We start from the raw sequence: 57671 nt of genomic DNA, 5'->3' as shown, positions 1-57671 counted from the left end.
CGCGGCTGTAAGCGTCTTCCAGGCCATCCATCATCATGTGGTCATAGATCATGCCATGGCCGATGCGGTAGCCGCCGCGCGCCTTCGGCACCAGATAGGGGGCGTTGGTCATCGATTCCATGCCGCCCGCCACGACCACGTCGGCGCTGCCAGCGATCAAGGTGTCGTGCGCGAACATGGTCGTCTGCATGGCCGAGCCGCACATTTTCGACAGGGTCACGGCGCCCGTGGAATCGGGCAAGCCCGCCTTGCGCAAGGCTTGGCGCGCGGGTGCCTGGCCCTGGCCAGCCATCAGGCAATTGCCGAAATACACGTGTTCAACGGCGTCCGGCGCCACGCCGGCCCGTTCGACGGCGGCGCGGATGGCCACGGCGCCCAGGTCGCTGGCGGTGACGTTGGCAAAGTCGCCCTGGAAGGCGCCCATGGGGGTGCGCGCGGCACCGACGATTACGACTGGATCATTCATGTTGGATCTCCGGTTAAGGGTGGGGAGGGTGACTGCATACAAAAACGCAGGTGCTGCGGATAGGGGAAGACGTCCTCGATATGGCCGTCTTCGATGCGCTGCTTGCGCGCTTGCCAGTATTGCGCCGTCAGCAGGTCGGCATGGTGTTGCATGAAATAGCGGCGGATGCGGGGATTGCCCAGCAGGAAGGTGCCGAATTGTTCGGGAAACACATCGTGCTTGCCGATGGGATACCACGGTTCGGCCGACATTTCCTCCTCCTCCGTACGCGCCTGGGGAATGACGCGGAACTGGCAATCGGTGATGTACTCGATTTCATCGTAATCGTAAAAAACGACACGCTGATGACGGGTCACGCCAAAGTTTTTATACAGCATGTCGCCTGGAAAAATATTCGCCGCCACCAGCTCCTTGATGGCGTTGCCGTACTCGACGATGGCGTGTTCGACCAGATCATCGCGGCCTTCCTTTTCGGCATTGCTCAGCCACATGTTCAGCGGCACCATGCGCCGCTCGATGTACAGGTGGCGGATGATGATCTGTTCCCGGTCTTCTTCGATCAGCGACGGAGCGAATTGCTTCAGCTCGGCCAGCAGTTCCTCGGCAAAACGGGCGCGCGGAAAGGCCACGTTGGAATACTCGAGCGTGTCGGCCATGCGGCCCACCCGGTCGTGGTGTTTCACCAGCAAATACTTTTGCTGGACTTGCGCGCGCGTGGTTTCCTTGGGCGGCGGGAAAAAATCCTTGATCACCTTGAAAACATAGGGAAACGAGGGCAAGGCAAACACCAGCATGACCAGGCCGCGGATGCCGGGCGCGCTTTCGAAGTGGTCCGACGAGTGTTTCAGGTGCTGCAGGTAGTCGCGGTAAAACAAGGTCTTGCCCTGTTTTTGCAGGCCCAATATCGTATAGATTTCGCTGCGCGGTTTGCGCGGCAGCAAACTTCGGAGAAATTGCACGTAAGCCGACGGTACTTCCATATCGACCAGGAAATACGCACGCGTAAACGAAAACAGCACGGCGATCTGCTGGTGCTCGAACAGCACCGTATCGAGCACGAGCTTGCCGTGGCGGTTGTGCAGGACCGGCACGACGAACGGATATTCGCGGTTGCCGTTGATCCCCTTGCCAACCAGGTAGGCGCCCTTGTTGCGGTAAAACAAACTGGTCAAGACCTGGATCTGGTGGTTCGGCTCGAGCTTGTCGCCGCCGAACAGCTGCTGCAGCCGCGCTTCCACCTGGGCCACGTCACGTTCGAGGTTGGCAAAATCGCAGTCGAGCTGGAAGTCCGTCACCATGCATTGCAGGGTGTGGCGCAAGCCATCTTTGCCCGGGTAATACACGCGGTAGGTGGGCACCGGGTCTTGCGTTTCGATGTATTCCGTGGACACGACAGGGCGCACGAAAATATAGTCGTTATTGAAATAGGTGCGGTGCAAGATGTTGCAGCAGACGGAGTTGAAGAAGGTTTCCGCCAGTTCCGGCTGCTTGTGTTCCGTCAGCATGCCGATGTAGTGCAGCTTGAGTTCGCGCCACACTTCGTCGCCCAACTCCGACTCTTCGTACTCATCTTCGAGCATCTGCACGCATTCCTGCACGCGCCTGTCATAAAAGTCGATGCGCTCGCGGGCCGCCGTTTGCGCCGCGGTCCAGGCGCCTTGCTCGAAATACTGCTTGGCTTGCTGGCTCGTTTCGCGGAACAAACGGTAATGCTTGTCGAAGCCGTCGCGGATGGTGCGCGCGATATCGAATGCAATCTGGGAAGAGAGCAATTTGGGGAAGGCAATGTGCGTCATATCTGTGCTCGCATGAATGGCTCATCACCCAGTCGATCGTCGCGCGCCCGTGCTTACTTGGTTTCCGCAAACAGTTCGCGGCCTATCAGCATGCGGCGGATTTCGCTGGTCCCGGCGCCGATTTCATACAGCTTGGCATCGCGCCACAGGCGGCCGGCCGGATACTCGTTGATGTAGCCGTTGCCGCCCAGGGCTTGGATCGCTTCGCCCGCCATCCAGGTGGCCTTTTCCGCACTATACAGAATGGCGCCGGCCGCATCCTTGCGCAACTGGCGCACGGCTTCGGGCGTGGTGGCGCGGTCGCAGGCTTGGCCCACGGCGTAGACATAGGCCTTGCACGCCATCATGGTCGAATACATATCGGCCAGCTTACCTTGCATCAACTGGAATTCACCGATGGCCTGGCCGAATTGCTTGCGGTCATGCACGTAGGGTACGACCAGGTCCATGCAGGCCTGCATGATGCCCAGCGGGCCGCCGGACAGCACGGTGCGCTCGAAATCGAGGCCCGACATCAGCACATTGACGCCCTTGCCCAGGCCGCCCAGCACGTTTTCGGCCGGCACTTCGCAATCCTGGAACACCAGTTCGCCCGTGTGCGAGCCGCGCATGCCCAGCTTGTCGAGCTTTTGCGCGATGGAAAAGCCCTTGAAATTCTTTTCGATCAGGAAAGCCGTCATACCGCGCGGACCCGCTTCCAGGTCGTTTTTCGCGTACACCACCAGCACGTCCGCGTCGGGACCGTTGGTGATCCACATCTTGGTGCCGTTCAAGACCCAGCGGTCGCCCTTGAAGTCGGCGCGCAGCTTCATGCTGACGACGTCCGAGCCCGCGTTCGGTTCCGACATGGCCAGGGCGCCGATGTGCTCGCCCGTGATCAGTTTCGGCAGGTACTTGGCTTTTTGCTCGGCCGTGCCGTTGCGCTTGATCTGGTTCACGCACAGGTTCGAGTGGGCGCCGTAGGACAGGCCGACGGAGGCCGAGGCGCGCGAGATTTCTTCCATGGCAATGATGTGCGCCAGGTAACCCATGCCGGCGCCGCCGTATTCTTCGCTGACGGTGATGCCGAGCAAGCCCATGTCGCCCATCTTGCGCCACAGGTCCATGGGGAACTGGTCCGTGCGGTCGATTTCGGCCGCGCGCGGCGCGATTTCGGCGGCGGCAAATTGTTGGATCGCTTCGCGCAGGGAGGCGATGTCGTCGCCGTGGTCAAAGGTCAAGCCTGGGAGATGGAGCATGTCGTCCTCGTCGTCGTTATAAGTGTGGCGGTCATGGGTGCCGGGTCAGTGTAGCTATGATACTCAGTTGTGACGTTTACGTAAACGTAAAGTAATGCGCACGGCAGTTGTCCGCTGCCTATGCCTTTAGCTGGTTTGCGCCTTATCAAGGTTCAAGTCCGCCAGCATGCGCGCGCACGCTTCTTCATGCGCGCTGATTTCCGCCAGCGCCATTTCAATGTCGATGCGCTGCTGCTCCAGGGTCTGCCGGTGCTGCGCCAGGACGCCCAGGAAGCGGTCCATCTGCGCGCGCGTGTCCTTTGGCGACTCGTACATGTCGACCAGGCTCTTGATCTCCGACAACGCCAGGCCCAGGCGCTTGCCGCGCAGGGTCAGTTTCAAGCGGGTGCGGTCGCGCGGCGTGTAGACGCGGTTGCGTCCGCCGGCGCCTTCGCGCTTCGGACTGAGCAAGCCCTGGTCTTCATAGAAACGGATGGCGCGCGCCGTGATGTCGAATTCCCGCGCCAGTTCGGTAATCGTATAGGTCGTCATGGGTGCGGGCGGTGTCGGTTGCATGGGTGGTCGGTCACTGGATGGGGGCTGCGAGGCAATGGTGGCAAAGTGCCGTTTACGTCAACGTCAATACTATTGTAGCGTGCCCTGCCCGTGCTGCAACAAAGAAAAAGGTGGTCGTGAACGGGAGAATTTGGTGAATCAGACAATAATTACTGAAAATAAATTGATTCTTCTTGCACAAACGCGTTTAAGATCGAGAGTTGGTGGCCAAGATGACACCAAAAAGAGCTTTCCTGGCATAACGGCGACATTCTTTTCGCTGCGATGGCAGTAAAATTTTTGGGCGCAGATTCTTTCCAATAGGCACGATCAAAAAACAACGTTTCCACTATGAGCGCGTTGTTCATGTCGTTTCCATATTGAAAACAAAATGGCCCTTCTGAAAACTTTGTCTACGAGAAATTGTATGACATGGGCATTGCGTGTATCGGTAGAGGAGGGCATTATCCGATACCGTACGTTGTAATGCCAAACCGAGGCTTTGAATCGTGCTGCAGTGCGAAAATCAAGGCTAGCCGCGAATTTGACCCGAAGCCACGCAGAATCGCAAGAGAAAATTCGGCCCACTTTTTGACCTGAAAAGCCCGGCTGGAGTGTTAATTGTTAATTGATGCTCTTTTCAAATGTAACAATCTGTATGGTCATTCAAGAAACTGACTTTCATGTTACAACATGAAATAGTACACCTATGAATTCTTCTAACGAACGCGAAAGCTTCAGCCAGCGACTTCAGTTGGCTCTCAAAAACGCCCATTATTCTCCAGACAGCCCGACCAGACTGGCCCGGGAATTCAATATCCGTTTCGACGGGCGCCCGATTACCGTGCATGCAGCTAGGAAATGGTTAGTAGGTGAAGCAATTCCGACGCAAGAGAAATTGCGCATGATTGCCCAATGGTTGGGCGTTCCGGCGGAATGGTTGCGTTTTGGCGGCCCGGAAAGCGCCACGCCGAACGGTGAGGCGGGCAGCGCTTTGTCGCGTTTTGAGTCCGCCGATGTGAAATTAATTGCCGATTTGCAAAGATTAGATGAACATCATCGTCAAATCGCGCGAGAATTTATTCGCATGCTGGTACGAGTCAACTACCAAAAGTAAGCATCCAGGCCCTCCCCGGCCGGCGCCGTCCGCCTTTCGCTGGCGGTGCTCCCCCTGTCCTTTTATTTGCGCAAGGTCATACTGGAGACATGATTTTGCCGCACAATAAGACCTCGCATGTTGCGCTGCAGCGGAATTATTTGACAATAATTCCGCGTGCGGCGGCGCAGCGGCCAATACCAGCGCATAATCACATCAGAAGCAGCCAGTTCATCCACTACGGAGCCGAGCATTTGAGCCGTCTTATGAAAAGTAACTACAGCAATACCGCGCAGCTGAAGGACTTGATGACCGTGCCCCCCATGACTGCCGCGCAACATGCGGAAGTGATGCGCAAACGGATCGCCCACCGCAGAATGGTTGAAGAAGCCAGGGATTTGAAGCAGGCAAGTGCCACGCAGTTCGAAAAACGCTGAGTGGTGGATGCCTGACCAACGCTGCTGCGCGTCGGCATAGGCGGCCTGCGATGCTCACCGTGCTCTAGCACGGTTGCGCTTCTCGACCACCTCTTCCTTCCGCTCGCGACGCTTTTGTCAGGCATCGTGACGTGCGTACTCTGCCACGAAGTTTGTCAGCTTGTTGGGGACTGGTCCGGCGCTTTCAATCCATGCCACCGCGGTGCCAGGCTGTGCTCGATGCCGAGCAGGTCGATGACGCGCGCCACCGTATGGTCGACCATTTCCGCGATGCTCTGCGGGTGGTGATAAAAACTCGGCAAGGGCGGGAAGATGATGCCGCCCATTTCGGTCACGGCCGTCATATTGCGCAGGTGCGCCAGGTTGAACGGCGTTTCGCGCACCATCAGGATCAGGCGCCGGCGCTCCTTGAGCACCACATCGGCGGCCCGCGTGATCAGATTATCCGACAAGCCGTGCGCGACGGCCGCCAGGGTCTTCATCGAGCACGGCGCGACGACCATGCCATCCGATTGAAACGAGCCGCTGGCGATCGAGGCGCCGATGTCGCGCAGCTTGTGCACCACGTGCGCCTGCGCTTCGATGTCCTTGCGCCCCACGCCCGTTTCCTGGTGCAGGGTCAGTACGGCCGCATCCGACAAGACCAGATGCGTCTCGACGCCGGGGATGGCACCGAGCAATTGCAGCAGCCGCAAGCCATACACGGCGCCCGTGGCGCCCGTGATGGCCACGACGACACGGCGCGGCCGCTGCGTTTGGCTATCAGGCATCCAGCAGGGACTTCAGTTCGCCCGATTCAAACATTTCATTCATGATATCGGAACCACCGATGAACTCGCCTTTCACGTACAGCTGTGGAATGGTCGGCCAGTTCGAGTAATCCTTGATGCCCTGGCGCACTTCCGGGTCATCGAGCACGTTGACGGTAGCGATGTTTTCCACGCCGCACGCTTTCAGGATCTGGATGGCGCGGCCGGAAAAGCCGCACTGCGGGAACTGGGCCGTGCCCTTCATGAACAGCACGACTGGCGTGTTCGTCACGGTTTCTTTGATCCAGGTTTGTACGTCGCTCATAGCTGCCTCTGATGGGTAAATAAATAGATGCCGTCATTTTATAAGAAAACGCCGGCACGGGTATGCGCTCAAGTCATAAATCGGGCAAGTCAGCCACGTTCAGGCGTATAAGGTCTTGCCCAGGCAGGTCGATTGTGCCGCGCCCACGTATTTGCCCCAGGCAGTCACGGGCGCGTAGCCGTGTTTGGCATAGAACGCCACCGCGCGGGCATTCGCCAAACGGGTGGACAGGTGCAGCGCCTGATAGCCATGCCGGCGCGCCTGCGCCTCCACATGGGTCAGCAGGGCCGCGCCCACCCCAGTCGAACCCGGGCGCGCATACATGCGCTTGAGTTCGCCTACGGCGCTGTCCGCTTCGCCCAGCGGGCGCAGGGCGGCGCAGCCCAGCAATTCTCCGGCCGCATCGCGGGCCAGGTAAAAGCCGCCGCGCGGCGTTGCCGCTTCGATATCGAAGGAAGAACGGCCGCTGTCGCCATTGATGCGCAGCAGCGTGTCCGACAATGCATCGAGCAGCAGCTGCGCCTCCGCGCCGGCGGGGTCCACCGCCAGGATGACGAAATCATGCCTGGCGGCCATGGACTTAGCCGCGCAGCTTGGCGAACGCGGCGGCCATGCTGCCGGCCGGCTCGGGCGCGTTGCGCGATTGCGACTGGTGCTGCGCCATGCTGCGGCGGTCGTTGCGGTCGCCACGTTGCTCGGGCTTGCTGCCCGCTTGCGGCGCGCTGTCCGTCAGACGCATGGTCAGCGCGATGCGCTTGCGCTTTTCATCGACTTCCAGCACCTTGACGCGCACGACCTGGCCAGCCTTCACCACCGTGTGCGGATCCTTGACGAACGTGTTCGACAGGGCGGAAATGTGCACGAGGCCATCCTGGTGCACGCCGATGTCGACGAAAGCGCCAAAGGCGGCCACGTTGGTGACCACGCCTTCGAGAATCATGTCCGGGCGCAAGTCGCGGATTTCTTCCACGCCTTCCTTGAAGGTGGCGGTGGTGAATTCCGGACGCGGGTCGCGGCCCGGCTTTTCCAGTTCCTTCAGAATATCGGAAATGGTCGGCACGCCAAAGGTTTCATCCGCATATTTTGCCGGGCTCAAGGTTTTCAGCAGGGCGGTTTCGCCGATGACGGCCTTGATGTCTTTCTTGATATCGGCCAGGATCTTTTCCACCAGCGGGTACGATTCCGGGTGGACGGCCGAGGCGTCGAGCGGGTTCTCTCCGCCCATCACGCGCAGGAAGCCCGCCGCCTGTTCGTAGGTCTTGTCGCCCAGGCGCGGTACGGCCTTCAACGCGGCGCGCGAAGTGAACGCGCCTTTCATGTCGCGGTAGGTGACGATGCTTTGCGCCACGCTGGCCGACAGGCCGGACACGCGCGCCAGCAGCGGCGCCGACGCCGTATTGACGTCCACGCCGACGGCGTTCACGCAATCTTCCACCACTGCATCGAGCGAGCGCGCCAGCTGGCTTTGGCTCACGTCATGCTGGTACTGGCCCACGCCGATCGATTTCGGGTCGATTTTCACCAGTTCGGCCAGCGGGTCTTGCAGGCGGCGCGCGATCGAAACGGCGCCGCGCAGGGACACATCCATGTCCGGCAATTCTTTCGAGGCGAATTCGGACGCCGAGTACACCGACGCGCCCGCTTCCGAGACGACGATCTTCGTCATCTTCGCTTCCGGATGCTGCTTGATCAAGTCCTGCGCCAACTTGTCCGTCTCGCGCGAGGCCGTGCCGTTGCCGATGGAAATGAGCGACACATTGTGCTTGGCGGCCAGGCGGCCCAAGGTATGCAGCGAGCCGTCCCAGTCATTCTTCGGCTGGTGCGGGTAGATCACGGCCGTGTCGACGACTTTACCGGTGGCATCGACGACGGCGACCTTGACCCCCGTGCGCAGGCCAGGATCGAGGCCCATGGTGGCGCGCTGGCCGGCTGGCGCTGCCAGCAGCAGCGCTTTCAGATTGGTGGCAAACACATTGATCGCATCGAGTTCCGAGCGTTCGCGCAGCGCGCCCATCAGTTCCGTTTCCAGGTGCATGAAGCTTTTCACGCGCCAGGTCCAGCGCGCCGTGTCCGCCAGCCATTTGTCGGCCGGGCGGCCTTGTTGCTTGATGCCGAAACGGGCGGCGATGCGGCCTTCGCACGGGTTGTGCGGCGCATCCCATTTCGGTTTTTCCGCTTCCGTATCCAGGCGCAGGGTGACGTCGAGGATGCCTTCGCGGCGGCCGCGCAGCAGCGCCAGCGCGCGGTGCGAAGGGACGGTCGAGATGGTTTCCGAGTAATCGAAGTAATCGGCGAATTTTTCGCCTTCGTCCTGCTTGCCTTCCACCACTTTCGATTCGACGATGCCATGTTCCTGCACGTACTCGCGCAGGGTTTGCAGCAAGGTGGCGTCTTCGGCGAAACGCTCCATCAAAATCTGGCGCGCGCCGTCGAGGGCCGCCTTGGTGTCCGCCACGCCCGGATTATTCCCGTCGGCACTAGTAAACGCGTCGCGCAGGAATTTGCCCGCTTCCGTTTCCGGCGTCAGCTCCGGGTTTTCCAGCAAGCCGTCGGCCAGCGGCATCAAGCCCGCTTCGATGGCGATCTGCGCCTTCGTGCGGCGCTTTTGCTTGTATGGCAGATACAAGTCTTCCAGGCGCGTCTTGTCTTCCGCGTGCATGACGGCGTCGAGCAGCTCGGGCGTCATCTTGTTCTGTTCCGTGATCGAGGCCACAATGGCGGCGCGCCGCTCTTCCAGCTCGCGCAGGTAGCGCAAGCGCTCTTCCAGCAGGCGCAGCTGGATATCGTCGAGGCCGCCGGTCGCTTCCTTGCGGTAACGGGCGATGAAGGGCACGGTGGCGCCTTCGTCGAGCAGTTCGATGGCGGCGGCAACCTGCACCGGTTTGGCGGCAAGTTCAAGGGCAAGGCGTTGTTCGATAGTGGGCAGCATGGTTGTTTCCAGAGCGATCAAGCCTGGAATGATACGCAATCGGCGCGATTGCGCAATCTTGACAGCGCAAATGGACTGTGCGTTGACAACAACGTCAACGCGGCGGCAGCAGCGGGCTGGCGGGCGGTGGAGCAGGCGGACGCTGCGGCATGACGGACTTGCCGAAGGCATTGCCCATGCGGTGTTCGAGGGCGGCGCGGTTGTACAGGCCCAGCTGGTTCGACGGGCGCTGCATGACGGCTTCCGCGCCGGACAGGGCGGGCGGCTGACGGTTCACGGTGTTGTCATTCGGCAATAATTTTTCAGTCAAACAAGACATCGATTGCGCGCGCTGGCCATGGACTTCCACCTCGACGCAGCCCTTCTGCGGGGCGGGGGCTTGCACGACGACGGTGTGCTCGTCCGCCTGCGCGGGCAGGGCGGCGCAGATCAACAGCAACAGTGATAACAGGCGTGCCATGGCGGCTCCCGGAGCGGTGGAATCAGCGTCCAGCATAGCAAGGTCATGTGTCGCGGCGATGACACGGGCCGGAATGCGGGCTGGCGCCATGTCATGCAGTTGTCATTTTATGAAGCTACCATCTTGCCATTCTGCAGACAACATTGCAGTCAAGACACTTCATAAGCAGGCTTTCTCGTTGATTTTCCCTGGAAAATGATACTAACCCACCGCCGCGCCGCAACGGGCAATGCCCTGTCCGCCTGCTTGCTGATGACATTCATGACATTGATGACATTCGTGCGGCCGGCTGCCAGTGCGGACGGGGCTGACGCCAGCACACACGCGACCTTGCGTTTCGATTTGCCCGCCCAGCCGCTTGACGCGGCCCTGGTGGCGTTTGGCGAAGTGACCGGGTATTCCGTGCTCGTCAGCAGTCAGCTGGCGGCCGGCAGAGTGGCCTCGCCCGTGCGCGGCGACTACACGCCGACCGAAGCGCTGCAGCGTTTGCTGGTCGGAACCCAGCTGGGTGCGCGTTTCAGTGGCAGCAATGCCTTCACCTTGCTGGCGCTGGCCGACGCACCTGTGGCGCCGCCGCCCGTGCCGGCCGAAGCTGCGCCCGCCGCCGCACCATTGCAAGGCTATGCGGCCGTCCTGCAGCGTTCGCTCACGCGCGCCCTGTGCCGCTTGCATCCGGACGCTTTCGGCCGCTACCGCCTGGCTTTCCAGCTGTGGCTCGACGAGCGGGGCAAGGTGCGCGACGTGCACGTGCTCGAACCGAGCGGCATGGAACAGCGCGACCGCGCCGTGCTGCAGCGCCTGCGCAGCCTGCTGATCGATGGCGCGCCGCCGGCCGGCTTGCCGCAGCCGCTGACGATTTTACTGACGCCGCGGCCCGATCCCGATGCCGATTGCGCGCCCTACCTCTTGCCTGGTGCGCCCTGACCATGTCGGATTTGCTCAAAGCCACCTTGCGCAAGCTGTTCCTGGAACGCTACGGACAGTTTCGCCGCCACCTGCAGCGCCGCCTCGGTTCGGAAGACCTGGCCAATGACGCGCTGCATGAAACGTATTTGCGGGTGGAACGGATGACCGCGCCCGAAGCGATCAGCTATCCGTCCGCGTATCTGATGCGCATCGCCATCAACATTGCGGAAGATCAACGCCGCGACAATGCGCGCCTGCTCAGCCTGCCCGATATCGACGATCTGTACGAGATGGCCGACGAGTTGGCCGACCCGGCCCGTACCTTCAGCGCGCGCGCCGAGCTCGAGGAACTGGAACGGGCCTTGCAGGAGTTGCCGAAACGCCGGCGCGCCATCGTCATCGCCGCCCGCGTCGACCAGTTGCCGCACCGCGACATCGCCGAGCGCTTCGGCATTTCCGCCCGCACGGTCGAGAAGGAATTACGCGCGGGACTCGAACATTGTTGTGAGCGCATGGGACGCGATTTCATCCAGCGCTTCGGTCCCGGCGCGGGAAAAACGTCTAAACATCATGATTGAACAAACGGAAGACGACATGGGTGTCATCCAGAAGGAAGCGCAGGCGTGGGTCGTGCGCCTGGCCTCGGGCCAGGTCAGCGAGCGCGACGCGCAAGTGTTCCGTCACTGGTGCGCGCGTAGCCGCAAGCATGCGACGGCCTTTGCCGAGGCGCGCGCCGTGTGGGGCGCCATGGCGCCGGCCGCGCTCGCCGTCAAGCGGGCGCAGGCGCCTGTCAACGTGGCGCGGCGCGCCTGGCTCGGCGGCGCCGTCGCCGCCTCGCTGGGCTTGCTGGTGCTGCGCCCGCCCACGGACCTGTGGCCGGCCGTGGCCGGTCTTGCCGCCGACTACGCCACGGGCACGGGCGAGCAGCGTGAAGTGGCGCTCGATGGCGGCGTGCTGGTGCAGATGAATACCCAGACGCGGCTCGACGCGGCGCCCGTGCAGGACGGCGCCGCGTCGCTGGTGCTGCTGGCCGGTGAAGCTGAATTCCAGGCCGGCTTGCGCGGTGCGGCGAGCGTGCGCGTGCAGGCGGGCGACGGCACGGTGTCGGCCGGCAGCGCGCGCTTCAATATCCGCCTGTTTGGCCAGGAAGTGTGCGTGACGTGCCTGGCGGGCCGCTTGCGCGTGGCGCAGGCCGGCAACGATGCGGAACTGGCGGCCGGCCAGCAGCTGCGCTACCGGCCCGAGCATTTCGGCATCGCCCGCGCAGTGGCAAAAAGCGACGTCAGCGCGTGGCGCCAGCGCCTGTTGGTCTTCAAGCAAAGCACGCTGGCCGAGGTGGTGGATGAAGTGAACCGCTACCGTCCCGGCAAGCTGATCCTCAATGGCGACGCCTTGAAACACGCACGCGTGCAAGCGAGCTTTTCGCTCGACCGCCTCGATGACGTGATCGCCCTGATCCAGGACGCGTATGGCGCGCGCGTGACGCGTTTGCCGGGCGGCATTGTGCTGTTCGGCTGAGTCCCGCCTTGGCGCGCCGAGGCGATCAGCCAATTATGACATTTTCATGACCTTTTGCAGTCCCGGACCTTGTTCCCTGTCAATGCTGCTGGAAGCCGCGAATCAGTGCCTGCCGCCCGCCCCGTGCGTGCCGCGCGCCGCCTCGCGATATCGGTCAGCAACGGAACATGAAAAGGGAATGTCGCCATGCAGCGAAGCAAGTCGGTCACGAAACACGCATCCTCCTCCGCCATGGCGGGCAGCCACAACGGGCGTCCGGTGCGCTTGAAACCGCTGGCGCTGGCCATCGCCATGCTGCTGCAGGCAGGCGGCACGCAGGCGCAGCAACCGTTCAGCGGCGCCTGGTTCGCGGGCAAGGGCGCGCAGCAGGGTACGGCCGCCGCCACGGGACGCTTGCCGAACGGCCAGCCGGCCACGTCGCTGAACAATCCTTTGCTGCAGCAGCAAAAAGCGGAAGGCAAGTTACAGCAATCGCTGAACAACCTGTTGCTGGCCGCGCGCGGCATCGCCGCCGAACAGGCGGTGCAGGCGGCCGCGCGCCAGGCGGCGCTGGCGGCCGGCGGCGCGCCTGATGGCCTCGTCAAGGGAGGCTTGCAGGTCGACAGCAACAGCCTGACGGCGGGCTGGCTCAACGCCCAGGCGCCCGTGCAAACCCAGGCCGATGGCAAGACCGTCGTGAAGGTCGCGCAGACGGATGACAAGGCAATCCTGAACTGGGAAAGTTTTAACGTCGGCAAGAACACCACCTTGCAGTTCGACCAGAAATCGCACTGGTCCGTGTTGAACCGCGTCAACGATCCGCTGGCGCGCCCCAGCCAGATCCAGGGCCAGATCAAGGCCGACGGCACGGTGATGATCGTCAACCGCAACGGCATCGTGTTTACGGGCAGCAGCCAGGTCGATACGCGCAACCTGGCTGCGGCCGCCATGGGCATGAGCGACAGCCAGTTCAAGAGCGGCCTGTATGGCAAGGCCCAAGGCACGGGCGCCGTGCCCACCTTCGCGAATGATTTGTTGCTGGGCCAGAATACCTTTACGCATGCTGCGGCCGAGGCGGACGTCGTCGTTGCCGCCGGCGCGCGCATCGACACGCGCAAGCCGCAGACGGTGACGGAAGGCGGCGGCTACGTGCTGCTGGCCGGCCGCGCCGTCGAGAATGCGGGCGCCATCACCACGCCGAACGGCCAGACCACCCTGGCGGCCGGCGACGCCGTCGCCGTGCGCCAGGGCATGGGCACGGACAAGAACCAGTATTCGAGCACGCGCGGCAATGAAGTCGAGATGCTGCGCACAGCCGGCAGCAGCGCCGGCAGCGTCGTCAACAACGGCTTGATCCAGGCGGCGACGGGCGACATCACGCTCAGCGGCAACAGCGTGCGCCAGGATGGCGTGCTGTTGTCGAGCACGACCGTCAATGGCCGCGGCACGATCCACCTGGCGGCGGCGGGCGAGAATGCCGGCGTGACCCTGGCGCGCGGCAGCGTCAGCGCCATCGTCATCGACGACAACGGCGCCACGGCGCTCGACGTGCAGCGCGATACCTTGCTGAAAGACACGGGCAAGGGCACGGACACGCCGCAGGACCGGCGCGACCAGTCGCTGGTGCGCATCGTTTCCGCCGGCAACATCGAGTTCGAGGGCGATTCGCTGACCCTGGCCACAGGCGGCCAGGTGCTGGTCGATGCGGCGCGCCGCAGCCATGTGGCGCGCGGCGCGGCCATCGACGTCTCCGGCGCCGTCGGCGTGAAGATCGACATGAGCAGCAACAATGTGCTGGTCAACGTGCAGGGCAACGAGCAGCGCGACGCGCCCGGCAGCCGCGACGCCAAATACCTGAACAATAGCGACGTGTGGGTCGACCGCCGCGACCTGGTACTGGTGCCGGCCGGCACGAATGGCTACGCCACGGACCGCTGGTACACGGCGGGCGGCTTGCTCGAAGTGAGCGGCTACCTCAATACCAGCGGCCACGGCATCGGTGAATGGGCGACCCAGGGCGGTACCGTCGGTTTTGGCGGTGGTGAAGTGGTGACGCAGGCCGGCTCGCGCATCAACATCGCCGGCGGTTCGCTGGACGTGCAGACGGGCCTGGTCAAGCAGACGTGGCTGAAAGGGGCGGACGGCGCGATGGTCAAGCTGAGCACCGCGCCCGGCGACAATCTGTACACGGGCTTGTACCGCGGCCATGAAAGCACGCATGCGCGCTGGGGCGCGAACACGACGGAAACGTTTGCCAATGCCCTGATCGCCCCGCGCGAACGCTTGGAAAACGGCTACACGGTGGGCCGCGACGCGGGCCGCCTGATCGTTTCCACGGGCGCGGCCGTGCTCGAAGGCGATGTCGACACGAGCGTGTTCCAGGGCGAACGCCAGCAGCGCAAGCGCGACGATGGCGTCGATAGCTACAAGCAGGCGCAGACGGCGACCGCGCGCGCCGGTCAATTGATCGTCGGCAAAATGACGCCCGTCTTCGATCCCAAGGCGGGCCAGTTGCGCGACAGCCCGCAAGCCGTGCTGGGCACGGTTGAAATCGGCAAGGTGGCGCCCGTCGCCGATGGCCAGCTGCTGAGCGAAGCCTTGCCGGCCGCGCGCAGCAAAGCGTTGCAGCTCGATGCGGACTGGCTCAATGGCCTGGAACTGGGCGCGCTGGCTATCTACGCCTACGACAAGCTGGACGTCAATGCCGACGTGCGCGTGGCCGACGGCGGCGACATCGCCCTGCACGCCACCGGCGTGGCGATCAAGGCGAATGTGAGCGCGCGCAGCGGCAGCATTGCGGCCGGCAATATGGTCTCGCGCTACCAGGCGAACGGGGGCGCCGTGTGGATCGATGGTCCCGTGTCGCCGGAAGGGCGCGCCACGGGTCCGGCAGGCGTGCGCGTGGCGCCCGGCGTGCGTCTCGATGCGCGTGGCCTGTGGAGCAACCTGGAACTGGACCCGGGCGCGGTCGCCGGCCTGCCGTACGTGAATGGCGGCAAGGTCACATTGAAGAGTTCGGGCGGCATCGAGCTGGCCGGCGGCAGCGTCATCGACGTCTCGTCGGGCGCGGCCCTGATGAGCAACGGCAGCCTGCAGGGCGGGCGCGGCGGCGACATCGCCCTGGCCGTCGACTTGCCGCGCGAAAAAACGCCGACGGGCGCCTTGCTCAAGCTCGACGGCGAATTGCGCGGCCATGGCGTGAAGGGCGGCGGACGCCTGACGATCGACAGCGGCACGGCCGTCAGCATCGGCGGCAAGCTGCAAGGTGGCGACGTGCTGCCCGGGGGAAGCAGCGCCCCCGTCGGCCTGCGCCTGGCCGATGAATTTTTGATTGCCAAGGGCGAGAAGATTCCCTTCGATTTCGCGCTGAGTATCAGCCTGATCAAGCCGGGCCAGACCTTGAGCATGCCCGTGACGGCGGACGTGTCGACGCAGAAACCGCTGGTCGTGGGCGACAGTGTTCTGGTGCCGCCGGGCGCGAGCTTCTTCATCAACGGCACGGCGTACGTCCAGGGCGGTTCCATCGTTCCCGCCGGCAGCGTGGTGACGGCCATCAATGGCCTCACGACGGGTTTCATGGTCTCGGCGTCGGCCTTCCCGAATGGCTTGCCCATCGTGCCGATCACGACGCAGTATGCGGCCGGCAGCATCGCCGCCGACGACGTGCGCGCGCCGCGCGGCGTGCTGCTGCCGAGCGGCACCATGCTGGGGCGCGACGTTGCCGTGCAGCCCATGCTGGCGCTGGACGCCAGCCTGTTCCAGAGCGGTTTTGCCGACTACGCCGTCACGGGCCGCGATGGCGTCGTGGTGGTCAATGATGCGCGGATCGACGTGAGAATGCCCGTGCTGCGCTTCAATCCCGCCACCGGCCACACGGTGGCGGGCGGCACCGATCCGGGCGCCGCGCTGGAAGCGTGGACGCCAGAGCTGTACCAGGAAGATGGGCGCAAGGGCCGCTTGACGCAGCGCGCCGGCGCCGACCTGACGCTGACGGCCGGCAGCCCGTACGTGAAGGGCGCCCTGGCGGTGGCGCAAGGCGCCGCCATCACGGTCGATCCGGGCCGCCAGATCAGCATGACGAGCAATGGCCAGGTCAGCATCGACGGCCGCCTCGACGCCTGGGGCGGCAAGATTGCCGTGCTGCCCGGCACGTTGGGTACGGGCAGCGATGCCGATGTGCCGAACGGCAAGGGGCAAGCCACGTCGATCTGGGTCGGCGAACACGCCGTGCTCGACGTGGCCGGCCGCGCCACCGTCGCCACCGACATGCGCGGCGGGCGCTATGGCCGCGCCGACAAGGGCGGCAGCATCGAGATCGGCGCCCGCTACAAGGCCGATGCGGCCAGCGTCGACGCGGCCGACGCCTTTGTCGTCGTGCGCCCGGGCGCACTGCTCGACGCCAGCGGCGCGCAAGCCACGCTGGACTTGCCGAACCAGGGCGCCGTCAACGTGGCCGGCAGCGGCGGTTTGATTTCGCTCAGTTCGTACAACGGCATCTTTGCCGATGGCACCATGCGCGCGGTGGCCGGTGGCGCCGGGGCGGCCGGCGGCACTCTGGCGATGGCGCTCGACACGCCTAATTACGGCCAGGTGAACCGCCTGACGCTGGAAGGCGACACCGTCGGCAATGCGGTGCGGGTACCGCGCGAATTCGTGCTGGCGCAAGTGCAGGGCGACAGCGTCTTGCCGGCCGGTTTGCGTGCCGGCCAGCAGGATGAGGCTTTGCGCTACGGCAGTGCGCGCCTGGGCGCCGACCGCGTCCAGGCCGGCGGCTTCGATAACCTGTCCATGCATGTGAACGGCATGCTCAGCGTGGATGGCGACGTCAACCTGGCGCTGGGCCAGAGCCTGCGCCTGAGCGCCACCTCGCTGGGCCTGGCGCAGCAGCCGCCGCAGACGCCACAGCCCGATGCGAACGGCCAGGACAAATTGCCTAGCCTTGCCAGCCAGGTGCACCTGGCGGCGCCGTATGTGCGCCTGGGAACGGCCGCGCGCGCGCAGAAGGATAATTATTTCGTCCCGAATGCCGTGAAGGGGTCGAAAAACACGGGCAAGGGGCGCGGCATGCTGGGCGTGCCGCTGGTGGCCGACGGCTCGCTGCTGCAGATCGATGCGGGCATGCTTGACCTCGCGGGCGAGGTCAACATGGGCACGCGCGGCGAGATCGTGCAGAACGGCGGCACGCCGCTGGCCGTCGAACGCGATGCCTTCGAACAGCTGACCCTGAACAGCCGCGGCGACTTGCGCCTGTCGAACAACGCCGCCCTGTACCAGCCGGGTAACGCCACGCTGGTCGCCGCGCAAATCTATCCGGCCACGGGCGACAGCGGCATGGTCACGGTTGGCCAGAGCAGCCGGGTCGACGAGTACGGCAATATCCGCGTCACGCTCGATCCGCTGCGCACCCTGAATATCGAGCGCAGCGCCGGCAGCGCCACGCCGAACCAGCCGTTTTCCGTGTTCGGCAGCCTCAGCCTGATTGCTCCCACCATCAACCAGCACGGCGTGCTGCGTGCGCCGCTGGGTCAGATCACCCTGGGCGCGGAAGGCTTTGAAGCCAATACGGGCCATGTCAACCTGCTGCCAGGCAGTATCACCTCTGTCAGCGCAAAGGGCTTGACCATGCCGTACGGCGGCACGCTCGATGGCCTCAGTTACCTGTATGACGGCAACGACGTCGTGTTCAAGGGCGTGGGCAACGGCCCCGAGATCGCTTTGGTCGGCGCCGCTGTCGACGTGCAAGCCGGCGCCGTGCTCGACCTGTCGGGCGGCGGCACCTTGACGGGCGCGGCCTTCCTGGCCGGACGGGGCGGCTCCACCGATGCGCGCCTCAATCCGCTGGTGCAGATGAAGCCGAATGGCGGTTTTACCTTGCCCGGCCTGAATACCAATCCCGTGTACGCCATCATTCCCGGCGTACAGCCGGACGTGGCGCCTTTGACGGCCGAGCAGGGTGCAGGCAAGCCGGCCGTGGGACGCCAGATCACCATAGCCGCGGGCGTGCCCGGCCTGGCCGCCGGCACCTACACCCTGCTGCCATCGAATTTCGCCTTGCTGCCGGGCGCTTTCCGCGTGGAGCTGAATGGTCTGGCCGGCGCCGTCGAGGCGGGCGGCACGGTGGCCATGCGCAATGGTTCGTACGCGACGGCGGCGCAGACGGGCATCGCCGGCACGACAATCCGCGACGCCGTGCCGGGCCAGGCCATTCTGACGCCGGCCGACGTGCTGCGTACCTACTCGCAATACAATGAAACGGGCTATGCCGCCTTTGCCGTGGCGCAAGCCACGCGCGACGGCGTGCCGCGCGCCATGCTGGAACGCGACGCCAAGGGCGTGCGCGTGCAATTGATCGCCCCGTCCCTGCACAGCGTCGAAAATAACCACACGCCATTGATGATGGATGGCAGCGCCCTGTACACGCCGGCCGAGGGCGGCTTTGGCGGCTCGCTGCTGCTGGGCACGGGCAGCCATGCATCGACCCGCTATCAAGTGCTGGCCGACGGCACGGCAGCGCAGGCGGACTTCGATGGCGTCTCCGTGCACGCTTCGCAGATCAACGCTTTCGGCGCCCAGCGCCTGGGCATCGGCGGCTTGCCGCGCGTCACCTACAGCGATTTCGCCACGGGCACCAATCAGCGCGCCAATATCGCCGCCATCAACGAATCGGCGGGCGGCATCGTGCTGCGCGAGGGCGCCGTGCTGAAGGCGGCCGAAGTGTTCCTGGTGACGACGAAAACCGACGACGGCATCTTCCTCGAGCAAGGTTCCGGCATCAATACGCTGGGCCGCGGCAAGGCGGCCTGGGATTCACGCGACGGCTATGTGTACCAGCCGATAGGCAGCGTGCTGGCCGTCTCGAACGGCTGGCTCGACATGCTGCCGGCCGCGCCCCCGCAATCGAGTACGGCCGGTCCCGGCATCATCGACATCGGCACCTGCGCCAAGGCCGACGGCGCCTGCACGGGCACCACGTCGCTGTATTCGGAAGGCACTGTTGCCGCCGTGACGGAGCGCGCGTTTACCCTGCGTGACAACGTGCGCTACGGCACGCGCAACCTGGTGCTGGGCATGGGGGCGATCAATATCGGCAGCGCGGCTTCGCTGGCGGACGCCAGCGCCCGTGGCGCTTTGCCGGACGGCCTGGCGCTGAACCAGGACGTGCTCGACCGCCTGCTGCGCGGCGATACCAGCACGGGCGCACCGGCGCTGGAAAGCCTGGGTTTGACGGCGCGTAATTCCTTCAATTTCTACGATTCGTCGCAGCTGTCGACCATCGATGCGGCGACGGGCAAGTCCTCGCTGTCGCGCCTGGTGCTCAACACGCCGGCCATCTACGGCTATGGCGGCACGGACGCGCTGGCGCGCATTCACACGGACACCCTCGTGTGGCAAGGCGCGACGAATGCGCCCGGCGCCGTCGTCGCCAACGGCCCCGGCACGGGCAGCGGCCGTTTGCAGATCGACGCCAGGCGCATCGAGTTCGGCTTCACGCCGGACAGCCGTCCCGACACCATCCACAATATGGACCGCCTGGTGCTGGGCTTTGGCCAGGTGGCCTTCAACGCCAGCGAACAGCTGACCGCCAACAACAAGGGCAGCCTGTCCGTCTACCAATCGCAAAGCGCGTGGGATACGGCCACCAATGGCTACCGCTACAGCGGTGGCGATGTGCTGATCAACACGCCGCTGCTGACGGGCGCGGCCGGTTCCGTCAACCGCATCACGGCGGGCGGCGACCTCAAGGTGAGCGCACCGGCCGGCGCGGCCGCGGCTGCCCCGACGAATGCGGCGCTGGCCGGCGCCCTGGGCGCCGAAGTGGCGCTCAGCGGCAACAGCGTCAGCGTGGATACGTCCGTGGTGCTGCCAAGCGGAAAGCTGAGCCTGTCGGCCGAGCGCGATGTATTGCTGGGCGAAAAGGCCAAGCTGGACCTGGCGGGCCGCAAGATCGATTTCTACGACACCAGCAAGTACAGCTGGGGCGGCGACGTGATCCTCGACAGCCGCGAGGGCGACGTGCGCCAGGCGGCCGCTTCCGTGATCGACGTGTCGGCCGTGAATAACCGCGCCGGCAAGCTGAGCGTGGTCGCCACGGGCGACGCGGCGGGCACGGCCGACTTGCGCGGCAGCCTGCTGGGCGGCGCCAGCGGCAGCTATGACGCGGGCGGCACGCAAGTGCCCTTCGCGGCCGGCGGCGTGGAGATCCGCGCGCAGCAGATCGGCGATTTCGCCGGCCTCAACCAGCGCCTGAACACGGGCAAGGTGGTCGGCAGCCGCAGCTTCCAGCTCAAGCAGGGCAATCTGAGCATCGGCGACGAGGTCAAGGCGCGCGAAGTGAGCGTGTCCGTCGACGGCGGCAGCTTGACGGTGAGCGGCCGCATCGACGCCAGCGGCGAGCAGGTGGGCAGCATCCGCCTGGCCGGCCGCGACGGCGTCACCATCCAGTCCGGCGCCGTGCTCGACGCGCATGGCACGGTGCTGCGCACGGACAGCTATGGCCAGGTGATCGAGGCGCCGAACCGCGCCGTCATCGAACTGGCCGCGCCTGGCGGCCGCCTGACGCTGGAAAACGGCGCGCGTTTCGACCTGCGCAGCGGCGACAAGGGCGGCAACTATGGCAGCATCGACCTGAACGCGCGCCGCCTGGGCGGCGTCACGGGCGACGATATCGATATCGATGCGGCTGGCGCGCTGAACATCGCCGGCGCGCGCACCATCAACGTCAACGCCTTCTGGCAATACAAGGATGCCCCGACCGGCACGGGCAAGGATGCGGACGGCCGCAGCTACCAGGGCATCAACCAGGCTTACCTGGACGAGAAACACGGGGACAGCCAGGCCTTCATGGCCCATGCGCTGGCCAACGGCAACTTGATGAACAACAAATTGCGCGGCTTGCGCGGCGATGCCAACGCTTTCCATGTGCGCCCCGGCGTCGAGATCGTCAGCGCCACGCCGGGCGGCGACTTGCACATCGATGGCGACATCGACCTGTCCGGCCACCGCTACGACGGCGTCAATCCGCTGGCGCGCCTGAGCGGCGTGTACGGCTCGGGCGAGGCGGGCGCGCTGGTCGTGCGCGCCGGCGGCAAGCTCAGCGTCTTTGGCAGCGTCACCGACGGTTTCGATACCAGCAGCCTGCCCGTCACGCCGGACGACAAGGGCTGGCAGCTGGTCAAAGGCCGCTTGCCGTGGGGCGGCGAAGTCGTCGTGCCGCAAGCGGGCCTGGTGACCCTGGCCGAAGGCACGTATTTCACCTCGGGCACGCAGGTCAATTTCGCCGTGCCGATGAAAGCCATGCAGCTGCGCGGCGGCACCTTGCTGGCGGCGCGTGCCACCTTGACGGCGGAGCTGAACCTGCCTGCCGGTAGCGTGCTGGGCGGCGCCGTGCGCGATGCCGACGGCAAGGTGCTGTACGCGGCCGGCACGGTCTTGCCGAAGGCGCTGACCCTGTCGAGCGGCATGCAGCTCGATCCCGGCCTGCGCCTGCCTGGCGCGGCGAGCGTGGCGGCCATGCTGTGGCCGGCCAATGTGGCGCTGCCTTTCCCGGAAGGCAAGCCCATGGACTCGGACAATGGTGTCAATCCCGTCAACGGCGTGGTGCTCGCTTCGGCGCTGGCGCTCGACAAGGGCAGCATCTTGCCCGCCGGCACGCTGGTCAAGCTGCCTGGTGACGCGACCATGGTGGCGCTGCGCGCCGAGGATGGCGCCGGCAGCCAGGGCCGCAACCTGGCGCTGGCGCCGATGCTGGCGCAAGGCTCGCAAGCATGGTCGCTGCGCCTGGTGGGCGGCGCCGATACGGCGGCGGCCGATACGCGCGCCTTGCGCCCGCATGCAAAGGATGCCCACCTGATGCTGGCCGATACGCATTACGGCATGGGCAAGGTGCGCACCGTTGTGCCGGGCACGGGTTTGCCGGGCAAATATATTTATAGCGAAGAAGCCATCGCGATGGGCTTTCCGGAAGGCGAAGTCAACGTTGATGACTGGGGCGGCGAGGCAGCCATGCTGGAAAACTATGCCAATTTTGTAATCAAGGTGGCCGATGGCACGCCGCCTGACTACGTGGACGTGATTGTGCCGGCGCGCCAACCCCTGTTCAGCGTGCTGCGCACGGGCACGGGCGACCTCGACTTGCTCGCTGCTGGCGATTTCGACATGCGTTCGCTGTACGGCGTATATACGGCGGGCACGCAGTCGGCCTCGCCGCTGATCGGCGGCAAGGACCTGTTCAACCTGCCGCGGGGCTTCAGCGCCAAAGGTAAATTACTCGGTGCGCTGGAGCAGGGGTATACGCAGTTCGTCGATGGCGGCAGCGAGAGCCTGTACCGCGCCTGGTATCCGGAGCATGGCGGCAACCTGCTGCTGCGCGCCCAAGGCAACGTCAAGGGCGACACGCTCGGCACTGCCACCAGCCGCCGCGAAGATGCCATTGGCTGGCTGAGCGCGCAGCAGGACAGCAGCGATATCGGCAGCTGGCTGTGGCGCCAGGGCAGCGGCAGCACGGGCGCGGGCGTGCCGACGGCATGGTGGATCAATTTCGGCACGTATGTCCCGCGCGCCGAGGGCAGCGACCTGTTCTCGGGCGTGCCGGTTCTGGCGGGTTTTACGGGCATCGGTACCATGGGCGGCGGCAACGTATTGCTGCAGGCGGGCGGCGACGCCGGCATGCTGGCCTCGCGCGCCGATCCCGCCGGCGAACTGGCGCCGCGCAGCCAGGGCTTGAACGTGGCCGTGGGCAGCACGGGCAGGGTGACGCCGGACGGCAAGCTGCTGCTGACGGGCGGCGGCGACCTCGATATCCGCATCGGCGGTGGCCTCAATCCTGTCGCCGCCGTGCGCGGCTTCGATGCCAACAGCGACGTGCCGAATGCGGATGCGCGCTTCGAGCGCCAGTACCCCACTCTCAACAGCACCTTCACCAACCTGCGCGGCGCGCTGCGCATGGAGGCAGGCGCCGTGGGCGGCGTCGAGCTGCGCTTCGACCGCGCCGATCCGAAGGAATCGCGTCCGTTTGACACTTATGTGGCGGGCACGGCGATCGCCAGCGGCGGGCCTGTCCTGGTGCCGGGCGACAGCGGCGTGCGCATCGATGCGCGCGGCGACCTGGTGCTGGGCGGCACGGCCGATGCGGGCCGCGTGAAGCAGCTGGGCAACGGCTCGCCATTCAATTACGAGGGCGTGGAGCGCAAGGGCGAGGGCTGGAGCTGGTTCTCGCTGTGGACGCCGGCCACCGCCATCGACCTGTTCAGTGCGGGCGGCAACCTGACGCCGACGTCGGCCTGGGTCAATGCGGTGACGGGCAACAACCACGCAGCATCGGACGGGCGCTATGTCATGCCGTCCGTGCTGCGCGCCGTGGCCGCCAGCGGCAGCTTGTACTACGGTAATGCCAGTGTGGGCCGGCTGGGCGACGGCGGCAAGGTCGACATGCCGCAAAACGGCGTGATCCTGGCGCCGTCGCCGGTGGCGCCGCAATTTGTCAAGACGGGCACGGGCCAGCTGGAAATGCTGGCCGCCGACTCCATCCATGCGGCCGGTTACCCGATCACGCCATCGGGCGCCGATCCGCGCCTGTTGCCGAGTCCGTTCAACCCGGGCTTCGTGGGGGCGCTCGACGTGGTCTGGTTCGGCCTGCTGCCGCTGCATAACGTCGGCACGAATGCGCTCGCGCCTTCCGTGCTGAAAGCGTTTGGCTCGAATGGGAATGGCGCAGGGGGGGATGCTCAGACCTATCCGCTGTTCAGCATGACGGCGCCGACCGTGTCGGACTACGTGCCGGTGGGCCAGCCGCCCGCGCATTTCTATGCCAACAACGGCGACATCGTCGGCCTGCGCACGGGCGGCATCGTGTACCGGGCAAAGCTGAAGGGCGAAACGGGCCCGCTGGGCCTGTGGTACGAGGGCGCTGGCGCCGTGGCCGTGCGGGCCGGGCGCGACATCGTCAATTCCGGTACGCCGCTCGGCAGCGTCGAGGGCGTGCCGGAGGGCGCGGCCGGATGGACCAGCCAGGGCTTTGTCGGCCGGCCCGATTATCCGGACAAGCCGGTCGTCTCCGGCAGCTCGTCGGCGCGCGGCAACCTGTTCGTGCACCGCCATGCCGATGACGTTTCCGTCGTCAGCGCCGGGCGCGACATCCGCTACAGCACTTTCTACGTGGCGGGGCCGGGCCAGCTGAACGTGAGCGCCGGGCGCGACCTGTACATGGCCGACAAGGCGGAACTGCGCAGCCTGGGCAGCATCGTCAATGCCCAGCCGGGCGAACAAAGCCTCGGCGCCGGCATTGCCGTAGCCGCCGGCGTGGGCCGCAACGGTCCCGATTATGCGGCCTTTGCGGCGCGCTACCTGGACCCGGCCAAGCTGGCCGACCCGGGCAAGCCGCTGGCCGACCAGGCCGGCAGCGCCGTGTATGTCTACGGCGGCAAGCTGACTTTGGCCGACTGGCTGCGCGGCCAGTTCGCCTATAGCGGCGACGAGGCGGGCGCAGCCGCCTTCCTCGGCACGAAGCAGGCCGAGCTGGAGAAAGCCGGCCAGCAAACGGGCGGCGTGCGGCGCGACCTGGCGCGCGAATATGCGCTGGTGAGCCAGCTGCACCTGGTGAACTGGCTGACGACGCGCTTTGGCGGCGACAGCGGCCTGGGTATCCGCTACGACCCGGCCACCGATGCGCGCAGCTTCTTTGCCGCCCTGCCGAAGGAACAGCAGCAGGTCTACCTGAGCAACGTCTACTTTGCCGAGCTGAAAGCGGCCGGGCGTGAGTACAACGATGCGGACGGCGTGCGTCGCGGCAGCTATCTGCGCGGCCGTGAAGCCATCGCCACCCTGTTCCCTGCGCAGGACAAGGCGGGCAAGAAGATCGACTACAAGGGCGACCTGACGATGTTCAGCAGCGCGCTGTACACGGTCAACGACTATGACGGCGTTTATACGAAGCGGCCGGTCGCGGGCGTGCGCTACCTGAGCCCGCAGGAGTGGGCCGAAGCGGGCCGTCCGACGGTCAACGTGCCGCACGTGATCGTCAACGACGCGGGCATCCACACGGATGTCGGCGGCGATATCGGCATCACGGTGCCGGGCGGACGGGCGCTGATCGGCGTCGACGGCGGCTATGCGCCGGGCGAAGGCTCGGGCGTGCTGACGCAGGGGGCCGGCGAGGTGCAGATCTATGCGAAAGACAGCATCCTGCTGGGGCAGAGCCGCATCTTCACCACGTTCGGCGGCAACATCCTGGCCTGGTCGGCCACGGGCGACATCAATGCGGGCCGCGGCACCAAGTCCACCGTCGTCTACACGCCGCAGCGCCGCGCCTACGACAGCATCGGCCTCGTCAGCCTGTCGCCGAGCACGCCGGCCACGGGCGCCGGCATCGCCACCCTGAACCCGATCCCGGAGGTGCCGCCCGGCGACATCGACCTGATCGCCCCGCTCGGCAGCATCGACGCGGGCGAGGCGGGCATCCGCGTCTCGGGCAACGTCAACCTGGCGGCCTTGCAGGTGATCAATGCGGAAAACGTGCAGGTGCAGGGAAAGTCGACGGGTCTGCCCGTGATCGCCACCGTGAACGTGGGCGCGCTCAGCAATGCCAGCGCGGCCGCCACGCAAGCCGTCACGGCGGCGCAAGACGTGCTGCAACGGGAACGGGCCGCCACGCGCCAGGCGCTGCCGTCGCTGTTCACGGTGAAGGTGCTGGGCTTTGGCAACGAGCAGGCGGACGAAGCCGATTCCGGCAAGCACCAGGGCGGCGAGCCGCAGGCGTCCAGCTACCAGCCGGCCGGCGTGGTGCAGGTGCTGGGCGCGGGACCGTTGACGGCGCCGCAGCTGCAGGCGCTGACGCCGAACGAGCGGCGCGGCCTGCAGCCTTGAGCGGAGTTTTATGAACATTTGATGACATTCGGCAGTCGCCGCGCGCGGCGGCTGTCTAGGCATCAGTAGATCAGCATTAGCAACAAAAAAACGCCGGCCCAGCGCCGCAACACAGGGCAACCGTTTGATTTTAAGGTGAATGGAAGATGCGTGAAATGACAACCAAGGGCAGGGGCGTGCCGCCAGCGGCGCCTGCAAGGGCCTTGACGATGCTGTGCCTGGCCATGCTGGCGCTGCCCGGCATGGCGCGCGCGCAGGACGCGGTGCCGGCGGCCGCGCCCGTCGCCGCGCCGGAACGGCAACTGACGATCGAGGAATACCTGGTGCGCGGCAATACCGTGCTCGATGCGCGCGCCATCGAAGAAGCGGTCACGCCCTTCCTGGGGCCGGGCCGCACCCTGAAGGACGTGGAAGGGGCGCGCGACGCCCTCGTTGCTGCATATCAAGCCAGGGGCTATCAGTCCGTCTACGTGGACTTGCCGGAGCAGCAGGTGGAGCAGGGCGTGGTGGTGCTGCAGGTGAGCGAAACGAAGGTGGGGCGCTTGCGCGTGGTCGGTGCGCAATACAACTCGCCGCTCGACGTGCGCCAGCAAGTGCCGGCCCTGACGGAAGGCAAGGTGCCCGATTTTACGCAGGCGCAGGTGGAATTGACGGCCCTGAATCGGGGTCCCAAGCGCCAGGTGATGCCCTTGGTCAAGCAGGGCAGCCTGCCCGGCACCATGGACGTGGACCTGAAAGTGGAAGACAGCAGCCCGTGGCGCGCCAGCGTAGGCTTGAACAACGATTACAGCGCCGATACCAAGAAGCTGCGCAGCAGCATCTCGCTCGGCCACGACAACCTGTGGCAGATGGGGCATAGCGCCACCATCAGCTTTTTCGGCACGCCGGGCGACCTGAACCAGACCAAGGTGTGGTCGGCCTCGTACGTGGCGCCCATCGGCACGCAGGGCTGGAGCGTGGAAGCGACCGGCTACCAGTCGAACAGCAACGTGGCCAGCACGGGCGGAACCAGCGTGCTGGGCAAGGGGCACGCGCTGGGCATGAAGCTCAATTACACGGTGCCCAATAGCGGCATCTGGTGGCACAGCTTTAGCGGCGGCATCGATTTCAAGGATAACCAGGAAGCGTTGCAATTGAATGGCGCCGGTTCCAGCGTGCCCTTGAAATACGTCCCGCTCAGCGTGGCCTACAACGGCTTTGCGCAGACGGAGACGGCGACCTACGGCCTGGGCCTGTCGCTGGTGGCCGGCACGCGCGCCGCGTTCGGCTATGGCAGCAACAGCGCCGCCTACGACAACAAGCGCTACAAGGCCTCGCCCAGCTTCCTCGTCCTGAAGGGCGACGCCAACGCCACCACCACCCTGGGCAGCGGCGCGCAGCTGTACGGCAAGCTGGCGGGCCAGCTGGCCGACGCGGCGCTCGTGTCGGGCGAGCAGATGGCCGCCGGCGGCGCCAATTCCGTGCGCGGCTACCTGTCGGCCGAAGCGACGGGCGACTACGGCGTCTCGGGCACCGTCGAATGGCGCACGCCCCAGCTGACGTATTTCAGCCGACTGGAAAACTGGCGTCTTTTTGCCTTTGCCGATGGCGCGCGCCTGCGTCTGCGCGACCCGCTGCCGGAACAGAAAGACCTGTTCGGCCTGGCCTCGGTGGGCGTGGGCAGCAGCTTCCAGTTCCTGCGCTACCTGAATGGCCGCATCGATTTCGCCTATCCGCTGCGCGATGGCCCGCGCACGCACAAGCACGTGCGCCGCATCAATTTCAACCTGTCGGCCAGCTACTGACGGGCCAGCTCACCAGCACCGCACTTTTTTAGACTTTTCTTCGGAGAATCACTGTCATGCAACGTCTTTTTTTCCTGCTCACGATCTTGGGCACGCTCGTTCCCGGCCTGGCGCATGCCTGGTGGCAGCCCGACTGGGCTTACCGCAAACCCGTCACCGTCGACGCCGGCCCGAAGGCGGGCGCCGTGGGCGGCGATCCCGGTCGCATTCCCGTGCTGCTGCGCTTGCATTCAGGTAACTTCAACTTTGAAGGCGTCAGCGACAACGGCGCCGACCTGCGTTTCGTGGCGGGCGACGATAAAACCGTGCTGAACCACCAGATCGAGCAATTCAACCCGCTCTTGGGCATCGCCCTGATCTGGGTCGACGTGCCGGCCCTGACGGCTGGTACGCCGCAGCAGCTGTGGATGTACTACGGCAATCCGAAAGCGCCCGCTTCCGGCAATGGCCAGCGTACTTTCGACCCCGACTACAGCCTCGTGTACCACTTCACCGAGCCTGGCGTGCCCTCGCGCGACAGCACCGCCTACGGCAACCATGCGCAGACGGCCGTGCCGGCGCTCGACGGCTCCGTCATCGGCGCCGGCGCCCGCCTGGGCACCACGCCGCTGATGCTGCCCGCCTCGCCATCGCTGGCGCTGGCCGCCGGCGCGCCATTCACCTTTTCCGCCTGGGTGCGTCCCGACAGCCTGGGCGCCCAGCAAGTGCTGTATGCGCGCCGCGACGGCGCCAATGAATTGCTGATCGGCGTGGACCAGGGCGTGCCTTTCGTGCAGGTCAATGGCCAGCGCAGCAAGCCGGGCCAGCCTATCCAGGCCGCGCAATGGTCGCACCTGGCCGTCAAGGCCGACAAGAACAACGTGGCCCTGTACGTGGGCGGCCGCCCGGCCGTGTCGCTGGCTACCGCCTTGCCAGCCTTCGCCACTGCCGCTTCCGTGGGCGCCGATGCGCCGCCGGTCGCCGCCGGCGCCGCCACCCTGGCCAACTTCACGGGCGCCATCGACGAGCTGCGCCTGTCGCGCACGGCCCGTCCCGATGCCCTGCTGCTGGCCGACGCCGTCTCGCAAGGTTCCGAATCGCGCCTGGCCGTGTTTGGCGCCGATGAACAGCAGGCGGGTAAAAGCCATTTCGGTTTCATCATCGCCGCCATGCCGCTCGACGCGTGGATCGTCGTCGGCGTGCTGGGCCTGATGATGGTCTTGTCGTGGATCATCATGATCGGCAAGGGCCGCAGCTATGGCGCCATCTCGCGCGCCAATGCGCAATTCATGCAGTCGTTCCACGAAGCGGCTGGCGCGCCGCTCGACCACTTATCGCGCAACGGCAAGCTGAGCGCTTCCGTGAAGACGGATTCCTCGCTGTGGCGCCTGTATGACGTGGCCATCGACGAGATGCGCCGCCGCCACGACCGCGGCTACGACCTGAACGCCGTCTCGAACGCGACCATCGGCGCCATCCGCGCCGCCATGGATGGCGTGATGGTGCGCGAAAGCGAGCGCATGTCCAAGCGCATGATCTGGCTCTCGACCACCATCGAAGGCGCGCCGTATGTCGGCCTGTTCGGTACCGTGATCGGCATCATGCTGGTGTTCGTCGTGGCGGCCATGGCGGGCGCCGTGGACATCAACTCGGTGGCGCCGGGCATGGCTGCCGCGCTGCTGTGTACGGCCGCTGGCCTGGGCGTGGCCATTCCCGCGCTGTTCGGCTACAACTGGCTGTCCTCGCGTTCGGATGCCATCGTTGCCGACATGGCCGTCTTCGTCGACGAGTTTGCCACGCGCCTGGCGGAAGAGCAGGGCGACGGACGCCAGATGCGTCCCGTGCTGCAACAGGCTTGAGGGGCGCATAACCATGGCCACCTCCGCCAAGTTTACCCCCCGCAAGCGTAGCGGCGGCATCAACATCACGCCCTTCGTCGACGTGCTGCTGGTGGTGCTGGTGATCTTCATCTTGACCAGCAACGCCAGCATTCCCGGCATCAAGGTCGACCTGCCCAAGGCCAGCTCGGCCATGGCGCTGGAAAAACCGAAGACCAAGGCCATCACCATCGATAACGCAGGCCAGGTCTTCCTCGACGCCTATCCCGTCACCTTGCCCGAGCTGGAAGAGCGCCTGCGCACGGAAAAGGCGCTCACGCCCGACTTCCCCGTGATCGTGCGCGGCGATGCCGCCGTGCAGTACGCGAAAGTGGTCGAAGTGCTCGATTTGCTGCGTCGCATCGACCTGAACCAGGTGGGCCTGGTGACCGGCAAGCCGGCATGAGGAGCGCAAGGTGAAGCGTGACGACATGATGAAGATGGCCGCCCCGGAATCGTCGGGCGCGGCGCAGTGGTGGCGCCGCTGGGGCGGCGTGGCCGGCGGCGTGCTGCTGGCCGGCGCGCTGGTCGCGCTGGTCTGGTATTTGCTGTCGGACACGGCCGCCACCAAGCGCGAAGTGGCGGCCCCGCCGATGCTGATGCTGCCACCGCCGCCACCGCCGCCGCCGGAACCGGAAAAATTGCCGGAACCGACGCCCGACAAGGTGGTGCCGGAAGTGTCGGAACCGGAACCGACGCCGGCCGACAAACCCATGGATGACGCGCCGGAAAGCCCGTCGCCGGACAAGGGCGACCCCGTCACCATCGACGGCGCGGCGCAGGCTGGCAGCGACGCCTTCGGCATCCAGGCCGGGCGCGGCGGCGGCATGACGGGCGGCGGCGGTGGCGGCGGACTCGGCGCGGGATCGTATGGCCGCTATGTGGCCAACGCGCTGCAACTGGCGTTCGCCCGCGACCCGCGCACGCGCCAGCTGGCGTTTAGCGATATCCGCGTCGACTTGTGGCTCGATACGGAAGGCCGGACGTCGAAGGTCCACCTTGTGCAAGGCACGGGCAATGCGCAGACGGATGAGCAAGTGCTGGCCATGGTGCGCGACTTCCGCGCCGATGAGCGGCCACCGGCGTCCCTGCGTTTCCCGGCCCGCGTATCGATCAAGGGCCGCCGCCCATAGCGTCCTTAATTCATATTAATTTTTACCGAAAGAAGCGATGAACCTCATATTTTCCCCCTCACAACGCCTGCGCCGTCTTCCGCTGGCGCTGGCAGCCCTGGCCCTGAGCGTGGCGGCGGGCGCCGTGCAAGCCCAGGCCGCGGCTCCGGCCGACAGCACCATGGTCAAGCTGATTCGCGGCCTGATCCAGAGCGGCGCCCTGAACAAGGATGCCGGCGAAGCGCTGCTGGCGCAGGCGCAGAGCGAAGCGCTGGCCGCTGCGCAAGCCCGTCCGGCCGCAGCGCCGGCGGCCCTGGCGCAGGTACAGCCGGGCGACGTGCGCGTGCCGTATATTTCGCAAACCGTGCGCGAGCAGATCCGCGACGAGATCAAGGGCCAGGTCATGGCCGAAGCCAAGGCGGGTGGCTGGGCGGCGCCGAATGAAACGCCGGCCTGGACCAAGCGCATCCGTCTGGAAGGCGACGTGCGCGCGCGCTACGAATCGCGCTACTACGACATGGCCAACAGCAATATCGAGATCGACTGGCGCTCGCTCAACAGCGGCAGCGGCTACGACGTTAACTCGAACACCAACCTGGCCCTGCCGGCGTTGCTCAACACACGCGAAGACCGCAAGCACTTGCTGCGCGCCCGCGCCCGCCTGGGCATCCTGGCCGATATTTCCGAGACCACGCAAGCGGGCATCCGCCTGGCCAGCGGCAACGACGACAGCCCGGTGTCCACCACGCAAACCCTCGGTGGCGGCCTGGGCAAGAAAAACATCTGGCTGGACCAGGCCTGGCTGTCGTACCAGCCCGCCTCGTGGCTGAAACTGACGGCGGGCCGCTTTGATAACCCGTTCGTCTCTGGCGACGAACTGTTTTCCAGCGAACTCAATTTCGACGGCATCGCCGCCAAGGTGCAGCAGCCGGTCGGCGCAAACAAGGACGTCACCGTCTTCGGTACGCTGGGCCTGATTCCGCTCGAGTATTCGTCCGACAATGCGCCTAGCCGCAGCCAGGCAAAAATGTCGAGCGAAAACAAGTGGCTGCTGGGCGCGCAAGTGGGCGCGTCGTGGAAGATCAATAGCGACCACCAACTGCGCGGCGCGCTGGCCTACTACAACTTCCGCAACATCAGCGGCGAATACTCGCAGCCGTGCGCCTTGTACGCGGGCGCCGATGGCTGCAGCACGGACTGGTCGCGTCCATCGAGCATGCAAAAGGGCAATAGCTTGATGTTGTTGCGCAATATCGCCTTGAACCCGCTGGACCCGGCCAATACGCCGCAGCCGCAATTCGTGGGCCTGGCGTCGAAGTTCCGCCTGGCCAACCTGAATGCGCGCTGGGATAGCAAGGTGGCGGGCGGCACGGACTTGCGCATCGAAGGCGATTATGTGCGCAACACGGCCTACGACAAGAATGAAATGTGGGCGCGCGCCAAGGGCGGCATCATGAACAATTTCGGCGGCACGGGCGGCGTGTCGCAAGCCGATTTCAAGAGCGGCGGCAATGCCTACATGCTGCAGGCAACCCTGGGCAAGGCCAGCCCGGCGGCGCGTGGCGACTGGAACGTGCTGCTTGGCTACAAGCGCATCGAACCGGACGCCTTGCCTGACGCCTACAACGATTCCACCTTCCACCTGGGCGGCACGAATGCGCGCGGCTACTACCTGGGCGGCGCCTATGCGCTCGACAAGAACACGTGGCTGAACGGCCGCTGGACGTCGAGCCGCGAAGTGTTCGGTTCGGCCCTGTCGATCGACACCCTGCAAATCGAATTGAACGCGCGTTTTTAAGGAGCCACGATGTTGATATCCAACAAAATGCGCCTGCCTTTATTGCTGCTGAGCTTACTGGCCGCCGGCACGGCGCAAGCGCAAAAGGGGCAAAGCATGGAAGAGCGTTTGCGGGCCGAACTGCGTAACGTGACGGCGCAATTGCAGCAGACGCGCGGCGAGCTGGAACTGCTGAAAGCCAAGGGCGTGCCTGCCGCCAAGGCGGCGCCCGCTGCCGCCGCACCCGCCAGCGAGGGCTTGAAAAAGGAGCTGGCGCGCAGCCAGTCGCAGCTGGCGCAGGAGCGCGCGCAGCGGGAAAAACTGGGCGAGCAGCAACAACATAGCGCCGCCGCCGCGCAAGAGGCGGCCGCCAGCCTGGCGCAGTACCGCCAGGCCAGCGAGCAATTGACTGCCACGGGCAAGCGGCTGGAAGCGGAGCGCGCACGCCTCGACGGCGAAGTGACGGCCCAGCGGGGCACCCTGGCGCGCTGCGAAAGCAAGAATGCCCAGCTGTATGCGGTCGGGCAGGAAATCCTGCAAGCGTATGAGGGTCTCAATGTGCTCGATGTCATGAAGGCGCGCCAGCCGTTCGCCGCGCAAAGCCGGGTAAAACTCGAGCAAATCGCGCAGCAGTACGGTGACCAGCTGTACCAGGGCCGCTTTGATGCGCGCCAAACAGAAGCGCCGGCCCCCCAATAATTTTTTTGAAATGAATGGAATGACGATGGAAAACACGAATACGAACTTGCTGACCACCCTGAACGCGGAACAAACGGCCGAGGCCATCAAGGCGGCCGGCTGCGCCGTGACCAGCATCGAACACGACGGCGTCGTGCGCCTGCACAGCGCCAGCCATGGCATCGGCTTCCAGGTGCTGTGGGGCAATGAAGCCGCGCCTGGCCAGTACGCGGATCTGACCCTGAGCTGCCCGCTGCGCGTGCAGGGCGGCGACTTGCCTGCCGGCTTGCTGGCCGAATGGCACCGCAGCAAGCGCTTCGCCCGCGTGGCCCAGCATGGTGATTTCGTCGTGCTGGAGATGGATGTGCTGGTCGCCGGCGGCGTCAGCACGGAGTACCTGAATATCAATCTGCAACTGTGGACGCAGATGATGGGCCAGTTCTTCTTGTTTTTGCGCAACTTTACACCGGCCGATACGAGCACCGCACCGGTAGTCGAGGCCGCTAGCGTGGCAGAAGAAGAAACTGTGCCGGCCTGATAATCCGTGCAGTGGAGGCGAAAATGGCCCGCGACGGGCCATTTTTGCCATCTGCAGGTCTCAAGTGTCGTATTAAATACTTATTTTTTAGGCATCGCGCATTAAAACTGCTCAAAGAGCGTGTGTGAATCAAGCCAGCAACGGCTGTATGGCGGATAATATTGCCTGTTGCCGATTTGGATACGACCTTTACACAAAAATGCGCCCCATGGATTTTACCCGCGACGAAACCAGTGAAACCCCAGTTGCCCCGGCCAGCGCGCCGGGAGCGCCTTTGCCGTATGCCGTCGCCACCTGGCTGCAGCGGGTGGAGGCTGCCGCCCATCCGAAGGCCGTGCTGACGATTGCCGAGCCTGATCCCAAACTCAACCAGCATCGATTGATCTACGTGCTGGCGCCCACCAGCGGCGGCCGCCACGTGGCCCTGTGCCTGTACAAGGCGCGGCTGCGGCCAAATGGCGACGTGGCGGCGGCGTCGCCCATCAGCGAAATCTTTTCCCTGCTGTCGGCGCCGCCCACGTTTTTGACGCCGGCCGACGAAGACCTCGTGCGTTTCTTCGTGGCCATGCGCAGCGGGCAGAATTCGCAGACGGGCAGCGCCACGGAGCCGAAGGGCAAGGTGGGCGCGGCCCTGCTGAAAATGCTGGCCGAGCAGGATAAATTGTTGTGGGCCAATTCCTGGGCCGACGTCGGCAATGGCCTCGTGTACCCGTTGAAGGAAGGCCCCGTGCGTCCCGCGCGCCTGTTCTGGCGCGACGAAGGCAAGACCATGCGCCTGGGCTGGCAAGTGGACCCGCCGGAAGGCGCGAAGCACCATGGCGCCGACCAGATCGACTACATGCTACCTACCGATCCGCCGTGGTACATCGACAATCTGTCGTGCGGCGTGCTGGAACTGAACCAGGGCGGCTCCGATATTTCCCTGGCCGACTTGCAGGCGCTGGTGGCGCAGGCGCCGCCGTTGAACGCGAACGACAAGGTGCGCGTGTCGCAACTGCTGCTGGCGCAAGGCTTGCAGCATTTGATGCCGCTGCCGCAACCGTTGCCGCAGCGCTTGCGCAAGGATGTGCCCGCGCAACCGGTCTTGCTGCTCGATAGCGCCATGCTGGCCGATGGCAGCATCCAGCGCTGGAGCGATTTCGCCGTGCTGTCCTACGACTACGACGGCGAGCGCGTCTCGTTCGACCCGTCGCAGCGCGTCGTGCGGCAGGTGGGTGAGGTGACGGAAATCATCCAGAGAAACACGGCCGATGAAGCGCGCGCGCTGGCCACCCTGGCCGAGCTGCAATTCAAGAAGCCGGGCTCGGCCCCCTTGAGCGGCTTGAAGGGCGCCTTGCAACTGCCGTCCCAGGCGGAATGGCTGCGTTTTGCCGAGTCCGGCATCGACGCCTTGCTGGAGCAGGGCTGGATTGTGGAAAAGACGGCCAAGTACCGCTACGACGTGAGCGACGTGGGCGACTGGTACGCGGAAATCGACGACCAGGACCCGGACAGCGGCAACGCCTGGTTCGAGCTGGAACTGGGCATCGTCGTCAACCACGAAAGAGTGCCGCTGCTGCCTGTGCTGGTGCAGCTGATCCGCAATGCGCCCAACGATTTCAACCCGAAAGTCATCGAAGCGCATGCGGACGACGACCAGATGCTGGCAACCTTGCCGGACGGCACGCGCGTGGCCCTGCCGTGGGGCCGTGTACGCCCCATCCTCAACACTCTAGGCGAACTGTATTTCAGCGACAAGATCAAACATACCGTGCGTATGTCGACCCTCGATGCGGCGCGCCTGGAAGAGCTGGCGCGCTGCCTGGAGATGCAGTGGACGGGCGGCGAGCAGCTGCGCGCCATGGGTCGCAAGCTGAGCCAGTTCGGCTCCGTGCAAAAAGTGGCGGCGCCAGCCGGCCTGCAAGCGACCCTGCGCGATTACCAGGCCGATGGCCTGGCGTGGATGCAATTCCTGCGCGACCATGATCTGGCCGGCATCCTGGCCGATGACATGGGCCTGGGTAAAACCGTGCAAACCTTGGCGCATATCCTGGTGGAAAAGGAAGCGGGCCGTCTCACGCATCCGGCCCTGGTGATTGCACCGACGAGTTTGATGGGCAACTGGCAGGACGAGGCGGCCAAGTTCGCGCCTTCCCTGAAAGTGCTGCTGCTGCAAGGCAAGGACCGCGCCCAGCAATTCGACCAGATCGACCAATGCGACCTGGTGCTGACCACCTACGCGCTGTTGCCGCGCGACGAGGAAACCTTGCGCGAGCACGATTTCCACCTGGTCATCCTCGACGAATCGCATTACATCAAGAATACGCGCAGCAAGGCGGCGCAAAGCGCGGGCCTGCTGCGCGCGCGCCACCGCCTGTGTTTGTCCGGCACGCCGCTGGAAAATCATTTGGGCGAACTGTGGTCGCAATTCCACTTCCTGCTGCCTGGTTTGCTGGGCGACGAGAAAACGTTCAATACGCAGTTCCGTCATCCGATCGAGCGCCAGGACGACCCGCTGCGCCGCATGCTGCTGAACCGCCGCATCAAGCCTTTCCTGTTGCGCCGCACGAAGGACAACGTGGCCAAGGAGCTGCCACCGAAGACGGAAATGGTGCGCAAGGTGGAATTGACGGGGCCGCAGCGCGACCTGTATGAAACCGTGCGTCTGGCGATGGATCAAAAGGTACGCGAGGAAATCGACAAGAAGGGCGTCGCGCGCAGCCAGATTGTCATTCTCGAAGCGCTGCTGAAATTGCGGCAAGTCTGCTGCGACCCGCGTCTCGTGAAATCCTTGCCTGCGAAGAAGCAGTCGGCGGGTTCGGCCAAGCTGCTCGACCTGATGCAGATGGTGGAAGACTTGCTCGACGAAGGGCGCAAGATCCTTGTCTTCTCGCAATTTACCAGCATGCTGGAGTTGATCGAGGAAGAACTCGAATCGCGCGACATCCCGTACGCGCTTTTAACAGGCGAAACGAAGGACCGGGGCGCGCAAGTGGCGGCCTTCCAGCAGGGCGCCGTGCCGATTTTCCTGATCAGCCTGAAAGCGGGCGGCGTGGGCCTGAACCTGACGGCGGCCGACACGGTCATCCACTACGATCCGTGGTGGAATCCGGCGGCGGAAAACCAGGCCACGGACCGTGCCTGGCGCATCGGCCAGGACAAGCCCGTGTTCGTCTACAAGCTGATCGCGAAGGGCACCCTGGAAGAAAAAATCCAGCTGCTGCAGCAAAAGAAATCGGAACTGGCGCAATCGATCCTGGCCGAAGGCGAGTCGCAGAAGATGGCCCTCACGCAGGAAGATTTGCAGCAGATTTTCGCCCCGCTGGAAGATTAACGCTGCCGCGCGCTTATACTTGGCGATTCTCTCCTGCCAGGTATAACGCATGCTGCCCTTCCTCCTTCTGCTGCTTGCCGGCGTCATCCTCATGGCGCTGCGTTTCGTCCAGTTGCGCCGCGCCCTGCTGCGCGCGCGGGCGGGCGAAGCGCAGTTCCGCCTGCTGGCCGAACACGGGCGCGACGCGGCCTTCCTGCTCGACGCCACCACCCTCGAATTGCTCTACATCAGTCCCGCCGCGCAGCGCCTGACGGGCCATGATTTGCCTGCCTTGCGCGAACATGCGGCACAGCTGGCGCAAGACGTGCCGGCCCGGCTGCAGCGCTGGCGCGACGGCGACACCAGCCGTTTGACCTTGCTGCGCGAAGTGGAATTGCCGCATGCGGACGGCCACCAGCTGGCGCTGGAAATCAGCTCGACCATCGTGCCCGCGGCGGCTGGCCGGGGCGTGACCTTGGCGGGCACGGTGCGCGACGTCAGCGCGGCCCAGGCGCAGGAAGCGGGACGGGAAAAGGAGCAAAAGCGCTTCGCCTCGATGCTGTCGCATGAATTTCGCACGCCGCTGGCCACCATCGACGGCGCCATCCAGCGCCTCGTCTCGACGTCCAGCGAGGCGGACGAGGCCACGCGCAAGCGCTACGTGAAAATCCAGACGGCCGTCGACCGCTTGTTGTCCATGATCGACGATTATCTGTCGCCCGAACGCATGGCGGCCATCGGCCGCGAGCGGGCCGCCGACGGCATCGCGCCGCTGGCCTTGCTGAAGCAGGCGGCCGCCACCGTGCCCGCCAGCCACCCGGTGCAGCTGGAACTCGACGAGGACTTGCCGGCCCGGCTGCGCTGCGACGTGCCCGGCATGGCCCTGTGCCTGAAGATACTGCTCGACAACGCCGTCAAGTTCAGCCCGCCGGGCAGCGCCATTACCTTGTCGGCCAGGCTGGTGCCCGAAGGCGGCGTGGCGCTGTGCGTGCGCGATGCGGGGTCCGGCTTGCGGGAAGACGAACTGGTGCACATGTTCGAAAAGGGAAGCCGCGGAAGCCATGCTACGCATCCGGGCGCCGGGCTGGGCCTGTACATGGCGCGCGCCGTGGTGGACGTGCATGGTGGGAGCTTGCAGGGGCATAATCTGCCCGAAGGCGGGGCAGTTTTCCGGATTTGGCTGCCGCTTCCAGGCTAGACAAGGAAAAGCCTTGCTTCCGCTGAAGGCAACCATGATAATTCCTTGACGTAAACCTATTGTGCCGTCCATCATGGTGCAGAAGTGAATGGCATGGTTTGCCCACGGTAGCTCACTAACGGAAGAATGGCGTTGCAATGACGAAAATACTGATCGTCGAAGACAATCTGGACTACGCCGAAGACATGGCGGAGTTTCTCGTTGAGCTCGAACACGAAGTTCATATCACCAGCTCCGCTGGCGGGATGTGGACGGCGTTGAGTCATGGCAATGTCGGCGTGGTCGTGCTGGACCTGGGCTTGCCCGATGAGGACGGCTTCAATGTCATCCCCCGCATGCGCCAGCTGTATCCGCAAATCGGCGTGCTGGTGCTGACGGGGCGCGTCGCCTTCGACAGCCGCATCCTGGGCTTGCGCCTGGGTGCCGACCACTATCTGACCAAGCCGATCAAATTTCCCGAACTGGCCGCCCACATCGAGGCGCTCGACCGCCGCGTCGGGCCGCAAGACCCCGTGCCTGAACCAGGCAAGTGGACCTTGAAGGTAAGCGCTCGCCAACTTGAGCTGATGGGCGCCGTTATCGCACTGACGGAAAAGGAATTCAACTTCCTGCACCTGCTGACCATCAACACCCGCCCCGTGCCGCGCGACGTCATCGTGGCCGGCATGGGTGGCGAAGATCCCGATGCGGGCCGCCGGGTCGACATGCTCGTGTATCGCCTGCGCAAGAAAGCCAAGACGGGCCTGGGCCAGGACTTGCCGCTGCGCAGCGCGTATGGCGAGGGCTACAGCCTGTCGGCCAGCTTTAATTTGTCCTGATTTGCCGTGTTGCGCCGCCCGCAAGTGGCTGGCGCAATAAAAGGGACAGAGTCAGCTGTTTTTTTCAGTATATAAAATAAAATGGGGTCAGAGTCGCGTCTTGTGCGCACAAGTGTGTAAAATCAAGGCCTTAGCCTTTATTTGCCGACTCTTGCCATGGCCCGTTTGCCCCGTCTTATCATTCCCGCACTGCCCCATTACGTGATCCAGCGCGGCAGCAACCGCCAGCCGGTGTTCCAGGACGCGGCCGACTATGCTCAATTCCTCTCTTGGCTGAAAACGGGCGCGAAAATGTTCAAGGTGGCCATTCACGCCTACGTTTTATTGCCTGATCAGCTACATTTGTTGGCGACGCCCAGCGATGCGACGGGCCTGGGGCAGCTGATGCAGTGGCTGGGACGCTATTACGTGCCGTATTTCAACCAAAAATACGGCCGCGAAGGGGCATTGTGGCAGGGACGCTACAAAACTTCCGTCATCGATCCCGACAATTTCTTCCTCCTGTGCTGCCGCTACCTGGAATGCGTGCCCGTGCAAACGGGCGTGGCAGCCCAGGCGCTCGACCATGCGTGGTCCAGCTATGCCCACCATGCCGGCGTGCGACCCGATCCCGTCATCACCGACCACGCGCTGTACTGGGCGCTCGGCAACACGCCGTTCGACCGCGAGGCGGCGTATCTGCGCCTGTTCGAGCAAGGCTTGGGCGGCAGCCAGGTCAACACCGTGGAACAGGCTGTATTGAAGGGCTGGCCGCTGGGTTCCGAGCCGTTCAAGCAGGCGCTGGAGCAGAAAATGCAGCGGCAAGTGCTGCCTGCCAAGCGGGGCCGTCCCCGCAAAATCGTGGCCGTAGCGGACTCCAATTGAAACCCATTCGCATTTAAAACAAAAAATGATTCCTTTCTGACGTTTTATTGAAATCGCTTTGACTATGTCCCTATTAAATTTTCAGGGCGACGGAAACGAATTTAATTCGACTCCGACCCTAATTATTGTGGTTGAGTTTTTTGTTGCGTTGCACTACTCTAGTTTTTCGATAGTCATATGCAGCGGAGAAGCCCATGAAAGCGCAAGGCCTGTACGACCCAGCCAATGAACACGATGCCTGCGGCGTCGGTTTCGTCGCCCATATCAAGGGCAACAAGACCCATTCGATCGTCGAACAGGGTTTGCTGATACTGAAAAACCTCGATCACCGGGGCGCCGTGGGCGCCGATGCGCTGATGGGCGATGGCGCCGGCATCCTGATCCAGATTCCCGACCAGTACTACCGCGAAGAAATGGCCAAGCAGGGCGTGGAATTGCCGCCGCCTGGCGAATACGGCGTGGGCATGGTCTTCCTGCCGAAGGAACACGCGTCGCGCATCGCATGCGAACAGGAAATCGAACGCGCCGTGCGCATCGAGGGACAAGTCGTGCTGGGCTGGCGCAACGTGCCTATCGATACGGACATGCCGATGTCGCCCACCGTGCGCGCCAAGGAACCCGTCATCCGCCAGATTTTCATCGGCCGCGGCCCGGACATCATGGTTACCGACGCGCTCGAGCGCAAACTGTATGTGATCCGCAAATCGTCGGGTCACGCCATCCAGGCCTTAAAACTGCTGCACGGCAAGGAATTCTTCGTGCCGTCGATGTCGGCCCGTACTATTGTGTACAAGGGCTTGCTGCTGGCCGACCAGGTGGGCGTGTACTACAAGGACTTGCAGGATGCGCGCTGCATCTCGGCCCTGGCCCTCGTCCACCAGCGTTTCTCGACGAATACTTTCCCGGAATGGCCGCTGGCCCACCCCTACCGTTTGATCGCCCATAACGGCGAGATCAACACCGTCAAAGGCAACTTCAACTGGATGCGCGCGCGCGAAGGCGTGATGAAGTCGGCCGTACTGGGCGACGACCTGCAAAAGCTGTTCCCCCTGATCTATGAAGGCCAGTCCGACACGGCGTGCTTCGACAATGCGCTGGAACTGCTGTTGATGGCCGGCTACCCGATCGCCCAGGCGATGATGATGATGATTCCGGAAGCGTGGGAAAACCACACGACGATGGATGACAACCGCCGCGCCTTCTATGAATACCACGCTGCCATGATGGAACCGTGGGACGGTCCCGCCGCCATGGCGTTCACGGATGGCCGCCACATCGGCGGCACCCTGGACCGCAACGGCTTGCGTCCGGCCCGCTACATCGTCACGGACGACGACCTGGTGGTGATGGCGTCGGAATCGGGCGTGCTGCCGATTCCCGAGTCGAAGATCATCCAGAAATGGCGTTTGCAGCCTGGCAAAATGTTCCTGATCGACCTGGAAGCGGGCCGCATCATCGACGACCAGGAATTGAAAAACACCTACGCCAACGCCAAGCCCTATAAAGCGTGGATCAATTCGGTGCGCATCAAGCTCGACGAGATCAAGCTGGCCGAAGGCCAAGCGAAACAAGACCGCGCGCAGGGCGAAAAAGCCCAGCCATCGTTGCTGGACCGCCAGCAGGCGTTCGGCTACACGCAGGAAGACTTGAAATTCCTCATGGCGCCGATGGCACTGGCCGGCGAAGAAGCGACGGGCTCGATGGGCAATGACTCGCCGCTGGCCGTCATGTCGAACAAATTGAAGCCTTTGTATAACTACTTCAAGCAGCTGTTCGCGCAAGTGACGAACCCGCCGATCGATCCCATCCGCGAAGCGATGGTGATGTCCCTGGTGTCGTTCATCGGCCCGAAACCGAACTTGCTCGATACCAACAACGTCAACCCGCCGATGCGCCTGGAAGTGGCGCAGCCCGTGCTGGGCTTTGACGACATGGCGCGTCTGCGCAACATCAGCGCCCACACGGGTGGCAAGTTCAAGTCGTATGAACTCGACATCTGCTACCCGCTGGCCTGGGGCAAGGAAGGCGTGGAAGCATGCCTGGCCTCGCTGTGCGCGGAAGCCGTCGACGCCGTCAAATCCGGCCACAACATCCTGATCGTCTCGGACCGCGCCATTTGCGCCGACCAGGTGGCGATCCCTGCTCTGCTGGCCACCTCCACCGTGCACCAGCACCTGGTGAGCAAGGGCTTGCGCGCGTCCACGGGCCTCGTCGTGGAAACGGGCTCGGCCCGTGAAACCCACCACTTCGCCTTGCTTGCTGGCTATGGCGCGGAAGCCGTCCACCCGTATCTGGCCATGGAAACCCTGGCCGACATGGCGCATGGCTTGCCGGGCGACTTGTCGGGCGACAAAGCCATCTATAACTACACCAAGGCTGTTGGCAAGGGCTTGATGAAGGTCATGTCGAAGATGGGTATTTCGACCTACATGTCCTATTGCGGCGCGCAAATCTTCGAAGCCATCGGCCTGAACAAGTCGCTGGTCGACAAATACTTCAAGGGCACGGCCTCGAACGTGGAAGGCATCGGCGTGTTTGAAGTGGCGGAAGAAGCGCTGCGCCTGCACGCGCTGGCCTTCGGCAACGATCCCGTGCTGTCCGACAAGCTCGACGCGGGCGGCGAGTACGCATTCCGCGTACGCGGCGAAGACCACATGTGGACGCCGGACGCGATTGCCAAGCTGCAGCATTCCACACGCAGCAACAATTTCTCCAGCTATAAAGAGTACGCGCAAATCATCAACGACCAGAGCCGTCGCCACCTGACCTTGCGCGGCCTGTTCGAGTTCAAGCTCGACCCGACCAAGGCCATCCCGCTCGATGAAGTGGAACCGGCCAAGGAAATCGTCAAGCGCTTCGCCACGGGCGCCATGTCGCTCGGTTCGATCAGCACGGAAGCGCACGCAACGCTTGCGGTCGCCATGAACCGTATCGGCGGCAAGTCGAACACGGGCGAAGGCGGCGAAGATCCGAACCGCTACACGCAGGAATTGAAGGGCATCCCGATCCGCCAGGGCGACACCATGGCGTCCATCGTGGGCGCCGAGCAGATCGTCGTCGATATTCCGCTGCAGGAAGGCGATTCCATGCGCTCGCGCATCAAGCAGGTGGCGTCGGGACGTTTCGGCGTCACGGCCGCCTACCTGAACTCGGCCGACCAGATCCAGATCAAGATGGCGCAAGGCGCGAAACCGGGCGAAGGCGGCCAGTTGCCTGGCCATAAAGTGTCGGAATACATCGCCAGTCTGCGCTTCTCCGTGCCGGGCGTGGGCCTGATTTCGCCGCCGCCGCACCACGATATCTACTCGATCGAAGATCTGGCGCAGCTGATCCATGACTTGAAGAACGCCAATCCGCGCGCGTCGATTTCCGTGAAACTGGTGTCGGAAGTGGGCATCGGCACGGTGGCCGCCGGCGTCACCAAGGCGAAAGCCGACCACGTGGTCGTTGCCGGCCATGACGGCGGCACGGGCGCCTCCCCATTGTCGTCCGTGAAACATGCGGGTACGCCGTGGGAACTGGGCCTGGCCGAAACGCAACAAACCTTGGTGCTGAACGGCTTGCGCAGCCGCATCCGCGTGCAGGCCGACGGCCAGATGAAGACGGGCCGCGACGTGGTCATCGCCGCCCTGCTGGGTGCCGACGAGATCGGTTTCGCCACGGCGCCGCTGGTGGTCGAAGGCTGCATCATGATGCGCAAATGCCACTTGAACACCTGTCCGGTGGGCGTGGCCACGCAAGATCCGGTGCTGCGCGCCAAGTTCTCGGGCAAGCCCGAGTATGTCGTCAATTACTTCTTCTTCGTTGCGGAAGAAGCCCGTCAATTGATGGCGCAGCTGGGCATCCGCACGTATGACGAGCTGATCGGCCGTGTCGACTTGCTGGACAAATCGAAGGCGATTTCGCACTGGAAGGCGCAGGGCCTGGACTTCTCGGCCATCTTCCACAAGCCGGAAACGCCAAGCGGCCAAGCCTGCCGCCACGTGGAGTTCCAGGACCATGCGCTTGAGAAAGCACTGGACCACAAGCTGATCGCGCAAGCGCGCGCGGCGCTGGAAAAGGGCGAGCGCGTCTCATTCATCTCGCCCGTACGCAACTTGAACCGCACGGTGGGCACCATGCTGTCCGGCGAAGTGGCGAAGAAATACGGTCATGCCGGCTTGCCGGACGACACCATCCACATCCAGTTGCAAGGCACGGCGGGCCAGTCGGCCTGCGCCTTCCTGGCGCACGGCATCACGATCGACCTGGTGGGTGAGGGTAACGATTACGTGGGCAAGGGCTTGTCGGGCGGGCGCATCATCGTGCGGCCCAATACCGAGTTCCGTGGCTGGGCCGTGGACAACATCATCATCGGTAACACGGTGCTGTACGGCGCCATTGCCGGCGAAGCCTTCTTCAATGGCGTGGCAGGCGAACGCTTTGCCGTGCGCAACTCGGGCGCCACCACAGTGGTCGAGGGCCTGGGCGACCATGGCTGCGAATACATGACGGGCGGCACGGTCGTGGTACTGGGCAATACGGGACGCAACTTTGCGGCCGGCATGTCGGGCGGCATCGCCTATGTGTATGACCCGGCCGGCGACTTTGCCAGCAAGTGCAACACGGCCATGGTCAGCCTGGACAAGGTCGTGTCGGCAGCGGAACAGCATGTCGACCGCGATGCCTGGCATACGCAGCACCGCGATGGCGTGCCGGAAGCGGACGAGGTCATCCTCAAGCGCCTGATCGAGCGTCATTTCAAGCACACGGGCAGCACCCGCGCCCGCGTCCTGCTCGACGACTGGGCGGCGGCGCGCGGCAAGTTCGTGAAAGTCTTCCCGAACGAATACAAGCGCGCGCTGATTGAAATGGCAGCTGACGCCGCCATGGAAGTCCAAGCCGTCGCCGCCTGAGCCAGCCAAGCTCATTGCCAAATGAATGACCAGGGAGCGGCCCGGCCGCTCCCCGCCAGCCAAATACAAAGGAACTATCGTGGGTAAAATTACCGGCTTCATGGAATTCAAGCGCCAGGACGAACACTATCTGGAGCCTGCCGCGCGCCTGAAGAACTACAAGGAATTCGTCTTGCACCTGTCGGACGCGCAAGCGACCGTGCAAGGCGCACGCTGCATGGATTGCGGCATTCCCTTCTGCACCACGGGTTGTCCCGTGAATAACATCATTCCCGACTGGAATGACCTGGTGTACCGCGGTAACTACCGCGAAGCGCTCGACGTCTTGCATTCGACGAATAACTTCCCGGAATTTACGGGCCGCATCTGCCCGGCGCCATGCGAATCGGCCTGTACCTTGGGTATTCACGAAGATCCGGTCGGCATCAAGTCGATCGAGCATAAAATCATCGACATGGGCTGGGAGCACGGCTGGGTCACGCCGCAGCCAGCGGGATTCAGCACAGGCAAGAAAGTGGCCATCGTCGGTTCCGGCCCCGCCGGCCTGGCGGCGGCGCAGCAGCTGGCACGCGCCGGCCATGCCGTCACCGTGTTTGAAAAGAGCGACCGGGTCGGTGGCTTGCTGCGTTACGGCATTCCCGACTTCAAGATGGAAAAGTCGCACATCGACCTGCGCGTGAAACAGATGGAAGCCGAAGGCGTGGTCTTCCGCACCAGCGTGCTGGTCGGCAAGGATTTCCCGGCCCACGTGAATAACTGGGCCAAGGAAACCATTTTCCCGGAAGACCTGGAAAAAGAATTCGACGCCGTCATCATGGCCGGCGGCGCCGAGCAGCCGCGCGACTTGCCCGTGCCGGGCCGCGAGCTGAAAGGCGTGCACTTCGCCATGGATTTCCTGCCGCTGCAAAACAAGGTCAACGCGGGCGACAAGCTCAAGGACCAGATCAAGGCCACGGGCAAGCACGTGGTGGTGATCGGCGGCGGCGACACGGGTTCCGACTGCGTCGGCACGTCGAACCGCCATGGCGCCGCCTCGGTGGCCCAGTTCGAATTGATGCCGCAGCCGCCGGAACAGGAAAACAAGCCGCTCGTCTGGCCGTACTGGCCGACCAAGCTGCGCACTTCGTCCTCGCACGAAGAAGGCTGCGAGCGCGACTGGGCCGTGGCCACCAAGCGTTTCGAAGGCAAGGGTGGCAAAGTGGAAAAGCTGATCGCCTGCAGAGTCGAGTGGAAAGACGGCAAGATGAGCGAAGTGCCGAACTCGGAATTCGAGATGAAGGCGGATCTGGTCTTCCTGGCCATGGGCTTTGTTTCACCAGTACAACAAGTGCTGCAAGCGTTCGGCGTCGATACGGATGCGCGCGGCAATGTCAAGGCGACAACGGATGGCGCCGGCTGCTACCAGACGTCGGTGGCCAAGGTGTTTGCCGCCGGCGACATGCGCCGTGGCCAGTCGCTGGTGGTCTGGGCCATTCGCGAAGGGCGCCAATGCGCGCGCGCCGTCGATGAGTTCCTGATGGGCGCATCGCTGCTGCCGCGCTAAAAAAACGAGCAATTGTTCGTTTTTTTGACAGGGCCACGGCGCGGATCGCGACGTGGCCCTTGTTATTTTTAGTTATCAAGTCAACAGCCATGCATGCCATCGGGCAGGGACGCGATGTGGCGGCCGAATTTCCACTACAATATCTGACTTTCGATTCATTAGTGTTGTATTCTTCCCCTTTCCGGGGCTGTCCCAAGGGGTGTCTCAGCAGAGGTTGGCGTTTCTGCACTACAATACGCCATTAAAATAGTGAGCTTCGTCGTGCCAAATCTTGTTGAGATCCGTGATTTACACTTTGCCTATGGAGAACGTTCGATTTTATCGGGCCTTCAAATGGATTTCCCACGTGGAAAAGTTGTGGCCGTCATGGGTGGCTCCGGCAGTGGCAAGACGACCGTACTGCGCCTGATCGGCGGGCAGCTGCGCCCCAGTTCCGGTTCCGTGAATGTGGACGGCCAGATCGTGCATACGCTGGGGACCGACGAGTTATACCAGCTGCGCCGCAAGATGGGCATGCTGTTCCAGCACGGCGCACTGTTTACGGACTTGACGGCGTTCGAGAACGTGGCGTTCCCCCTGCGCGAACACACAGATTTGAATGAAGAGCTGATCCGCACCTTGGTGCTGATGAAGCTGCACGCCGTGGGCTTGCGCAATGCGGCGCAATTGAAGCCGGCCGAAATCTCGGGCGGCATGGGCCGCCGCGTCGCTCTGGCGCGCGCCATCGCACTCGACCCCGAACTGATCATGTACGACGAGCCATTCGCCGGCCTGGACCCGATTTCCATGGGCGTGACGGCCAATTTGATCCGCAATTTGAACGATGCGCTGGGCTCCACGTCTATCCTGGTATCGCACGATGTGAAGGAGTGTTTCGCCATCGCTGATTACGTCTATTTTCTGTCATCGGGCAAGATCGTGGCGCACGGCACGCCGGCCGAGATGGCCGTGTCGACGCATCCGTACGTCAAGCAGTTCGTCAATGCCGAGGCCGATGGCCCCGTGCCCTTCCATTATCCGGGCAAGTCGCTGGCCGACGACCTGGGTCTGCAGGCGGGGGGCGGCCGATGATCGCGCGTTTCCTGACGTCGATCGGAGCGTGGTTGCGTCGTTCGGTACAAGACCTCGGCTTTGCCGTGCGTTCGTTTTTTATCATCATCGCCTCGTCGGGCGGCCTGTGGCGCCGTCCGCGCCTGGTGATTGAGCAACTGTTTTTTATCGGTAACCGCTCGCTGGTGATTACCGCCGTCTCCGGCCTGTTCGTCGGCATGGTGCTGGGTTTGCAAGGCTATTACACCTTGACCACGTATGGCGCCGAGCAGTCGCTGGGCTTGCTGGTGGCGCTGTCCCTGACGCGCGAACTGGGCCCCGTCGTCACGGCGCTGCTGTTCGCCGGCCGTGCCGGTACGTCGCTGACGGCGGAAATCGGCCTGATGAAGGCGGGCGAGCAATTGTCGGCCATGGAAATGATGGCCGTGAACCCGATCCAGCGCGTGCTGGCGCCCCGTTTCTGGGCCGGCGTGATCGCCATGCCGATTCTGGGCGCGATCTTCACGGCCGTCGGCATCGTCGGCAGCTACCTGGTCGGCGTGGTGCTGATCGGTGTCGATGAAGGTTCGTTCTGGTCGCAGATGCAAGGCGGCGTAGATGTCTGGAAAGAAGTGGGCAACGGCACCATCAAGAGCCTGGTGTTCGGCATCGCGGTGACCTTCATCGCGCTGTTCCAAGGGTACCAGGCACAGCCGACGCCGGAAGACGTGTCCGGCGCCACCACGCGCACGGTGGTCATTTCGTCGTTGATGGTGTGGTGGCTCGATTTCATGATGACGGCGTTGATGTTTAGCAAATAATTGCCCATAGGCGAAAAAATTATCAGCCTGGGCAGTGTTCTGCGCAGGTGGCGGCAAGTAAAAATTATTTAGGATTGTTTATGCAACGTAAATCTTTGGATGTCTGGGTCGGCTTGTTTGTCTTGCTGGGTGTGGCGGCATTGATGTTTCTGGCGCTCAAGGCCGGCAATATGAGCTCGCTGTCTTTCAGCAAGACGTATACCATTAGTGCCAAGTTCGACAATATTGGCGGCCTCAAGCCGCAGGCGCCCGTCAAGGGCGCTGGCGTGGTGGTGGGTCGGGTCTCGGAAATCGTCTTTGACGACAAGACTTACCAGGCGCTGGTGAAACTCGACATCGAAGATGGCTACAAATTTCCGAAAGACAGCTCGGCCAAGATTTTGACGGCCGGTTTGCTGGGTGAGCAATATATCGGCCTGGAAGCAGGCGGCGATCTGGCGAACCTGGCAGAGGGCGACAAGATCGCCCGTACTCAATCGGCCACAGTGCTGGAAGACCTGATCAATCAGTTCATCTACAGCAAGGCAGCGGAAGGAAAGGACAGCAAATGAGCGAGTCGACCAAACAATCCCAAGGCAGCCTGGCGCGTATCGGCCTGGCCCTGGCCATCGCCGCCAGCGTGAGCGCTTGCGCCACCGGCACCAATCCGCGCGACCCGCTGGAAGGGTATAACCGCGCGATGTTCAAGTTCAACGACACCGTCGACCAGGTGGCCTTGAAGCCAGTCGCCACGGCCTACAAGAAGGTGACGCCATCGTTCGTGCAAACGGGCGTGGGCAACTTCTTCGGTAACTTGTCCGATGTGTGGAGCGCCGTGAACAACTTGCTGCAAGGCAAGGGTGAAGCGGGCTTGCAAGACGTCGTGCGCGTCAGCATGAACTCGACTTTCGGACTCCTTGGCCTGCTCGACATCGCCTCGCAGGCTGGCATTCCGAAGCATAACGAAGACTTTGGCCAGACGTTGGGCTGGTATGGCGTCCAGTCGGGTCCGTACGTGATGCTGCCGCTGCTGGGTCCATCGACCGTGCGCGACACGGCGGCCCTGCCGCTCGATATCGCGGGCGACCCATGGCGCTACAAGGATCCGGTCAATGTGCGCAATATCGGTACGGTGACGCGCGTGGTCGACAAGCGCGCCGCGCTGCTCGACGCGACCAATTTGATGGAAGCGGCCGCGCTGGACCGTTATGAATTCATCCGCGACGGCTTCCTGCAGGCGCGCGAAAGCAAGGTTTTCGATGGCGATACGGACCGCCGCGACCGCAAGGTGCCAAAAAACGACACCAGCGATTACGAGCCGGAGTACGAGGCAAAACCGCAGCCTGCCAATGACGCGCCTGCGGCAACGGCCGCCGCCGTGCTGGCGCCTGCGGATCTCGTAACATCTGGTAGCAATACCGTTGCTTCCGAGGCAAAGCCGCAGGAGTAAACTGGACGCAAGAACACCACGGCTGCGATCAACGCCAGCCGGTGCATAGCAACACCATGAAAGGTAAAACCATGAAATTGATGAAACAACTGCTGGCGATGGCCACCATCGCCTTTGCCACCGCCGCCCAGGCCGCCCCAGCTGTCGAAGCGCCGGACGTCCTGGTCAAACGCATCAGCCAGGACGTGATCGACACGGCCAAGGCCGACAAGGCCATCCAGGCTGGCGACATCAAGCGCGTCACCGAACTGGTGGAAAGCAAGATCTTGCCGTATGTGGATTTCCAGCGCATGACGTCGCTGGCAGCCGGCCGCCACTGGCGCGACGCCACGCCTGACCAGCAAAAGCAACTGGCTGCGGAATTCCGTACCCTGCTGATTTACACGTACTCGGGCGCCCTGTCGCAGATCAAGAACGAAACGGTGGAATTCAAGCCGCTGCGCGCCGACCCGGCCGACACGGAAGTGGAAGTGCGTTCGCAGGTGAACGTGGCGCGCGGCGAACCCGTGCCCCTGAACTACCGCGTGGCGAAAACCCCGTCCGGCTGGAAGATCTATGACATCAACGTGCTGGGCGCGTGGCTGGTGGAAACGTACAAAAGCAGCTTTGCCAGCGAGATCAGCAAGGGCGGCATCGATGGCCTGATCAAGACCTTGCAGGCAAAAAACAAGGCCCTGGCCAGCCGTCCCGCTGCCAAAGCCAAATAATCGGCTATCATATAGCTCCTGACCCAGCTCCAGACCAGCGCAGCCCGACGCCATGCCCGACTCTCTCGACACCTTGCAGTCCCTGACTTCCCTGACCGTGCACAATGCCACTTCGGCATTGGAGCAGGGTCTGGACGCCATCCGCTCGGGTCAGACGAAGTTCGACTTGCGCAACGTCAAGGCCGTCGATTCGGCCGCCGTTTCCGTCATGCTGACGTGGCAGCGCGCCGCGCAGGATGCCGGCGCCGTGCTGGAGCTGAAAAACCTGCCGAACAACCTGAAAAACCTCACCAAGCTGTATGGCGTCTGCTCGCTCGTCTCGAGCACCTTGAGCGCCGACGACTGCGGCAGCGCCGGCGGCCACGCCGAACGCAGCCCGTCCGACCTGCATCATCATTGATCCTGTCCCACTCCCCGCATCAGCAGTAGCTTTCAAGCCGGCAGGCCAGCAGCGTCGCCGGATTGATCTCCAAGTGTTCCACGAATTTTCCAACTATAATTGACTGTTGCGCCGTCCTCGCCTGAAGGTGGCGCCCTGCACCGGCCTGCCGGCCTGGATGTCTCCGGCAACTGGCGCATCACACCAGACGCATTACACTTGAAACAAGCACATGACCGCAATTCAAATAACGAATGTAGAAAAGAGCTATAAATCGCTCAAGGCGCTGGGCGGCGTGTCGCTGGCCATCGAAGAAGGCGAGTTTTTCGGCCTGCTCGGTCCCAACGGCGCCGGCAAGACCACCCTCATTTCCATCATCGCCGGCCTGATACGCCCCGACGCGGGCACCGTCAAGATCCATGGCCACGACGTGGTCAAGGACTTCCGCAACGCGCGCCGCAACCTGGGCGTGGTGCCGCAGGAACTGGTGTTCGATCCGTTTTTCACCGTGCGCGAAACCCTGCGCCTGCAGTCCGGTTACTTTGGCCTGCCGAACAACGACAAGTGGATCGACGAGGTCATGGAAAACCTCGACCTGACCGGCAAGGCCGACACCAACATGCGCGCCCTGTCCGGCGGCATGAAGCGCCGCGTGCTCGTGGCGCAGGCGCTGGTGCACATGCCGCCCGTCATCGTGCTCGATGAACCGACGGCCGGCGTCGACGTGGAACTGCGCCAGACCCTGTGGAAGTTCATCTCGCGCCTGAACCGCGAAGGCGGCCACACGGTTGTGCTGACCACCCACTACCTGGAAGAGGCGCAAGCCATGTGCCAGCGCGTGGCCATGCTGAAGACGGGCAAGGTGGTGGCGCTCGACACCATGTCGGCCCTGATCCGCCGCATCGCCGGTTCGCAGTTGCAGGTACACCTGAAACACGGCGCCTTGCCGGCCGACCTGCAGCACCTGGTGCTGCATGCGGAAGAACAGCAGGCGCCGAACAAGTTCAGCTTGCGCGTCAACGAATACAGCGAAGTCGAGAAAATCCTCGCCCGCCTGCGCGAAGCGGGTGCCGAGATCGATGAAATGCAATTGCAACAAGCCGACTTGGAAGATATCTTCTTGCAGATCATGGATAAAGGTACCGTATGATTTCGACAGGTTTCCGCACCCTCGTCTACAAAGAGACGCTGCGCTTCTGGAAAGTGGCGACGCAAACCGTGGCCGCGCCCGTGCTCACGTCGATGCTGTACCTGCTGGTGTTCGGCCATGTGCTCGACGGCCGCGTGGAGCCGAGCCCCGGCGTCAGCTACACGGCCTTTTTGATTCCCGGCCTGGTGATGATGAGCGTGCTGCAAAATGCGTTTGCCAATTCCTCGTCCTCGCTGATTCAGTCCAAGATCACGGGCAACCTGGTGTTCGTGCTGCTGACGCCCCTGTCGCACTGGGAAATCTTTTCGGCGTATGTACTCGCTTCCGTCGCGCGCGGCCTGGCCGTGGGCTTTGGCGTGTTTGCCATCACGTGCTGGTTCGCTGACCTGTCATTCGTCGCGCCGCTGTGGATCGTCGTCTTCGCCTTCCTCGGCGCCGCCATGCTGGGCACCATGGGCCTGATCGCCGGCATCTGGGCCGAAAAATTCGACCAGCTGGCCGCCTTCCAGAACTTCCTGATCATGCCCGCCACCTTCCTGTCGGGCGTGTTCTACTCGATCCATTCGCTGCCCGCCTTCTGGCAGACGGTATCGCATTTGAACCCCTTCTTCTACATGATCGACGGCTTCCGCTACGGCTTCTTCGGCACGTCCGACGTCAGTCCGTGGCTCAGTCTTTTCATCGTCGCCGGCTTCCTCGTGATCCTGGCGCTGGCATCGATCCGCCTGCTGAAAAGCGGTTACAGATTGCGCCACTGATTGCGGCACCCACATCACTACATTATTCAATATCAAGGACTTATCGTGACCACCACTCCAGAACTGATCCACGGCTATCTGTCGGCCGGCCTCGAATGCACGCACCTCGAAGTGGAGGGCGATGGCCAGCACTTCCAGGCCGTGATCGTCTCGCCCGCGTTTGCCGGCAAGCGTTTGATCCAGCGCCACCAGATCGTCTACGCGGCACTGGGCGACCGCATGCGCGAGGAAATCCACGCGCTGTCGATGAAAACCCTGACACCTGAAGAATTCCAAGGATAAGCACATGGACAAGCTCCTCATCAACGGCGGCAACCGCCTGAACGGCGACATCGCCATCTCCGGCGCGAAAAACGCCGCCCTGCCCATCCTGTGCGCGGGCCTGCTGACCGCGGGCGACCTGAACCTGACGAACGTGCCGCATTTGCACGACGTGGCCACGATGTTGAAATTGCTGGGCCAGACGGGCCTGAAAGTGCAGCAGGACGGCGACCGCGTGGTCCTCAACGGCAGCGCCATCGACACCCTGGAAGCGCCGTATGAACTGGTGAAAACCATGCGCGCCTCGATCCTCGTGCTCGGTCCCATGCTGGCGCGCTTCGGCGAAGCCAAGGTCTCGCTGCCGGGCGGCTGCGCCATCGGTTCGCGTCCCGTCGACCAGCACATCAAGGGCCTGGAAGCGCTGGGCGCCGAGATCCGCATCGAAGCGGGCTACATCTACGCCAAGTGCGCCAAGCTCAAAGGCGCGCGCATCGTCACCGACATGATCACCGTCACCGGCACCGAGAACCTGCTGATGGCCGCGACCCTGGCCGAAGGCGAGACCATCCTGGAAAACGCCGCCTGCGAACCGGAAGTGACGGACCTGGCCCACCTGCTGGTGGCCATGGGCGCGAAGATCGACGGCATCGGCACCAGCCGCTTGGTGATCCAGGGCGTGGACGCGCTGCACGGCGCCTCGCACGCGGTGATCGCCGACCGTATCGAGACGGGTACTTTCCTGTGCGCCGTGGCGGCCACCGGCGGCGATATCACCCTGCGCAACGTGCGCACCGATATCCTCGACTCGGCGCTCGACAAGCTGCGCGCCATGGGCCTGACGATGACCTTCGGCGCCGACTGGATCCGCGCCGAGATGTCGGCCCGTCCTAACCCCGTCAGCTTCCGCACGACGGAATACCCGGGCTTCCCGACCGACATGCAGGCGCAGTTCATGGCCGTGAACACGATCGCCAATGGCGCCAGCCGCGTCACCGAGACGATCTTCGAGAACCGCTTCATGCACGTGCAGGAAATGAACCGCCTGGGCGCCGACATCACCATCGAAGGCAACACGGCCATCATCGCCGGCGTCAAGCAGCTGCGCGGCGCGCCCGTGATGGCGACCGACTTGCGCGCTTCGGCGTCGCTGGTGATCGCGGCCTTGGCCGCCGACGGCGAAACCCTGATCGACCGCATCTATCACCTCGACCGCGGCTACGACCGCATGGAAGTGAAACTGTCGGCCGTCGGCGCGAACATCGTACGCATCAAATAACAAGGAACGAGCATGAACGGATCGAATAACGGTGACAGCTCCCAGCTGATTTTGGCGCTCTCGAAAGGCCGCATTTTTGAGGACACCATGCCGCTGCTGGAGGCGGCCGGCATCAAGGTGCTGGAAAACCCGGAAACCTCGCGCAAGCTGATTTTGGCCACCAACGATCCGAACGTGCGTGTCATCATCGTGCGCGCCAGCGACGTGCCGACCTACGTGCAGTACGGCGCGGCCGATTTCGGCGTGGCGGGCAAGGATGTCTTGCTCGAACACGGCGGCGAAGGCCTGTACCAGCCGATCGACCTGAATATCGCCGCCTGCCGCATGTCGGTGGCGGTGCAGGCCGGTTTTGACTACGAAAAGGCCGTGCACCAGGGCGCGCGCTTACGCGTGGCCACCAAGTTCGTGCACACGGCGCGCGAGCACTTCGCCGCCAAGGGCGTGCACGTCGACCTGATCAAGCTGTATGGCTCGATGGAGCTGGCGCCTTTGGTCGGTTTGTCCGACGCCATCGTCGACCTGGTCAGCACGGGCAGCACCCTGCGCGCGAACAACCTCGTCGAGGTCGAACACATCATGGAAATTTCGTCGCGCCTGGTGGTCAACCAGGCCGCGCTCAAGCTCAAGCGCGAGCGCTTGCAGCCGATTATCGAGGCGTTCGAACGCGCCTCGCAAGCCTAGACACATTCAGTAGCAGAAAGCCGATTATGCCGATACAGATACGCAAGCTCGATTCAGACCAGGATGGTTTCCAACAATCGCTCGACACCTTGCTGGCGTTCGAGGAGGGGACCGATGCGGCGATTGAAACGTCGGTCGCAAAAATCCTGGCCGACGTGAAAACGCGCGGCGACGCCGCCGTACTGGAATACACCAACCGTTTCGACCGCATCCCGCATGGCGGCGCTGCGGAAATGGCGGCCTTCGATATTTCGCAGGCCGAATTGCAGGCGGCCCTGAACGGCTTGCCGTCGGCCCAGCGCGAGGCGCTGCAGATCGCCGCCCAGCGCATCCGCGCCTTCCACGAACGCCAGCGCGAGGAATTGCGCGGTTTTACCTACACCGAGCCCGATGGCACGGTGCTGGGGCAGAAGATCACGCCGCTGGACCGGGTCGGCATCTACGTCCCGGGCGGCAAGGCAGCATATCCGTCGTCCGTGCTGATGAACGCGATTCCCGCGCACGTGGCCGGCGTGAGCGAGATCATCATGGTGGTGCCGACGCCCGATGGCGTGAAAAATCAGATGGTGCTGGCCGCCGCCGCGATCGCGGGCGTGACGCGCGTGATCACCATCGGCGGCGCGCAAGCCGTCGGCGCGCTGGCGTATGGCACGCAGACGATCACCGCCGTGGACAAGATCGTCGGTCCCGGCAACGCCTATGTGGCGGCCGCCAAGCGCCGCGTGTTCGGCATCGTCGGCATCGACATGATCGCGGGGCCTTCCGAAATCCTCGTGCTGTGTGATGGCACGACGGACCCGGACTGGGTGGCCATGGACCTGTTTTCGCAGGCCGAGCACGACGAACTGGCGCAAGCGATTTTGCTGTGCCCGGACGCCGATTACATCGCCAAAGTCGAAGAAAGCATCGCCAAGCTGCTGCCGACGATGCCGCGCCAGGCCACCATCAGCACCTCGCTGGCGGACCGCGGCGCCCTGATCAAGGTGCGCAGCATGGAAGAGGCGTGCGAGATCGCCAACAGCATCGCCGCGGAGCACCTGGAAATCTCGGCGGAGAATCCGCAGCAGTGGGCCGAGCAGATCCGCCATGCGGGCGCCATGTTCCTCGGCCGCTTCTCGTCCGAATCGCTGGGCGACTATTGCTGCGGTCCCAATCACGTGCTGCCAACGTCGCGCACGGCGCGTTTTTCGTCGCCGCTGGGCGTGTACGACTTCCAGAAGCGCTCGTCCATCATTCACGTCAGTGAAGCGGGCGCGCAAACCCTGGGCCGTGTCGCCGCCACGCTGGCGTATGGCGAAGGCTTGCAGGCGCACGCGCGCAGCGCCGAACTGCGCCTGAAGCCACAGCCATGACGAAGTTGGCGGAGCAGCCGGACTGGGTCAACCGGGTCTATTGCGAAGATGCGCTGGCGGGGCTGGCGCGCATTCCCGATGGCTCGGTGGACCTGATCCTGACGGATCCGCCGTACAACCTGGGCAAGGATTACGGCAATGCCTCGGACCAGCAGTCGGTGGCCGACTACCTGCGCTGGACGGAACAGTGGATCGATGCGGCGCTGCCCAAGCTCAAAGCCAACGGCAGCCTGTACATTTTTCTGACCTGGCGCTATTCGCCGGAGATCTTCGTCATGCTGAAACAGCGCATGGCGATGATGAATGAAATCATCTGGGACCGCCGCGTGCCGTCCATGGGCGGCAGCGTGCGCAGCTTTTCATCGGTGCACGACACCATCGGCTTCTTCGTCAAGCGCAAGGATTACTACTTCGACCTTGACGCGGTGCGCATCGCCTACGACGCTGCCACCAAGAAAGCCCGTTCGCGCTCGATCTTCATCGGCGCCAAATGGCTGGAAGTGGGTTACAACCCGAAAGACTTGTGGAGCGTATCGCGCCTGCACAAGGAGCACCCGGAACGGGCCGACCACCCGACGCAAAAGCCGCTCGAAATCATCGAGCGCATGGTCAAGGCTTCATGCCCGCCCGGCGGCGTGGTGCTCGACCTGTTCATGGGCAGCGGCACCACGGCCCTGGCGGCAAAGCGCTGCGGGCGCGATTTCGTCGGCTTTGAATTGAACGCCGACTATTGCGCCATCATAGAACAGCGCCTGGCCGCGCTGACGCAGGAACTGGCCACGCCGGCCGTGCCGAAGGCCGCCAAGGCGGCAGCGAAAAAGCCGGCGGCGGCCAAAAAGCCGGCCGTCGTGAAGAAATCGCCCGCCGTGAAAAAAGCGCCGGCCCGCAAGGCGCGCAGCGTCGCCGTGCCGGAAGACGTCGTCATTTAGTCTCCATTTAATTCCATCAGGAGTGTTTGCAGCATGTCTTTCCTCGATCAGTTAATCAACAACACCGTGCGGTCCGATGTGCGGGCCGTCAAAAGCTACCAGGTAGCCGATGCCAGCGGTTACATCAAACTCGATGCGATGGAAAACCCGTATCCGCTGCCGCCGCATCTGCGCGAGGAACTGGGCGCGCGCCTGGCCGGCGTGGTGCTGAACCGCTATCCGCCGTCGTACGCCAGCCTGCAGGCGGCCAT

43 protein-coding genes (2 of these 43 cut by a window edge) are annotated in these 57671 nt (G+C 63.9%); 33 read left to right on the top strand and 10 right to left on the bottom strand.

Going from position 1 to position 57671, the window contains the following annotated elements; all coding sequences use genetic code 11:
* From GYK42_RS18120 to GYK42_RS18100, 5 genes are all read right to left on the bottom strand, one after another.
* Nucleotides 1-466, bottom strand: partial view of an acetyl-CoA C-acyltransferase gene (locus tag GYK42_RS18120; RefSeq protein ID WP_166448611.1) — the start only. 731 nt of this gene lie to the left of the window's left edge; only the first 466 of its 1197 coding nucleotides appear in the window; it begins with the start codon at nucleotides 464-466; its stop codon lies off the left edge, out of view.
* Nucleotides 463-2262 (bottom strand): bifunctional isocitrate dehydrogenase kinase/phosphatase, encoded by a 1800-nt coding sequence (gene aceK, locus GYK42_RS18115; protein WP_166448610.1) that lies wholly within the window; start codon nucleotides 2260-2262, stop codon nucleotides 463-465. The genes GYK42_RS18120 and aceK overlap by 4 nt, the downstream gene beginning before the upstream one ends.
* Before the next feature lie 53 nt (nucleotides 2263-2315).
* On the bottom strand, nucleotides 2316-3500 hold the full coding sequence (locus tag GYK42_RS18110; RefSeq protein WP_034753750.1) for an isovaleryl-CoA dehydrogenase: 1185 nt from the start codon (nucleotides 3498-3500) through the stop codon (nucleotides 2316-2318).
* Between the two features lie 126 nt (nucleotides 3501-3626).
* Nucleotides 3627-4031 (bottom strand): MerR family transcriptional regulator, encoded by a 405-nt coding sequence (locus tag GYK42_RS18105; RefSeq protein ID WP_058049621.1) that lies wholly within the window; start codon nucleotides 4029-4031, stop codon nucleotides 3627-3629.
* A gap of 173 nt (nucleotides 4032-4204) precedes the next feature.
* The gene (locus GYK42_RS18100; RefSeq protein ID WP_166448609.1) at nucleotides 4205-4402 is read right to left on the bottom strand and encodes a hypothetical protein; all 198 of its coding nucleotides are present in this window, start codon (nucleotides 4400-4402) and stop codon (nucleotides 4205-4207) included.
* A 341-nt stretch (nucleotides 4403-4743) separates the two neighbouring features.
* On the opposite strand from GYK42_RS18100, the gene GYK42_RS18095 reads away from it, so the two are divergent.
* Both GYK42_RS18095 and GYK42_RS18090 read left to right on the top strand, forming a co-directional pair.
* Nucleotides 4744-5151, top strand: coding sequence for a hypothetical protein (locus tag GYK42_RS18095; protein ID WP_034753756.1), 408 nt, complete (start codon nucleotides 4744-4746; stop codon nucleotides 5149-5151).
* A gap of 89 nt (nucleotides 5152-5240) precedes the next feature.
* Nucleotides 5241-5567 (top strand): hypothetical protein, encoded by a 327-nt coding sequence (locus GYK42_RS18090; RefSeq protein WP_046683172.1) that lies wholly within the window; start codon nucleotides 5241-5243, stop codon nucleotides 5565-5567.
* Between the two features lie 155 nt (nucleotides 5568-5722).
* Here the strand turns inward: GYK42_RS18090 and GYK42_RS18085 are convergent, their stop codons facing one another.
* The 5 genes from GYK42_RS18085 to GYK42_RS18065 all read right to left on the bottom strand — a co-directional run bounded on the left by GYK42_RS18085 (nucleotide 5723) and on the right by GYK42_RS18065 (nucleotide 10030).
* Nucleotides 5723-6337 carry a UbiX family flavin prenyltransferase gene (locus GYK42_RS18085; RefSeq protein ID WP_166448608.1) on the bottom strand — a complete coding sequence of 205 codons (615 nt, stop codon included), beginning with the start codon at nucleotides 6335-6337 and terminating at the stop codon, nucleotides 5723-5725.
* The gene (gene grxD, locus GYK42_RS18080; protein WP_034753766.1) at nucleotides 6330-6641 is read right to left on the bottom strand and encodes a Grx4 family monothiol glutaredoxin; all 312 of its coding nucleotides are present in this window, start codon (nucleotides 6639-6641) and stop codon (nucleotides 6330-6332) included. The genes GYK42_RS18085 and grxD overlap by 8 nt, the downstream gene beginning before the upstream one ends.
* A 99-nt stretch (nucleotides 6642-6740) precedes the next feature.
* Nucleotides 6741-7217 (bottom strand): GNAT family N-acetyltransferase, encoded by a 477-nt coding sequence (locus GYK42_RS18075; protein ID WP_166448607.1) that lies wholly within the window; start codon nucleotides 7215-7217, stop codon nucleotides 6741-6743.
* Between the two features lie 4 nt (nucleotides 7218-7221).
* On the bottom strand, nucleotides 7222-9570 hold the full coding sequence (locus GYK42_RS18070) for a Tex family protein (protein ID WP_086137451.1): 2349 nt from the start codon (nucleotides 9568-9570) through the stop codon (nucleotides 7222-7224).
* Between the two features lie 94 nt (nucleotides 9571-9664).
* Nucleotides 9665-10030: a hypothetical protein gene (locus GYK42_RS18065; protein WP_166448606.1), complete on the bottom strand. Its 366-nt coding sequence runs from the start codon at nucleotides 10028-10030 to the stop codon at nucleotides 9665-9667.
* Between the two features lie 261 nt (nucleotides 10031-10291).
* On the opposite strand from GYK42_RS18065, the gene GYK42_RS18060 reads away from it, so the two are divergent.
* The 31 genes from GYK42_RS18060 to hisC all read left to right on the top strand — a co-directional run.
* A complete protein-coding gene (locus tag GYK42_RS18060) occupies nucleotides 10292-10954 on the top strand; it encodes a secretin and TonB N-terminal domain-containing protein (protein WP_166448605.1) in 663 nt (220 codons plus the stop codon).
* A gap of 2 nt (nucleotides 10955-10956) precedes the next feature.
* On the top strand, nucleotides 10957-11514 hold the full coding sequence (locus tag GYK42_RS18055) for an RNA polymerase sigma factor (protein ID WP_034753775.1): 558 nt from the start codon (nucleotides 10957-10959) through the stop codon (nucleotides 11512-11514).
* Complete coding sequence (locus GYK42_RS18050) at nucleotides 11507-12454, top strand: FecR family protein (protein WP_166448604.1); 948 nt, start codon at nucleotides 11507-11509, stop codon at nucleotides 12452-12454. The genes GYK42_RS18055 and GYK42_RS18050 overlap by 8 nt, the downstream gene beginning before the upstream one ends.
* A gap of 186 nt (nucleotides 12455-12640) precedes the next feature.
* Nucleotides 12641-26293, top strand: a complete 13653-nt coding sequence (locus GYK42_RS18045) for a filamentous haemagglutinin family protein (protein WP_166448603.1) — start codon at nucleotides 12641-12643, stop codon at nucleotides 26291-26293.
* Between the two features lie 146 nt (nucleotides 26294-26439).
* Nucleotides 26440-28077: a ShlB/FhaC/HecB family hemolysin secretion/activation protein gene (locus GYK42_RS18040; RefSeq protein WP_166448602.1), complete on the top strand. Its 1638-nt coding sequence runs from the start codon at nucleotides 26440-26442 to the stop codon at nucleotides 28075-28077.
* 56 nt (nucleotides 28078-28133) lie between these two features.
* On the top strand, nucleotides 28134-29915 hold the full coding sequence (locus GYK42_RS18035; protein WP_166448601.1) for a DUF2341 domain-containing protein: 1782 nt from the start codon (nucleotides 28134-28136) through the stop codon (nucleotides 29913-29915).
* A 13-nt stretch (nucleotides 29916-29928) separates the two neighbouring features.
* The gene (locus GYK42_RS18030) at nucleotides 29929-30339 is read left to right on the top strand and encodes an ExbD/TolR family protein (protein WP_034753784.1); all 411 of its coding nucleotides are present in this window, start codon (nucleotides 29929-29931) and stop codon (nucleotides 30337-30339) included.
* Between the two features lie 10 nt (nucleotides 30340-30349).
* Nucleotides 30350-31066 (top strand): hypothetical protein, encoded by a 717-nt coding sequence (locus GYK42_RS18025; protein ID WP_346768112.1) that lies wholly within the window; start codon nucleotides 30350-30352, stop codon nucleotides 31064-31066.
* 37 nt (nucleotides 31067-31103) lie between these two features.
* A complete protein-coding gene (locus GYK42_RS18020) occupies nucleotides 31104-32843 on the top strand; it encodes a putative porin (protein WP_166448600.1) in 1740 nt (579 codons plus the stop codon).
* A 9-nt stretch (nucleotides 32844-32852) separates the two neighbouring features.
* Nucleotides 32853-33521, top strand: coding sequence for a hypothetical protein (locus GYK42_RS18015; RefSeq protein WP_166448599.1), 669 nt, complete (start codon nucleotides 32853-32855; stop codon nucleotides 33519-33521).
* Nucleotides 33522-33546: 25 nt separating this feature from the next.
* On the top strand, nucleotides 33547-34038 hold the full coding sequence (locus tag GYK42_RS18010) for a YbjN domain-containing protein (RefSeq protein WP_052755691.1): 492 nt from the start codon (nucleotides 33547-33549) through the stop codon (nucleotides 34036-34038).
* 208 nt (nucleotides 34039-34246) lie between these two features.
* On the top strand, nucleotides 34247-37351 hold the full coding sequence (locus GYK42_RS18005; protein WP_166448598.1) for a DEAD/DEAH box helicase: 3105 nt from the start codon (nucleotides 34247-34249) through the stop codon (nucleotides 37349-37351).
* 49 nt (nucleotides 37352-37400) lie between these two features.
* Nucleotides 37401-38528 carry a PAS domain-containing sensor histidine kinase gene (locus GYK42_RS18000; RefSeq protein WP_166448597.1) on the top strand — a complete coding sequence of 376 codons (1128 nt, stop codon included), beginning with the start codon at nucleotides 37401-37403 and terminating at the stop codon, nucleotides 38526-38528.
* Between the two features lie 137 nt (nucleotides 38529-38665).
* The gene (locus GYK42_RS17995; RefSeq protein WP_034753797.1) at nucleotides 38666-39346 is read left to right on the top strand and encodes a response regulator transcription factor; all 681 of its coding nucleotides are present in this window, start codon (nucleotides 38666-38668) and stop codon (nucleotides 39344-39346) included.
* Between the two features lie 156 nt (nucleotides 39347-39502).
* The gene (locus tag GYK42_RS17990) at nucleotides 39503-40210 is read left to right on the top strand and encodes a transposase (RefSeq protein ID WP_166448596.1); all 708 of its coding nucleotides are present in this window, start codon (nucleotides 39503-39505) and stop codon (nucleotides 40208-40210) included.
* A gap of 194 nt (nucleotides 40211-40404) precedes the next feature.
* The gene (locus GYK42_RS17985) at nucleotides 40405-45105 is read left to right on the top strand and encodes a glutamate synthase-related protein (protein WP_166448595.1); all 4701 of its coding nucleotides are present in this window, start codon (nucleotides 40405-40407) and stop codon (nucleotides 45103-45105) included.
* 79 nt (nucleotides 45106-45184) lie between these two features.
* The gene (locus tag GYK42_RS17980; RefSeq protein WP_166448594.1) at nucleotides 45185-46648 is read left to right on the top strand and encodes a glutamate synthase small subunit; all 1464 of its coding nucleotides are present in this window, start codon (nucleotides 45185-45187) and stop codon (nucleotides 46646-46648) included.
* 261 nt (nucleotides 46649-46909) lie between these two features.
* The gene (locus GYK42_RS17975) at nucleotides 46910-47719 is read left to right on the top strand and encodes an ABC transporter ATP-binding protein (RefSeq protein WP_034753922.1); all 810 of its coding nucleotides are present in this window, start codon (nucleotides 46910-46912) and stop codon (nucleotides 47717-47719) included.
* Nucleotides 47716-48498, top strand: coding sequence for a lipid asymmetry maintenance ABC transporter permease subunit MlaE (gene mlaE / locus GYK42_RS17970; protein ID WP_166448593.1), 783 nt, complete (start codon nucleotides 47716-47718; stop codon nucleotides 48496-48498). Before GYK42_RS17975 ends, mlaE begins: the two co-directional genes overlap by 4 nt.
* 80 nt (nucleotides 48499-48578) lie before the next feature.
* Complete coding sequence (mlaD, locus tag GYK42_RS17965; RefSeq protein WP_034753810.1) at nucleotides 48579-49049, top strand: outer membrane lipid asymmetry maintenance protein MlaD; 471 nt, start codon at nucleotides 48579-48581, stop codon at nucleotides 49047-49049.
* A complete protein-coding gene (locus GYK42_RS17960; RefSeq protein WP_166448592.1) occupies nucleotides 49046-49927 on the top strand; it encodes an MlaA family lipoprotein in 882 nt (293 codons plus the stop codon). The genes mlaD and GYK42_RS17960 overlap by 4 nt, the downstream gene beginning before the upstream one ends.
* A gap of 71 nt (nucleotides 49928-49998) precedes the next feature.
* Nucleotides 49999-50634, top strand: a complete 636-nt coding sequence (locus GYK42_RS17955) for an MlaC/ttg2D family ABC transporter substrate-binding protein (protein ID WP_034753816.1) — start codon at nucleotides 49999-50001, stop codon at nucleotides 50632-50634.
* A gap of 52 nt (nucleotides 50635-50686) precedes the next feature.
* On the top strand, nucleotides 50687-51034 hold the full coding sequence (locus GYK42_RS17950) for an STAS domain-containing protein (protein ID WP_046683190.1): 348 nt from the start codon (nucleotides 50687-50689) through the stop codon (nucleotides 51032-51034).
* A gap of 211 nt (nucleotides 51035-51245) precedes the next feature.
* The gene (locus tag GYK42_RS17945; RefSeq protein WP_166448591.1) at nucleotides 51246-52163 is read left to right on the top strand and encodes an ABC transporter ATP-binding protein; all 918 of its coding nucleotides are present in this window, start codon (nucleotides 51246-51248) and stop codon (nucleotides 52161-52163) included.
* On the top strand, nucleotides 52160-52921 hold the full coding sequence (locus tag GYK42_RS17940) for an ABC transporter permease (protein ID WP_166448590.1): 762 nt from the start codon (nucleotides 52160-52162) through the stop codon (nucleotides 52919-52921). The genes GYK42_RS17945 and GYK42_RS17940 overlap by 4 nt, the downstream gene beginning before the upstream one ends.
* A gap of 45 nt (nucleotides 52922-52966) precedes the next feature.
* On the top strand, nucleotides 52967-53203 hold the full coding sequence (locus tag GYK42_RS17935; protein ID WP_034753824.1) for a BolA family protein: 237 nt from the start codon (nucleotides 52967-52969) through the stop codon (nucleotides 53201-53203).
* 4 nt (nucleotides 53204-53207) lie between these two features.
* The gene (gene murA, locus GYK42_RS17930; RefSeq protein WP_166448589.1) at nucleotides 53208-54458 is read left to right on the top strand and encodes a UDP-N-acetylglucosamine 1-carboxyvinyltransferase; all 1251 of its coding nucleotides are present in this window, start codon (nucleotides 53208-53210) and stop codon (nucleotides 54456-54458) included.
* Between the two features lie 12 nt (nucleotides 54459-54470).
* Nucleotides 54471-55139: an ATP phosphoribosyltransferase gene (gene hisG, locus GYK42_RS17925; protein ID WP_034753828.1), complete on the top strand. Its 669-nt coding sequence runs from the start codon at nucleotides 54471-54473 to the stop codon at nucleotides 55137-55139.
* 26 nt (nucleotides 55140-55165) lie between these two features.
* Nucleotides 55166-56491, top strand: a complete 1326-nt coding sequence (gene hisD, locus GYK42_RS17920) for a histidinol dehydrogenase (protein ID WP_166448588.1) — start codon at nucleotides 55166-55168, stop codon at nucleotides 56489-56491.
* The gene (locus GYK42_RS17915; protein ID WP_166448587.1) at nucleotides 56488-57420 is read left to right on the top strand and encodes a DNA-methyltransferase; all 933 of its coding nucleotides are present in this window, start codon (nucleotides 56488-56490) and stop codon (nucleotides 57418-57420) included. The genes hisD and GYK42_RS17915 overlap by 4 nt, the downstream gene beginning before the upstream one ends.
* A 33-nt stretch (nucleotides 57421-57453) precedes the next feature.
* Nucleotides 57454-57671 carry the 5' end (the start) of a histidinol-phosphate transaminase gene (hisC, locus tag GYK42_RS17910; protein WP_166448586.1) on the top strand. The gene runs 877 nt beyond the window's last position, so the window shows 218 of its 1095 coding nt (coding positions 1-218); its start codon is at nucleotides 57454-57456; its stop codon lies beyond the right edge, outside the window.

The sequence above is a fragment of the Janthinobacterium lividum genome (assembly GCF_011601275.1).
GTDB classification, from domain to species: Bacteria; Pseudomonadota; Gammaproteobacteria; order Burkholderiales; family Burkholderiaceae_D; genus Janthinobacterium; species Janthinobacterium lividum_E.
This window is presented reverse-complemented; position numbering and strand designations above follow the sequence as displayed.

Bases quoted from the DNA above. Each gene is read 5' to 3' on its own strand.
- GYK42_RS17985 (WP_166448595.1), top strand. From the start codon at position 40,405: ATGAAAGCGCAAGGCCTGTACGACCCAGCCAATGAACACGATGCCTGC.
- murA (WP_166448589.1), top strand. From the start codon at position 53,208: ATGGACAAGCTCCTCATCAACGGCGGCAACCGCCTGAACGGCGACATC.
- GYK42_RS18065 (WP_166448606.1), bottom strand. From the start codon at position 10,030: ATGGCACGCCTGTTATCACTGTTGCTGTTGATCTGCGCCGCCCTGCCC.
- GYK42_RS18055 (WP_034753775.1), top strand. From the start codon at position 10,957: ATGTCGGATTTGCTCAAAGCCACCTTGCGCAAGCTGTTCCTGGAACGC.
- GYK42_RS18020 (WP_166448600.1), top strand. From the start codon at position 31,104: ATGAACCTCATATTTTCCCCCTCACAACGCCTGCGCCGTCTTCCGCTG.
- GYK42_RS18015 (WP_166448599.1), top strand. From the start codon at position 32,853: ATGTTGATATCCAACAAAATGCGCCTGCCTTTATTGCTGCTGAGCTTA.
- GYK42_RS18105 (WP_058049621.1), bottom strand. From the start codon at position 4,031: ATGACGACCTATACGATTACCGAACTGGCGCGGGAATTCGACATCACG.
- GYK42_RS18100 (WP_166448609.1), bottom strand. From the start codon at position 4,402: ATGAACAACGCGCTCATAGTGGAAACGTTGTTTTTTGATCGTGCCTAT.
- aceK (WP_166448610.1), bottom strand. From the start codon at position 2,262: ATGACGCACATTGCCTTCCCCAAATTGCTCTCTTCCCAGATTGCATTC.
- GYK42_RS18030 (WP_034753784.1), top strand. From the start codon at position 29,929: ATGGCCACCTCCGCCAAGTTTACCCCCCGCAAGCGTAGCGGCGGCATC.
- GYK42_RS17945 (WP_166448591.1), top strand. From the start codon at position 51,246: ATGACCGCAATTCAAATAACGAATGTAGAAAAGAGCTATAAATCGCTC.
- GYK42_RS18010 (WP_052755691.1), top strand. From the start codon at position 33,547: ATGGAAAACACGAATACGAACTTGCTGACCACCCTGAACGCGGAACAA.
- GYK42_RS18000 (WP_166448597.1), top strand. From the start codon at position 37,401: ATGCTGCCCTTCCTCCTTCTGCTGCTTGCCGGCGTCATCCTCATGGCG.
- GYK42_RS18050 (WP_166448604.1), top strand. From the start codon at position 11,507: ATGATTGAACAAACGGAAGACGACATGGGTGTCATCCAGAAGGAAGCG.
- GYK42_RS18085 (WP_166448608.1), bottom strand. From the start codon at position 6,337: ATGCCTGATAGCCAAACGCAGCGGCCGCGCCGTGTCGTCGTGGCCATC.
- GYK42_RS18035 (WP_166448601.1), top strand. From the start codon at position 28,134: ATGCAACGTCTTTTTTTCCTGCTCACGATCTTGGGCACGCTCGTTCCC.
- GYK42_RS18005 (WP_166448598.1), top strand. From the start codon at position 34,247: ATGGATTTTACCCGCGACGAAACCAGTGAAACCCCAGTTGCCCCGGCC.
- mlaD (WP_034753810.1), top strand. From the start codon at position 48,579: ATGCAACGTAAATCTTTGGATGTCTGGGTCGGCTTGTTTGTCTTGCTG.
- GYK42_RS17950 (WP_046683190.1), top strand. From the start codon at position 50,687: ATGCCCGACTCTCTCGACACCTTGCAGTCCCTGACTTCCCTGACCGTG.
- hisD (WP_166448588.1), top strand. From the start codon at position 55,166: ATGCCGATACAGATACGCAAGCTCGATTCAGACCAGGATGGTTTCCAA.
- grxD (WP_034753766.1), bottom strand. From the start codon at position 6,641: ATGAGCGACGTACAAACCTGGATCAAAGAAACCGTGACGAACACGCCA.
- GYK42_RS18075 (WP_166448607.1), bottom strand. From the start codon at position 7,217: ATGGCCGCCAGGCATGATTTCGTCATCCTGGCGGTGGACCCCGCCGGC.
- mlaE (WP_166448593.1), top strand. From the start codon at position 47,716: ATGATCGCGCGTTTCCTGACGTCGATCGGAGCGTGGTTGCGTCGTTCG.
- GYK42_RS18095 (WP_034753756.1), top strand. From the start codon at position 4,744: ATGAATTCTTCTAACGAACGCGAAAGCTTCAGCCAGCGACTTCAGTTG.
- GYK42_RS18090 (WP_046683172.1), top strand. From the start codon at position 5,241: ATGATTTTGCCGCACAATAAGACCTCGCATGTTGCGCTGCAGCGGAAT.
- GYK42_RS18045 (WP_166448603.1), top strand. From the start codon at position 12,641: ATGCAGCGAAGCAAGTCGGTCACGAAACACGCATCCTCCTCCGCCATG.
- GYK42_RS17955 (WP_034753816.1), top strand. From the start codon at position 49,999: ATGAAATTGATGAAACAACTGCTGGCGATGGCCACCATCGCCTTTGCC.
- GYK42_RS17940 (WP_166448590.1), top strand. From the start codon at position 52,160: ATGATTTCGACAGGTTTCCGCACCCTCGTCTACAAAGAGACGCTGCGC.
- hisG (WP_034753828.1), top strand. From the start codon at position 54,471: ATGAACGGATCGAATAACGGTGACAGCTCCCAGCTGATTTTGGCGCTC.
- GYK42_RS17995 (WP_034753797.1), top strand. From the start codon at position 38,666: ATGACGAAAATACTGATCGTCGAAGACAATCTGGACTACGCCGAAGAC.
- GYK42_RS17960 (WP_166448592.1), top strand. From the start codon at position 49,046: ATGAGCGAGTCGACCAAACAATCCCAAGGCAGCCTGGCGCGTATCGGC.
- GYK42_RS17990 (WP_166448596.1), top strand. From the start codon at position 39,503: ATGGCCCGTTTGCCCCGTCTTATCATTCCCGCACTGCCCCATTACGTG.
- GYK42_RS18040 (WP_166448602.1), top strand. From the start codon at position 26,440: ATGCGTGAAATGACAACCAAGGGCAGGGGCGTGCCGCCAGCGGCGCCT.
- GYK42_RS18110 (WP_034753750.1), bottom strand. From the start codon at position 3,500: ATGCTCCATCTCCCAGGCTTGACCTTTGACCACGGCGACGACATCGCC.
- GYK42_RS18070 (WP_086137451.1), bottom strand. From the start codon at position 9,570: ATGCTGCCCACTATCGAACAACGCCTTGCCCTTGAACTTGCCGCCAAA.
- GYK42_RS17915 (WP_166448587.1), top strand. From the start codon at position 56,488: ATGACGAAGTTGGCGGAGCAGCCGGACTGGGTCAACCGGGTCTATTGC.
- GYK42_RS18060 (WP_166448605.1), top strand. From the start codon at position 10,292: ATGACATTGATGACATTCGTGCGGCCGGCTGCCAGTGCGGACGGGGCT.